Below are 56233 nucleotides of genomic sequence, written 5' to 3'. Positions count from 1 at the left end.
GGACGGCCAGGCAGCTGCCGTCGCCGGCGGCGGTCACGAAGAGGAAGGCGTCGTCGAGTTCGACGACGGTCTGGCGGACGTTGCCGGCTTCGAAGTGACGGCCCACGCCCTTGGCGAGGCTGTGGAACCCGGAGGCGACGGCCGCCAGGTGCTCGCTGTCCTCCCGGGTCAGGTCCTTGGAGACCCCGGTCGGCAGTCCGTCGCCGGAGAGGACGAGTGCCTTGCGGATGCTCGCGACACGGTCCACCAGGTCGTCGAGGAGCCAGTTCAGCTCGCCCTTGTCGGTCGCGGTGTGGCCGGTCGGCTTCGGTGCGGTCATCGACCGTCCCCCTCTGTCGTTCCTTGTGGTGCTGTGCCGCCGTCGGCGGCGTCGCCCGCGGCGTTCTCCTGACGGCCGCGCTGCCAGCCGCGCTGGAGCGAGGCCATACGGCTGCGTACTTCTTCGGCGTCCCGCTCGGCGGGCCCGGCTCCGTCCTCCGCGCGGGGCTCGGCGCTCCGCTTGAGCTGCGGGGCGAGGCTGGCCTGCCGGACCCGGCGGGGCAGCGGCGTGGCGCCCGGGACGTCACCGGTGCCGTGCACGCCGCTCGTGCCGTGGGTGTCACCGGCGCCGTCGGCGGCGGGGCCGGTGGGCCCGGCGGTGTTCGGACGGCGGGTGCGGCGGGGCGGGGCGGACGGATCGGGGCGGTCGCCGGGGGGCGGGGCCGGTGCCGCGGCGGGTTCCTCGCCCCGGGCCGCCGCGCCGATGCCCCGGCGTGCGGAGTCCGCGCCCCGGCGGCGGGCCGGCAGGGGCGGCGGTGTGTCGGGCTGCGCCTCGCCGCGCGGGGCGTCGGTGCGGCGCCGCGCGGGCAGGGCCGTCGCGGGTTCGGGACGGCCGGTGGCGCGGGTGCCGCCGGCCGGCTCGTCGCCGCGGCGCCGGCCCGGGAGCGTGGAGGCGGACCCGGTGTCGGGCCGGGCCGCCGCGGTGTCGTTCCGGCTCGCACCGGGGTCGTCGTCGGTCCGGGGGCGCCGGGAGCGCTGGTCGGTGACCGGACGACCGTGGGAGCTGACCAGCTTGGGGGTGTGCCGGCGGGCCAGCGGGACGGGGGCGGTCAGTTCGCCGTCGGTGCGCTCCCGCGCCGCCCGGGTGTCGGCGCCCTGCTGGTGCAGGTCGGCAGCCCCGTCGGCGAGGTCGTCCTCGGCCCGGACGAGGGAATGGCGGCGGGGCCGGAACAGGCCCCCCTGTTCGCCGTCCTCGTCGTCCAGGGCGCCGGGGAAGCCGTCGAGGCCGACGGGCGCCTCCAGCTCGATCGGCCCGTCCAGCAGGGAGGCGGGCAGACCCGGCCGTTGCACGGACGCCGGGGAGAGTGCCCCGCGCCGCGACTCCTGCGGCTCGCTCTCCGGGGCGATCCGGGGGCGGTCGAGCCGGAACCCGAGGCCGTTGGTGTCGGGCACGTCGTCCGTCAGCAGCGCGTCGGGGATGAACACGACGGCGGTCGTACCGCCGTACGGCGAGGGCTGCAGCGAGACGCGGACGTTCTGCCGCTGGGCGAGGCGGCTGACCACGAACAGGCCGAGCCGGTCGGTGTCGGACAGTTCGAACTCGGGTGTCTCGGCGAGCCGGAGGTTGGCGTCCAGGAGCGCCTCGGCGGCCATGCCGAGGCCGCGGTCGTGGATCTCCAGGGTGAAACCGTTGGCGACGCGCTCACCGACCACCTGCACGGCGGTGTGCGGCGGGGAGAACACCGTGGCGTTCTCCAGGAGTTCCGCCACCAGGTGCGTCAGGTCGGCGACGGCCGGGCCGGTGACGGCGATCCGGGGCAGTCGGCGCACCTCGATGCGCTCGTAGTCCTCGACCTCGGCGACGGCGGCCCGCACGACGTCCATGAGCTGGACGGGTTTGCGCCACTGGCGGGAGGGCGCGGCGCCGGAGAGGATCACCAGGCCCTCGGCGTGCCGCCGCATGCGGGTCGTCAGGTGGTCCAGGCGGAACAGGTCGGCGAGTTCCTCGGTGTCCTCGGTGCGGCGCTCCATCGCGTCGAGCAGGGTGAGCTGCTTGTGCAGCAGGACCTGGCTGCGGCGGGCGAGGTTGACGAACACCTCGGAGACTCCGGCGCGCAGTTCGGCCTGCTTGACGGCGGCCTCGACGGCGGCGCGCTGCAGGGTGTTGAGGGCCTGGCCGACCTCGCCCATCTCGTTCTTGTCGTACTCCAGGCGCGGCACTTCGGTCTCGACGTCGACCTGTTCACCCGCCGAGAGGCGGCGCATCACGCTGGGCAGGCGCACCCCGGACGCCTCGTGCGCCTCCAGCCGGAGCTGGCGCAGATCGCGGATGAGGGAGCGGCCGACGCGGACCGACAGGAACAGGGAGACCAGCAGGGCGATCAGGCCGAGGGCGCCCGCGATGACGGCCTTGGCGATGACGCCCACGGCCACGGGGTGCACGCGGTCCTGGTAGCGGTCGTTGGCCTGGTCGTTGAGGGTGGCGAGCTCGTCCAGCACGTTGCCGGCCGCGCTGTCCCAGCTCTTGGCGGTGACACCGCGGGGCGTTCCGGCACCCGGTTCGAGAGCGGCTTCCTCCGCGACGCGCAGCGGGGCGGAGGAAGCGTTTTTCCAGAAGCGGTCGTAGCGGTCGCGTTCGGCGACGGGCAGCAGCTGGAGGTTGACGTCGTACATCAGGGCGCGCTGGGCGACGAGGTCGGAGACGTCGCGGCTTTCCGCGCGGGAGATCCGGCCGACGACGAGGGCGGAGCCGAGCAGGGCGTCCTCGCGGGAGAGCAGTTCGCGGGCGCGGGCGAGGTTGACCAGGGCGCGGTACTGCTTGTCGAGTTCGATGTTGTCGACGACGTGCAGGTTGGTCAGCAGGATGTAGCAGGGGTCGACCAGCCGGTTGTAGAGGTCGAGGGCGTGCGAGCGGTCGACCGTGCCGTCCTCGACGCTGCGGCGCAGCGAATCGATGCCCTCGAAGGCGTCCAGCACCGCGGTCAGCCGCTCGCGGGTGTCCGCGCCCATCGCGTCGCGCACGTCCGGGTCGCGGGCGTTGTCGCGGATGCCGGCGACGGCCTCGTCGGTGGCCGTGCGGCTGCGCCGCAGTGCGGCGAGCCCGTCGGAGGCGCGGGGGTCGGCGAGGTGGACCAGGGTCTGGCGGCGTTCTTCCTGCAGGACGCGGACGGTGTCCTCGATCGGGTACCCGATCTCCTCCACCACGGTCGACACCTGGAACAGGTCGCTCGCCTCACGCCCCGTGAGGATCGTGGCGAAGGCCCAGATCGCGGTCAGGGACACCAGCGGCACGAGAAGCAGCGCCACGATCTTCCGGCGGATGGACTTCCCGCGAAAGCGCATGGCCTCCCCCAGCTCGGCCCCCGGGGCTACCGGGGGTACACGTGTGCGTCAACAAACGGCGCGAGCCTACTACCGCTGCGGGGGGAACTCGAAGACCCGCCCGGAGGCCGGAGTTCCCCACCGCGTGCGCAGCATGGGGAGTTGTCCGGCCATTGCGGGAGTTGTCTCCCCGGAACCGGCGGCGACGGTCCTGGCCATCCACCCACTCGGCCAAGGTGGTTGGCCGGATTTTTTCGGTTCCGGGAATCTTCGTGACGGGTCGTTCGTCCTTCTCTACGTGAATTGGGGGCGGAATCGGCCACTGGAGCCGCATCCCGCACCCGGGCGGCGTAATACAGCGCAAGCCGGGCAGCCACTGGGGAGTACGTGTCTTCGGATGCGGGTGAGAGGTCTGCCGGCGGTGGGGAGTGACACGGTGATGGGCACGGCGGAACGGCGCGGGGCGCCCGAGGTCGCAGGGGCGCAGGTGACGGGGCATCCGGCCCCCGGGCTGATCGATCGCGACGATCCGGTCACGGCTGCCAGGACGACGGCGCCCGGCACCGGCGCCCGTGCCGGGGAACGGGCCGCGGACGTACGCGGGCAGTCCTCCTACCGGCCGCTGTGGGTCGAGGAGCCGGCGCGGCGGCGCAGGTTGCCGGATCCGGTCCGCACGGCGGCCGTCCGGGCGGTGCTGCTCATAGCCGTGACGCTGCTTCAGGCCATGGTGGCGTTCCTGTGCACGATGGCCGGCTCCTGGCTTGCGTTCCCCATGGTGATCAGCAGCGTGGTCAGCACGATCGTGACCACGTGGGGAGCGCTCGACGTGTGGGTGACGCGTCAGGTCTGGAACCAGCGCCACGGCGTGATCTCCGTACCGAGCAGCACGGCACGGGCGCTGCGGCGGGAGCGGCGCCGGGCCCGGCGCCAGGCGCGCGTCGCCGAGCGGGCCCAGGGGCGGATACGCCGACGCGGTGCGGCGGCCGGTCAGTTGTCGCATTCGTGAACTGACGGGCCGTCCACGGCCGGCTGCCGCCGGTGTCCCACGCCGGGGGCCGTGCTTCGACCGCGCGACCGGCGGGGCCGGTCGCGCGGGTCCGGCCCGGCTAGGACGACGTGGGCGCCGGCCGCTTGTACATCCGGGTCGCGGTGATCTCGCTGCGGACCGCCTCACCCGCCTGGGGCTGCTGCGGCAGGCCCGGACGGAGGTGCTCCTCGACGCTGATGTACTTCAGGCCCGCCCTCAGGTCGGCGTCGTTACGCATCCGGATGACCAGCGGGAACTCGGCCAGCGCGGTCGTGTCGAACAGACCCGTGGTGTACAGCAGCTGCACGCCCAGGGCGTCCGACACCGCCCGCTGGAGCTCCAGCAGGTAGGTGGCGTTGGCGCGGCCGATGGGGTTGTCGAGGAACAGCGTGCCCGCGTGCCGGTGCTTGTCGCGGCCGCGGTCGTTCGAACGCAGCGCGGCCATCGTGCAGTACAGGGCGATGGCGGCGGTCAGCAGCTGGCCGCCGGAGAAGACGTCGCCCATCTGCCCGACGGGGACGCGCTCGGCGCGCAGCACCGCGTCGGGCTTGAGGATCTCGACGGCGACGCCCTTGGGCTGCAGGGCCGCGGCGACACCGCGCAGCAGCAGCGACATGCCGTCGCGCCGCAGATCGGAGTTCTTCCTGACGGCGGCACGAGTGGCCTCGTCGATGACCTCGCCGAGCCGTTCGGTGAGCGTGGCCTGGTCGGGCTCCTCGAAACGGATGCGGAGGAACTCCTGGCCCGACCACTCCCCGAGCCCTTCCGGCAGCCGGGAGAGCCGCTGGGCCGAGCGCAGGGTGGCCAGCGCCGACTCGACCAGTCCGCGCAACCGGTCCACGATCGACTCGCGGTTGCGCTCCAGCTGCTCCAGCTCGTCGGTGAGGACCCGCAGCCGGGGTGCGAAGGCGTCCGCCCACTTCTGGGCGTGCTCGGGCAGCGCGGAGGCGGGCAGTTCGCGGATCTGCTGGCGGGCCGGGGTGCGGACCTGCTCGTAGCGCGTGGAGTTGGCGTGCCGGACCAGGACGTCACTGGCCTCGCGGACCGCGGTCTCGGCGGCCGACAGGTCGGCGGCGCAACCGCGCAGCGAGCGGCGGGCCTCGGCGGCGGAATGCCGGGCCTCGTCGAGGCTGCCCGGGTACGGCTCCGTCTCCTCCTGCTCCTCCTCGGTGCCGTGCTCGCGCAGCAGGTCGCGGAGCATGGCGGCGATCTCGTCGAAGCCGCTCGCCGCGTCCTCGGCGGCGCGGTGGGCTCCGAGGAGCTCGGCGTGGGCGTCGCGGGCCTGGTCCAGCGCCTCGTTCCGGGTGGCGAGTTCGGCCGTCGCCGTGCGCAGCAGGGTCTGCGCGTGCTCGGCGTCGCGCGGCTGGAGTTCCTCCGGCAGGTCGGTGTGGGTGTCGCCGTCCTGCGGGGCGAGGCGTTCGGCCTCTCCGCGCAGCCGGCCGAGCTGCTCGCTCGCGGTGGACATCCGGGTCTCCAGGAGCTGCACCAGCTCCTCGGCACGGGCGGCGGCGGCCTGGCGGCTGGGGCCGTCGGAGCCGTCGGGTGATTCGAGGAGCTGCTCCGCGCGGGTGCGGACCTTGTTGCTGAGCCGGTCGAGCTCGGCGCGGGCGGCACTCTCGTCGCTCTCGGCGCGGGCCTGCTCGGCCCGCAGGTCGGCCCCGACACCGACCTTCTCGTACACCTGGGAGGCGGCCCGGTAGGCCTCGCGCAGCGCGGGCAGGGACGCCTTCGGGGCGTGCGTGCCGTCCTCGGGCACGTCGTCCGGAGCGCCGGCGATCTCGGCGCGCTCGGCGCGCAGGGCGCGTGCGGTGCGGCGGGCGTCGTCGGCGGCGCGCTGGGCGCCGCGCCGGTCCTCGTCGGCGGCCCTCGCCCGGTCCAGGCAGGTCTGTGCGCCGGCCTCCGACTCGGCGGCCTCATCGGCCAGTTCCCGCAGTTTCACCTGCCAGCCGGCGCGCTCGCGGAGCCGGAAGGCGAGACCGGCCAGGGCGTCGGCGGAGCGGCGGGCCTTCTGGGCGGCCTCCTGGCGTTCGTCGCGGACCCGCGCGGCCTCCGCGGCGGCCTCGTCGGCCTCGGCCCGCACCGTGCGCGCCTCGGCCAGCTCGGCCTCCGACTCCTCGGCGAACGCGCGGGCGTCATGTGCCGCGCGGGCCAGTTCGGCGAGGCGGCCGGCCGGGCAGCCGGTGCGCCAGGAGGCGAGCCGGGCGGCGAGCTCGCGGTCCTTGCCGAGCCGGGCGGCGAGCGTGCGGATCTCCTCGTCGCGCTCGGCCGCGCGGGCGCGCAGCGTCTGCCGTTCCTCGTCGGCGGCGTGCTCGTCGTGCATGGCGGGGTTCGGCGGGACGAGGAACACGCCGCCGTCGTCGGTGTCCGCGGCGGGCGTCGGGGCGAGCAGGGCGGCGGCCGTGCCGACCGCCACGGCGGACCTCGGCAGGAGCGCCGCGTCGCCCAGGGCCTCCCGGGCGCGGGCGTGGGAGCCGGGGTCGGTGATGATCACGCCGTCGACGAGTTCGGGGCGGGCGGCCAGGACGCGGGCGTGGTCCGCCGGGTCGACGGCCTGGGCGAGGTAGCGCCAGCCCGGCAGCGCGGGGATGCCGTGTTCGCCGAGGAACTCGACGGTGGCGAGCACGTCGGGGCCGGGCGGCAGCAGCCCGCCGTCACCGAGGGCGCCGAGGATGCGGGCGTCGTCGGCGGCGGCCGTCCGCAGGTCGAACAGCTGCCGCTCGGCGGAGGAGACGGCGTCGTCGAGCAGCTCGCGCAGGTCCTCGGCCGAGCGGTCGAGTTCCTCGGCGGTGAGGCCCTGCTCGCCCTGCGGGGTGGCGGGGGCGGGCTCGTGGCCGGCGCCGTGGCGGGGCTGCGGGATGCCCGGGCGGGCCTCGGGGGTCAGGCCGAGCAGTGCGGCGAGCCGCTGCTCCCCGGCCAGCGCCTCGGCGGTGCGGCGCTCGGCGTCGTAGGAGCGCTCCGCCGCGGTGGCCGCGTCGGCCGCGCGGGCCGCGGTCAGTTCCGCGCGGGACTCGGTGGCGGCGGCCTCGCGGGCGTGTTCGGCGGCGCGGCGGGCGGCCTCGCGGGCGGAGTCCCAGGCGGCGACGGTGGTCTTCTCCGCGTCGCTGGCGGCGAGGGCCGCCCGGGCCGGGTCGGCGTCGGGCGCGCTGTCGTCGAGCCAGCCGGCCCGGACCGCTTCCGCGGTCTCCTGCTCGACCTCGGCGAGGCGCTGCTTGAGGTGCCCGATCTCGCTGCGGGCCCGCTGGGCCTGGGTGGCGGCGGCGGTGGAGTCGCGGTAGGCCGCGTCGCTGACCTCCTGGAGGGCCGCGGAGCGTTCCTCCTCCTCGTTGGCGAGGCTCTCGGCGCTCTCCGCGGCGGCGTGCAGGGCCCGTACGAGGTCGACGGCCGCCTTGGCGCGGGCGGCCAGCGCGGGGGCGGCGTCCCGCTCGGCCTCCTGGATCGCGGCGGACACGCGGGCGACGCGGTCGGAGGCCGCGCGGTGGCGCAGGACGGCTTCGGCGGCCTGCCACGCCGCGTACAGGGTGCGGGCGTCGGCGAGCTCGCGTTTCTGCGCGGCGGCGGACTTCTCAGCGGCGGCGAGCGCCAGGGAGGCGTGCCGGTAGGCCAGTTCGGCGGAGATCAGGGCGCTGCGTTCGCGGGCGGACTCGACGTGCGTGACGGCGTACGCGGCGGCCGTGACGCGCTGGGCCAGGTCGGCGGCCCGGGCCCGTTCCCGTACGCCCCGGGCGGACAGGCGGCGGGCCAGGGTGCGCGTGCGGCGTTCGGCCCCGGCGTGGACGTCACGGGCGCGGGCGCGGGCGTCGGCGGCCTCGACGATCCGCCCGAGCAGGTCGACCGACCCGGCGGTGAAGTCCCGTTCGGCCATCAGCTCGGAGCGCCGGCCCAGCTTGTTGCCGAAGCCGCTGACCAGGTCGGCGAGGCCGTCGGTGTCGCGGGTGTCGGTGACGGCGCGCAGCAGCAGGTCGGTGAAGTCGGCGTCCTTCTTCACCGCGAAGAGGCCGGCGGCCTCGCCCTCATCGGCGTTCATCTCCCGCTGGTAGCGGAACAGTTCGGGGTCGAGGCCGAGGTCTCCCAGGTGCTCGATCCAGCGGTCGTGGATCTCCTCCCAGTGCACCTCCAGGTGCGGGTAGGTCTTGCCGGCCTCGGTGAGGGCGTCGCGGAACCCCTTCATCGTGCGGCGCCGTCCGCGGGCGCCCGACTGGCCCTCGGCGGGGGCCCGTACGGCGGTGGACTCGGCGACGGGCAGGTTGTCCAGGCTCAGACCCGGCCCGGGCCGGAAGGAGTACCAGGCCTCGGCGAACTTGCGCGGGTCGTTCGAGACCTGGCGTCCGCGCCACTCGCTGACCTTGCCGACGACGACGCACTCGCCGGTCAGCACGTGCTGCCACTCCAGCGCGACGTGACCGCAGTCGTCGGCGAGGAGGAACTTGCGCAGCACGCCGGAGCTGGCGCCGCCCAGGGTGTTGCGGTGGCCCGGCAGCATCACGGAGAAGATCAGCTTGAGCAGCACCGACTTGCCGCCGCCGTTCTCCAGGAACAGCACGCCCGCGGGGGCGGGGCGGCGGGGCGGTCCGACGGGCTCCTCCTCGAAGAACTCCGCCTGCGTGGGCGCGGGGTCGGGCACGATGTCGCCCACGCCCCGCAGGTCGAGCACGGTGTCGGCGTACCGTGCGCCGGCGGGCCCGATGGAGTAGAGGCGGACCCGGGACAGCTCGTACATGGCGGACTCTCGTAAGTCTTCGTGAGTGGGGGGGTGGGGGTCGGTCAGGAGGAGTGGAAGGGCAGTCCGGCGTCGGCGACCAGCTCCAGGTCGTCGCCCTCCTCGGGGGGCAGCAGCGTCGGGGTGCCGTCGGTGACGGGGACGATGCCCAGCTCCAGCAGTTCGGCGAGGGCTGCGCTGCCGGCCAGGTCGCGGACCTGGAGCTGGTAGCGGGCGGTGGTGCGGTAGGTGCCGCCGTTGTCGTCGCCGGTGCGCTGGAGGAAGCCCGAGTCGGTGAGGAACGCGACGGCCTTGGCGACGATGCCGGTGGTGGATCCGGCGAGCCGGCGGGCGTCCTTGGTGGCGCCGGTGGCGCTGCGCCGCACCCAGATCCGCCAGGCGGCCTCCAGGCCGGGCGCGTCGGTGACCGGGTCGGTGTTCTCGCCCTGCTCGGCGGCGCGTTCCTCCAGCCGGTGGCAGGCCTGGCGGACGAAGGCGTCGACGCCGTTGACGGTGACGCGGCCGATGTAGCCGTCGTCGGCGAGGTCCTCGGGGCGCGGGAACGCCATGGCGGCGACGGCGAGATGGGCCAGTCCGTGCAGGAACCGGTCGCCGCCGTCGGCGGAGGTGCGACGCGCGTAGTCGCCCATACGGACGGCGAACACCGAGTCCTCGGCGGCGGTCACGGCCATGCCGGCGCGCGGGGAGACCTCCAGGACGATCAGGCCGAGCCCGGTCGCCACGGCGTCGGCGAGCCGCGCGAACGGCGGGTCCTCGCGGTAACGCCGCAGCAGGTCCGCGTACTCCTGGTCGCGGGCGGGCTGGAGCTTGGGCTGCAGTCCGAAGGACACGAGCCGCGCCGCGTCGGCGGCGTCGGCGGGGGTGACGGCGGCGGTGGCCGCGAGGGCCGGGCCGTCCGGCGCACTCCACTCGACGTGCTCGCTCACGGCGTGAACTCCTTGACCTTGTAGACGGGAGGGCGGGCCGCGCTCTCAGGGGCGCGGGGAATCGCGTGACCGGCCACGACGGCGCCGCGGCCGGTCACCGGGGGAGGCATCACGCGGCCTCCGTCCGGTCCGCCGCCATCCCCGCCGCGTCAAGCAGGGCGGTGCCGACGATCAGGTCCGCGCCGCCGAACTCCTCGTCCTGCAGCTCGGTGCCGTCGTCCACGGCGAACAGCAGCTTCTGCTCGCCCTGGCGGTAGGCGGTGCCGACCGGCGGGCTGGCCGCGTGCACGGCCAGCAGCGCGACCAGATAGGGCAGGTCGGGGTCCTGGCGGCGGGCCTCGGACAGCAGGCCCGAGAGCCGGCGCGGCGCGTCGGCCGGCAGGTCGAGCAGCTCCTGCGCCGCCGCCATCTGCTCCTCGCTGAACCGGCTGTCGTCCGGGGTGGCGATGAGGTCCGGCTCCGGCATCTCGGCACCGAGGTGCTCCCGCTCGACGGGCGGCGTGAGCAGTATGTCGACCAGGTCGGTGACCCGGACGGACACGGGCGTGCGCAGCCCGGTGCCCCGGCCGAAGAAGGCGTCCGTGACCCGCACGGCTTGCTCCACCGGCAGCGGCAGGACGGGCACGACGAGGTGCCCGTAGAGGTCCGTGCCGGAGGCGGCCGTGGGCGTGGCGAAGGCCTGCCGGTCCTGCTCGGCACGGAACAGGGGCCCGGCCTCCAGCAGCCGGGACTGCAGCTGGGTGTGGCGCCGGATGCAGTCCTTGACGATGTCGACGAGCTCGGCGGCGCGGCGCTTGTTCTCCGGGTCCTCGGACTCGTCCCGCGCCTTGCGGATGTTGGTGAGGATCGCGTTCTCGTGCCGGTAGCGGTCGGCGACGTGCTCCAGGGCCTCGGCGATCATGTCGGGCACGGCGGTGAGCCAGTCGACCGCGCGGACGTTGCGCCGGGTGGCCTCCAGGGCGCGGCGCAGGGTCTCGGAGTACTGCACGGTGCGGTAGCGGGCCTGTTCTGCGGCGAGCTGGGCGTCGGCGAGCCGGCCGCGGCTGATCAGCACCTCCAGCTTGACCTCGGCGGCGATCTGCGCGCTGGTGACGTCCGTGTCGAGGGCGCCGACGAGGACGTTGACCGCCTCGTCCGTCGTCCGGAGGTAGACCGTGCCGCCCGGGCCGGGGACCTCCTCGATGAGCTTGAAGTCGTAGTCGCGCCGCACGTATGTGCCGTCCGCGCCGAACGTGCCGTACACGGCGCGGAATCCGCGGTCGACGCTGCCGACGTTGATCAGGTTCTCCAGGACCCAGCGGGCCACCCGCTCGTGCTCGGCGGCGGGGCGCCGCGGGGCCTGTGCGGCGATGCGCGGGACGAGACGGGCGACGATCTGGTCGTGGTCGGCGCCCGTGTCGAAGTCCATGTTCAGGGTGACGAGGTCGATGGCCGCGAGGGCCACTTCCGCCATGCCGTACACCGAGTACTCGCCCGCGAGGTTGGCCTTGCGCGCGTCCAGGTCGTGCAGGGGCGCGGTGCAGGCGAGCGCGCGCAGGCGCCGCGCCAGGCCCTCGTCGGCGGCCGGCCCCGGAGCGGGACGCGGCCCCGCGCTGAGCTGGGGCGGAACGCTGTCCGTCGATGCAGGCGAAGTCACGGTGCACAGACTAGGTCCTGTGTCTGACATCGGCCCAAACGACGCGGACGCCTCCCCGGCGGCCCGGCCGGCCGGGGCTCAGCCGTCGTTGCCGACGCGTCGCCGGTACACCTCGACCACCCGCCGGAGCGAGTCGTCGAGGTAGCCGGCGAGGAGACTCTCGGCCTTGCCGCGGTCGCCCTCCTGAAGGGCCTGCAGGATAGCGACATTTCGGGCGATGTACGGTTCGTGCAGGCGCTGCGGCTCGTCCACCACGTGGAAGGCCAGGCGCAGTTCGGCGAAGACGCTGCGCATCAGTTCGGCCGTGCGCTCGCTGCCCGAGAGGGCGACCAGTTCCCGGTGGAAGTGGATGTTCGCCGTGCCCACCCCTTTCCAGTCGCCCTCCCGAGCGGCGGCCTGCCCCTCCTCGACCGCGCCCGCGAGGCCGTCGAGAGGGTGGGGCGGGTCGCCGAGACCGCGCACGACCGCGCATTCGACGAGCCGGCGGGTGCGGTAGATGTCCTCGACGTCCTCCACGGTCAGAACCCGGACGAAGACCCCCCGGTTCAACTCGTGGACGAGCAGGCGCTCGTGCGTGAGCAGCCGGAACGCCTCGCGCAGCGTGTTGCGCGAGACACCGAGCGCGCCGCCGATGCTGTCCTCCGACAGCCGGGTGCCGGGCGGGAAGTACCCCTCGGCGATGCGGCTCCTGAGGATGTCCGAGACCCGCTCCGCAGTGCTGGTGCGCCCCAGGAGGGCCCGGTCGTCGGCGAGGTCCTTCAACTGCTCTGCCATGCCGGAATTCAATCGCACATCCCAGGAACAACCAACATGGGTATTGAGGGATCGTTGAACAATCCTCTACGGTGCTGGACAAGGCGCCGCGGCCCCACCCCCGGCGCCGACCGCTTCGTACGGCACGGCTCACTCTCGAAGCACCCTCCGTCCTCACTCTGCGAGGTGCCCATGAGCACGACCCCTCCACCGCAGGCACTGACCGACGACCCACCCGGCAAGGCCGCCGGACCCGGCCCGGACACCGGGGCGCTGGGCTGGCTGCGCGCCCTGGGCCCGCGGGGCCGCCGCGCCTTCGCCGGTGCCTTCGGCGGCTACGCCCTCGACTCGTACGACTACTTCACGCTGCCGCTGAGCATGGTCGCGCTGTCCGCGTACTTCGGCCTGGACAGCGGCCAGACGGGCCTGTTCACGACGGTCACCCTGGTCGTCTCGGCGATCGGCGGCGCCCTGGCGGGAGTTCTCGCCGACCGCGTCGGCCGGGTCAAGGCGCTGATGATCACCGTGATCACCTACGCGGTGTTCACGGTCGCCTGCGGTTTCGCGCCCAACTACGAGACGCTGCTGGTCTTCCGCGCCCTGCAGGGCCTCGGCTTCGGCGGTGAGTGGGCGGTCGGCGCGATCCTGGTCGCCGAGTACGCGAGCGCCAAGCACCGGGGACGCACGCTGGGGGCGATCCAGAGTTCCTGGGCGGTCGGCTGGGGCCTCGCCGTGATCGTCTACACCACCGTGTTCTCCCTGGCCGACGACGACCTGGCCTGGCGGATCATGTTCTGGACCGGGGCACTGCCGGCGCTGCTCGTGATCTGGCTGCGGCGCAGTGTCCACGACGCGCCCGAAGCGGCCGCCGCCCGTGAACAGAGCGCGGAGAAGGGGTCGTTCACGGCCATCTTCAAGCCGGGCCTGCTGCGCGTGACGCTGTTCGCCGGGCTGCTGTCGACCGGTGTGCAGGGCGGCTACTACACGCTGGCGACCTGGGTGCCGACGTACCTGAAGTCCGAGCGCGACCTGTCGGTCGTCGGTACCGGCGGTTACCTGACGTTCCTCATCTCCGGCGCCTTCATCGGCTACCTGACCGGCGGTTACCTCACCGACAAGCTGGGCCGGCGGCGCAACATCTGGCTCTTCGCGCTGCTGTCGGCGCTCTGCATCCTGGCGTACGCGAACATTCCCGGCGGCGCCAACACCCTGCTCCTGGTGCTGGGTTTCCCGCTCGGGTTCTGCATGTCGGCGATCTTCAGCGGTTTCGGCTCCTACCTGAGCGAGCTGTACCCGACGGCGGTGCGCGGTACCGGGCAGGGCTTCACGTACAACACCGGGCGCGCGGTGGGTGCCGTGTTCCCGACGACGGTGGGCTTCCTGGCCGACAGCTGGGGCGTGGGCGGCGCGCTGGTCTTCGGCGCGATCGGCTACGGCATCGCGGCACTGGCCCTGCTGGGCCTGCCCGAGACGCGCGGGACGGAGCTGGCATGAACCGTACGAGCACCGAGGACCGTCCCCTGCTCCTGGTCGACGAGCACGCGCGCGCGTGGAGCCCCGCAGCGGCCCGGGCCCGCTTCCGGGACGGCCTGACCGGGCCCACGGCCGGGGTCGCGGCGGGCCACACCCAGGTCAACCTGATCTCCGTGCCCGCCGACTGGGCCTACGACATGCTGCTGTTCTGCCAGCGCAACCCCAAGCCCTGCCCCGTCCTCGACGTCACCGACGCCGGCTCCTGGACGACCGTGCTGGCCGAGGGCGCCGATCTGCGCACGGACCTGCCGCGCTACCGGGTGTGGCGGGACGGCGAGCTGGTCGACGAGCCGACCGACGTGCGCGCCCACTGGCGGGACGACCTGGTGTCGTTCCTCATCGGGTGCAGCTTCACCTTCGAGTCGGCGCTGGGCGAGGCCGGTGTGCCGATCCGCCACGTCGAGCAGGGGCGCAACGTCCCGATGTACGTGACGAGCCGGCAGTGCCGGCCTGCGGGGCGGCTGCACGGCCCTCTGGTCGTGTCGATGCGGCCGGTGCCGCCGCGGCACCTGGCGGCGGCGATCCGGGAGACCAGCCTGCTGCCGGCGGTGCACGGCGCTCCCGTGCACTGCGGGGACCCCTCGGGGCTCGGCATCCGCGACGTGGGCCGTCCCGACTTCGGCGACCCGGTGGACGCGGAGCCGGACGACATCCCGGTGTTCTGGGCCTGCGGGGTGACCCCGCAGGCGGCCGTCATGGCCTCGCGCCCGCCGTTCGCCCTCACCCACGCCCCGGGGCAGATGTTCCTCACCGACGCCCGTGACGAGCAGTACCGCGTGCTCTGACAGGAGACACTGGAACCATGGCCTGCATCGATCTGAACGCCGACCTCGGCGAGGGCTTCGGCCGCTGGCGGCTCACCGACGACGAAGGGTTGCTGTCGGTCGTCACCAGCGCCAACGTGGCGTGCGGCTTCCACGCCGGGGACCCGGTCACGATGCGCCGGGTGTGCGAGCTGGCGGCCGCGCGCGGGGTCCGGATCGGCGCGCAGGTCTCCTACCGGGACCTGGCCGGGTTCGGGCGGCGCGCGATGGACGTGCCGCCCGCCGAACTGGCCGCCGAGGTCGCCTACCAGATCGGCGCCCTGGAGGTGTTCGCCCGTGCGGCGGGCGCCCGCGTCGCCTACGTCAAACCGCACGGCGCGCTCTACAACAGGGTCGTGCGCGACGAGGAGCAGGCCGCCGCCGTCGTCGACGGCGTGCTCCTGGCGGACGCCACCCTGCCCGTCCTGGGCCTGCCCGGCTCGCGCCTGCTGGAACTGGCCGCGAAGGCGGGACTGCCGGCCGTCACCGAGGCGTTCGCCGACCGCGCCTACACCGACGCCGGCACCCTGGTGCCGCGCACCGAGGAGGGTGCCGTGGTCAGCGACCCCGAGGAGGTCGTCGGGCGGTCGGTGGACCTGGCCCGGGCCGGGAGCGTCGTCGCCCGCTCGGGCACGCGCATCGAGGTACGCGCGCGTTCCCTCTGCCTGCACGGCGACACGCCCGGCGCGGTGGACCTGGCCCGCCGGGTGCGCCGGCGGCTGGAGGCGTCGGGGGTCGACGTGGAGGCCTTCGCATGAACGTGCTGCCCGCCGGCGAGGACGCCCTGCTCGTCGAGGTCTCCTCGGTCGACGAGGCCCAGGCCCTGCACGCCGAGCTGCTGCGCCGCCGCGCCGAGGGCTCGCTGTCCGCCCGCGAGATCGTGCCTGCGGCCCGTACGGTCCTGCTGGACGGCCTCGACTCCCCGGCCCGGCTGGCCGCCGAACTGACCGCCGCCGAGCTGCCGCCCGCTCCCCCGCCCGCGCGCGAGGTCGTCCGGATCCCGGTGCGCTACGACGGCCCGGACCTGGCCGACGTCGCGGCCCACTGGGGCGTGCCCGAGGCGGAGGTCGCCCGGATCCACGCCGGAACGGAGTTCCTGGTCGCCTTCTGCGGCTTCGCGCCCGGCTTCGGCTACCTCACGGGGCTGCCGTCCCGCTACCACGTCCCGCGCCGCTCCACCCCGCGCACGGCCGTCCCGGCCGGGTCGGTGGCGCTGGCGGGGCCGTACACGGGCGTGTACCCGCGTTCCTCGCCGGGTGGCTGGCAGCTGATCGGCACCACCGACGCCGTGCTGTTCGACCACGCGCGCGTGCCGGCCGCGCTGCTGGCGCCGGGCACCCGCGTGCGGTTCGTCCCCGAGGCGGGATCATGACCGACCGGGCGCTCGCCGTCGTACGGGCCGGGGCCCTCACGACCGTGCAGGACCTCGGCCGGCCCGGCCACGCCCACCTGGGTGTCCCGCGCTCGGGCGCCCTGGACCGTCCCGCGGCGGACCTCGTCAACCGGCTGACCGGGAATGCGCCCGGGGCGGCCGTGCTGGAGACGACCCTCGACGGCTGCGCGCTGCGGCCCCGCTCGGACGTCACCGTGGCCGTGGCCGGTGCGCCCTGCCGCGTCACGGTGGGCGGCCGGCCCGCGGCCTGGGGCGCGCCGCTGCGCGTCCCCGCCGGCGCGCTGCTGGAGATCGGCCGGGCCTTGACCGGCGTACGGACCTATGTCGGTGTCTGCGGGGGCGTCGCGGTCGAGCGCGTGCTCGGCAGCCGCTCGACCGACCTGCTGTCGGGGCTCGGTCCGCCGCCGCTCACGGACGGGGCGGTCCTCCCCCTGGGGCCGCCCACGGGCGTGCACGCACGCGTGGACGTCGCCCCGCAGCCGGCGCCGCCGGCCGAGTTGGTCCTCAGGGTGACCCTGGGGCCGCGCGACGACTGGTTCACGCCGCACGCCGTCCGCACCTTCGTCTCCCGCCCCTACCGGGTCTCCTCCGCGAGCAACCGCATCGGGCTGCGCACGGAGGGGCCCGCCCTGGAGCGGGCCCGGGCCGGGGAGCTGCCCAGCGAGGGGATGGTGCTGGGTGCCGTCCAGGTCCCGCCGGACGGCAGGCCGGTGGTGTTCCTGGCCGACCATCCGACCACGGGCGGCTACCCGGTGATCGCCGTGGTCCGCCCGGCCGACCTCCCGGCCGCCGCCCAGGCGTCCCCCGGCACACCGGTCCGCTTCGTGGCGGTACGCCGCCGCTGAGCCGCCGGGTGCGGGGCCCCGGGGCCCGTCGGCGAGGTCGTCTGTTCCGTTACGCGGGCCTGGGCCTTTCAGCGCCGACGCCGTCAACCGGGGCAAGAGGTCGTCCCCGGTGCGGCGGGGCCGCGCGAGGACCGCGCGGGCAGCGCCTCCTGCGGACCGGGCGGCCGGGATCGTCGCCGACGGCCATGCCGTGCATGCGGTCCAGCCTGCAGGGGGAACGCCGAGGTCGAGGGGCCGGCCACGTGGACGAGGTCGCGGGTGTCGTCGCCGCGCCGCGCGACGGTCGGGCCCGGCCCGGGGCCTTCCGGCCCGGAGTCACCGGGCCGCGCAACGGTCGAGCCCGCTCCGGGGCCTTCCGGCCCGGGAGTCACCGGGCGTTCATCCGCGCGGCGAGCCGCGGCCCGTGTGTGGTGCGGCAGGGGCTACACGGTCGTGTCCCCGGGACCGATCCGGCTGCGTACGGCCGTCTGCACCTCGGCCTCCTCGGCCGGGTCGGCGGCGAGCCGGCGCAGTCGTTCCACGACGCGGGCGTCGCCGGTCTCGGCGTGCCGGGCGGCGAGTTCGCGGGTGGTCTCCTCGCAGTCCCACAGGCACTCGACGGCGAAGCCGGTGCCGAAGGCGGGATCGGTGGCGGCGAGGGCCCGGGCGGCCCGGCCGCGCAGGTGGGAGGAGGCGGTCTCGCGGTAGATGTGCCGCAGCACGGGGGCGGCGCAGGCGAGGCCGAGCCGTCCGGTCCCGTCGACGAGGGTCCACAGGGTGGGGGCGTCGGGGCCTTCGCCCCGCACGGCCTCCCGCAGTGCGGCGAGGACGAGGTCGCGGTCCCGGGCGCCGCCGCGGCAGGCGAGGACGCGCCCGGCGGCGGCGCCCAGCGCGTCGGGCCGCCGGGCCCAGCCGCGCGCCCGGTCGACGGCGGCCGGCGAGCGCATGCGCTCGAAGGCGTCGACGGCGGCGTCGACGACCAGCGGCGTCCCGGAGGACACGGCCTTCTCGATCAGGTCGAGGGCGTCGGGGTCGCCCATATCGGCGAGGTAGCGCAGGGCCGTGCAGCGGGCCCCGTCGCCGCCGGTCTCGGCCGCCAGGACGATCTCGGCGCGGTCCTCGGGACCCGCGACGGCGCTGAGACAGCGGGCGGCCGGCACATGGAGTGCGGCGCCCCGGTCGATGCCCTGCTGAGCCCACTCGAAGACGGCCTGCACGCTCCAGCCGGGGCGTGGCCCCGTCGGCCGCATCTGCCGCTGCCAGCGGTCGAAGCTGCCGGTCTCGTGGGCGGCACGCACGCGTGCGGAGACGGACTCGCGGGGATCCTCGGCCCACAGCCGCCAGGGGCGGGGCTCGAAGGCGTCCCGGACGGTGGCGGCCAGCTCGGCCTCGCCCTCCGGGTCGGTGGCGAAGCGCGCGAGGACGGGGGCGGCGAGGGCGCGCAGGCCCGCGTCGTCGTCCCTGAGGGCCAGCTCGTCGAGCGCCCAGGCCCAGTTGGAGCCGTGGGCGGCGTACCGGCGCAGCAGGTGGAGCGCGTCGCGCCGGCCGTAGGAGGCGAGGTGCCCGAGGACGGCGAGGGCGAGCCCGGTGCGGGACTCCTCGGTGTCCAGGACGTCCTCGGCACCGAAGAGGTGGGCCTCGATCTCGTCCAGTTCGCCGTGCAGGTCGAGGTAGAGCCGGGCGTAGTAGAGGGAGCGGTTCTCCACCTGCCAGTCGTGGCGGGGATCGCGCAGCACGCAGTGGTTCAGTGCCGCGAGCGCCTCGGGGCGCGGGGCGGTGAGCGCGTGCAGTGTGCCGTCGCCGCGGCCCCGCTGGAGCAGGCCGAGCAGCGTACCGCTGGGCGCTATGACCGGATCGAACATGGGAAACAGCCTCACATCAAGCGTCGACGCAACCGGGGACGTGTACTACCTGGCCGCGTGACAACACGTCGGAGTGCCCGCCGTTTCCTGCTTGCTGTAAGCCATCTTCCTCTGCCTCTCGTCGGTGGCCCCTGCGGGCCGCGTCACGGCCCGCGCGGTGCGGCAACTCCTGCCCAGCCATCACGTCCGTGAACCACGTCGTCATGATGACCCGGCGCTTCCGTCCACCGCGACCGAAATTTCGGCGGCCCCGTACCGCCTCCCCCGTTTTCTGTGTCGTTCCAGGTCAGACTGGTCGCGTCACAGCTCGCCGAACAGTTCGAGCAGTTCCGTCCGGCCGAACATGCGCGCGGTGTCGACGGCCGAGGGGGTGCCTGCGGACGGGTCGGCTCCGCCTTCGAGGAGGGCCTTGACGACGTCCGTCTCACCCTTGAAGGCCGCTCCGGCGAGCGGTGTCTGGCCCCGGTCGTTGATCCGGTCGGCGTCGGCGCCGCGGCCGAGCAGGGCACGCACGGCGTCGGAGTGGCCGTGGTAGGCGGCGAGCATCACGAGCGAGTCGCCGCGGTCGTTGGTGAGGTTGGCCGGGACGCCCGCGTCGACGTACGCCACGAGTTCCTCGGTCCGTCCCCGCCGGGCCAGATCGAAGATCTTGGTCGCCAGCTCCACGACCCCGGGGTCGGGGACTTCGGTCATCGGCCGGACCACCTCTCCACTACGCGTCACATCGGGTGCGTACGCCTGCGCGTGCGGCAGCCGTACGAGTGAATCGCCAGGGTACTGGCTCGTGCGGCACATGACCCGATGTGCCCGAGGTAAAGATCACCGCAGACGGCGGACGGCGCAACAGCCCGGCTCGCCCGCGCCCGAGGGCCGCTCCGCCGACCGGGGGAAATAGTCCAGTTTTCACCCAGTTGCACCTTTTATCGTATGGATACATGCTGTGAGCCTGGAAGTACTCATGGTGACTGTCCCCGCGAACCAGGAGAACTCACATGATCCTCTCGATCTCAGGCGTGGTCCTGCTCGGCATCGTCGTCTTCATCTTCTTCCGCAAGGACGGGCTGAAGGCATCACACGCCGTGGTGGCCATGCTCTTCGGCTTCTACCTCGCCAGCACGGCCATCGCGCCGAGCATCAAGGCGGGCGGCGAGAGCCTGGCGAGCCTCCTCGGCGGAATCAAGTTCTGACGACCCCGCTCCCCGTACGCATCCCGCCCGTACGCACCCACTGGAGGCAGTAGTGGCCCGGCGCCCCCTCCCCCGCATCCTGAGCAACGGCGGCGCGCAGCTCGCCCGGAGCCGGGAGCTGGCCCGGACGGCCGCCGACAGCGCCACGGACGTCCTCCATCCGCTGATCACGATCGCGCGCGGTCTGCGCCGGCTGGCCGGAGCCGGGCGGCGCAGGTGGACGCAGACACCCAAGGAGAGACGGGGAGCGCTGCTGTTCCTCGTCGCCTCGGTCGTCCTGGTCGTGGCACTGGTGCCGTACGGGCCGCTGCTGGCCGCCATCACCCTGATGGCGGCCGCGGCCTGGCAGGGACGGGACCGCTCCCCGGCGGCATCCGACGGGCCCGACGAGTCGCAGACCCAGCGTCTGAAGTCGCTGTACGAGGCGCTGGTGCCGTACTTCTCCACGGCCGAGGACCCCGAGCCGTTGTATGCGCACGGCGGGGCGTGGGACAAGGCCTTCCCCACCTACGCCTTCGACGGCGCGGGCCGTGTCTCCCAGCTGGTGGTGCGCTACCCGGCGTACTTCACCGACGGCGAGGCCGAGTCCCGTGCACGCATCGAGCACCTCCTCGCGGCCAAGTCCGGCCGGGGCCGCGAGTACCACTTCACGTGGGACGAGGAGGGCAACCAGCTGACGCTCGGGGTGCTGACGCCGCTCCCGGTCGACATCACCGCCCAGCGCTTCGTCACCGCGCCCGGCGAGACCGTCCTCGGTTTCACCGACTCCGCGCAGGTGCGGCGCACCCTCCCCGTCGGTTCCGGCGAGCGGCAGCGCGACGTCCCCCCGGTGGTCTGGCGCACCGGCCTGCGCTCCACCGAGCCGCACCTGCTCGTCCTCGGCCAGCCCGGCAGCGGCACCTCCACGCTGCTGCGGTCCATCGCCCTGCAGGCCCTCCAGCACGGTGACGTGGTGATCGTGGACGGCGGCGGCACCGGCGAGTACGCCTGCCTGACCGGCCGGGACGGTGTCCTGGCCGTCGAGTGCGGACTGGCCGGCGCCACGGCGAGCCTGGAGTGGGCCGCGACCGAGACGGAGCGCCGTCTCATCGCGGCCAACCGGGCCCACCAGGCGGGGCACCCGCCGCCGGAGGACACCAGGCGACCGCTGTGGGTCCTGGTCGACCGCCCCACCGCCTTCACCCACCTGGCGGCGGCCGACGACCGCAAGGATCCGCAGACCCTGCTCCAGGTCCCCCTGCGCCACGGCCGTCCGGCGAACGTGACGGTGGTCGTCGCCGACCAGCTCGACGCGCTGGACGCCCTGGCCGAACCGGTCCGCCAGCACACCCGTGCCCGGATGGTCCTCGGCCCGGCGACGGCCGACCAGCTGCAGACGGCCCTCGGCGCCCCGCCGCAGTCCACCCCCGTCGACCAGGCCCCGCCCGGCCGCGGTTACGCCCGGCTCGGCACCGGCCCGGTCCACCGCCTCCAGGTCCCCGCCACCCCGAACCCATTCGACGACGCGGCTCCCGAGGCGCACCGCGAGGCGGTCCGCGCCCTCCTGCCGCCCCGGACGACACCGGCGGACGGGGAGACGGTCCCCGAGCCGGACGGGGCGGACGGCACACCGGAGCCGCTGCCCGCGGACCTGGACGAGAAGCCGGTGGCCGCGGCGGCCGAGCCCGCACAGCGGACGGGCGAACCCGTGGCCGTGCTGTCGAAGGAGCCCGCGCCGGCTCCGGTCCGGCTGATGACCAAGGGCCCCGCACCGACTCCCGTGCAGGTGATGGCGAAGGGCCCCTTGCCGACGGCCGTCCAGGTGGCGACGAAGGGGGCCGTGCCGGCAGCGCTCCCCGTACGGACGGGCACCGCCACCCCGGACGCCGCCCCGGCGGAGGCCACCCCCGCCTCCCCGGACCCCGCTCCCACGGCGGGACGCCCCGCTCCCGCTCCTGCTCCTGCTCCCGCCCAGGCCGGTACCTCCGCGCCGGTCCCGGCCCACGCCCCCTCCGGTGAGGAGCCCGGGCCCGCTCCCGCGCCGGTCGCGGCCCGGGAGCCGCTGACGAACCCGGTCCCCGCGCTGGCGAAGCCGGAGCAGCCGGAACACCCGTAGCCGCCCGCCCGCAGGCCGAGAGCGGTTCCTCCCTCAGGGAGGAACCGCTCTCCTCGTCGTCACGCCACGAACGTGCGCGGCGGCTCCGCGCCGCCGACCCCGCCCGACTCCACCAGCGCGGCCGCCGCGGCGAGTCGTACCGCCGCCTCCTCGGCCACCGCGCCGCCGACGGTGAACGGCAGCCGCACATATCCCTCGAACGCGCCGTCGACCCCGAACCGCGGCCCGGACGGCACCCGTACGCCGACCCGCTCCCCCGCCTCGGCGAGCCTCGATCCCGAGAGCCCGCCGGTCCGCACCCACAGCGTCAGCCCGCCCTGCGGGACGTCGAACTCCCACCCGGGCAACTCATGCCGCACGGCGGCCACCAGCTCGTCCCGGTTCGACCGGGCCTGCTCGCGCCGCACCTGGACCGCCTGCTCCCAGCCTCCCGTGCCGAAGAGCCAGTTGACGGCGAGCTGCTCCAGCACCGGGGTGCCCAGGTCGGCGTAGGCCCGCGCCGCCACGAGGCTGCGGATGACGTCCGGCGCGGCGCGCACCCAGCCGATCCGCATGCCCGCCCAGAACGCCTTGCTGGCCGAGCCGACCGTGATCACCGTGGACCCGGCCGGATCGAACGCGCAGACCGGGCGCGGCATCTCCACGTCGGGGTCGAGCCACAGCTCGCTCATCGTCTCGTCGGCGATCAGCACGGTCCCCGCTGACCGGGCCGAGTCGACGAGCCGCCGCCGCTGGTCCTCGCCGGCCAGCGCCCCGGTGGGGTTGTGGAAGTCGGCCACGACGTAGGCGATGCGCGGTGCCGCGTCCCGCAGCACCTGCCGCCAGCGGTCCATGTCCCAGCCGGACAGCCCCTCGGCCATCGCCACCGGCACCAGCCTGGCGCCCGCCTCGCGCATCAGCTGCAGGATGTTGGCGTAGGACGGCGACTCGACCGCGATGCGCTCGCCGCGGCCGCCGAACAGGTGGCAGATCGCGTCGATCGCGCCCATGGCGCCGGTCGTCACCATGATCTGCTCGGGCATGGTGGGAATGCCGCGCGCGGTGTAGCGCTCGGCGATCATGGACCGGAGGGCCGGGAGCCCGGCGGGGTAGTCGCCGTGCGTGTGCGCGTAGGGCGGCAGTTCCTCCAGGGCGCCCTGCACGGCCCGGGTGAGCCACGGCTCCGGGGCGGGCAGCGCGGCGCAGCCGAGGTCGATCACCGAGCCGAGCGCCTCCGGCGGCAGCGGCTCCAGCCCCCGGGCGGGCAGCGGGTTCCCGGCCGGAACCGCGGTCCAGCTGCCCGCGCCGCGCCGGGACTCGAGAAACCCTTCGCTGCGCAACGCCTCATAGGCCGCGGCCACCGTCGTACGGCTGACGGACAGGGCCAGGGCGAGTTCCCGCTCGGCGGGCAGCCGGGCGGCGACCGGGACGCGGCCCTCCAGCACCAGCAGGCGGATGCCGTCGGCGAGGGCACGGTAGGCCGGGGGGCGGCGGGTGCCGGGCCCCGCGGGGCGGTCCTGCTGGGAGTTGAGCAGACGGGCGAGCTGCGCCGCCCCCACGGCCGAGGTCCACTGTGCCATCGGAATCAGTCCACCTTCCCCGGATTGGCCCTGGATGGCCGCTCCATCCACGCCACAGGGTGTCATGTGTCAGTCCATTACCACCACCAGGGGGGCACATCATGGCCACGCGGGGGCATCTCACCCGGCGGCTCGTCCAGCTCTACGCCGGGCTCGCGCTGTACGGCGTAAGTTCGGCGCTGCTCGTCCGCTCCGGGCTGGGCCTGGAACCGTGGAACGTGCTGCACCAGGGCCTCGCGGAGCTCACCGGGCTGTCGATCGGCGTCGTCCTGACGATCGTGGGCGCCGCGGTGCTGCTCGCGTGGATCCCGCTGCGCCAGCGTCCGGGCCTGGGCACGGTCTCGAACGTCCTCGTGATCGGCATGGCCATGGACGCGACCCTGGCCCTGGTGCCCGACGCGCACGGCTGGGCGCTGCGGGTGGGCCTGATGGTGGGGGGCATCTTCCTGAACGGCGCGGCGACCGGCCTCTATATCGCGGCCCGGTTCGGTCCGGGCCCGCGCGACGGCCTGATGACCGGGCTGCACCAGCGCACGGGTGTCTCGATCCGCCTGGTGCGCACCGGCATCGAGCTCACCGTCGTCGCGACCGGCTTCGCCCTGGGTGGCACGGTCGGGATCGGGACGCTGCTGTACGCCGTGGCGATCGGTCCGCTGGCCCAGGTGTTCCTGCGTTTGTTCGCCGTCCCCGCGCCACCCGTCGGCAGCCCGGTCGTTGCCACCGGTCGACCCCGACGGGCGATACTGCGTCCGTGACCCCGCGGATACGCCACCCCTACCTCGACCATCCCGGCCCGATCGCCTTCGCCCACCGCGGCGGGGCGGCGGACGGCCTGGAGAACACCGTGCGCCAGTTCCGGTGCGCCGTCGAGGCGGGCTACCGGTACATCGAGACCGACGTCCACACCACCCGGGACGGCAAGCTCGTCGCCTTCCACGACGCGACACTGGACCGGATGACGGACGGCGCGGGCCGGATCGCCGACCTGCCCTGGCAGGAGGTACGGCAGGCCCGGGTGGCGGGCGCGGAACCCCTCCCCCTCTTCGAGGAACTGCTGCAGACCTTCCCCGACGTGCGCTGGAACGTGGACGTCAAGTCGGAGGCCGCCCTGCTGCCCTTCCTCGACCTGGTCGGCCGCACGGGCTCCTGGGACCGGATCTGCCTCGGCTCGTTCTCCGAGGCGCGCGTGGTGCGCGCCCAGCGGCTGGCCGGCCCGCGCCTGGCCACCTCGTACGGCACCCGGGGGGTGCTCGGTCTGCGGCTGCGTTCCTGGGGACTGCCCGCGTCGGTGCGCCGGTCGGCGGTCGCCGCGCAGGTGCCGGAGGTGCAGTCCGGCATCCAGGTCGTGGACGGCCGCTTCGTCCGCGCGGCCCACGCGCGCGGGCTCCAGGTGCACGTGTGGACCGTGAACGAACCGGAGAGCATGCACCGGCTCCTGGACCTCGGTGTGGATGGCATCATGACCGATCACATCGACACACTGCGCAAGGTCATGGAGGACCGCGGCGTCTGGGTCTGAGACCCCGGGCTCGGCCGGCTGCGCGCGTCTCACGGGGAAGCGAGGGCACGGGTGGGTACGGACACCGTGCGGACACCGCCGGCCGACGGGGCGGGGCTCCGACGCGAGCAGCGCGGCTGGTACTTCTACGACTGGGCCTGCTCGGTCTACTCCACCAGCGTGCTCACCGTCTTCCTCGGCCCCTATCTCACATCGGTGGCCGAGTCGGCCGCCGACGCCGGCGGTTACGTCCACCCGCTCGGCATCCCGGTGCGCGCCGGGTCGTTCTTCGCCTATTCGGTGTCGTTGTCGGTGATCGTGGCGGTGCTGGTGATGCCGCTGGTGGGCGCCGCCGCCGACCGCACGGGCCGCAAGAAGCCCCTGCTCGCGGCCGCCGCATACACCGGCGCCGGTGCGACGACGGCCATGTTCCTCCTGGACGGCGACCGCTATCTGCTCGGCGGCGCGCTGCTGGTCGTGGCCAACGCGGCGCAGTCGGTGGCGATGATGCTGTACAACTCCTACCTGCCGCAGATCGCCCCGCCGGAGCAGCGGGACGCGGTGTCCTCCCGGGGCTGGGCCTTCGGTTACGCGGCCGGCTCGCTCGTCCTGATAGGCAACCTGGTCCTCTATACGGGGCACGAGCGCTTCGGCGTCTCCGAGAGCATGGCGGTGCGCATCTGCCTGGCCTCGGCGGGTCTGTGGTGGGGCGCCTTCGCCCTGATCCCGCTGACACGGCTGCGTGATCGCGCCACGGCCCGGCGCGAGGCAGCGCTGCCGGGCTTCCGGCAACTCGCGGCGACGATCCGGGACATGCGCCGCCACCCGCTGACCCTCGCCTTCCTGCTCGCCTACCTCGTCTACAACGACGGCGTCCAGACGGTGATCTCCCAGGCCTCGGTCTACGGCTCGAAGGAACTGGGCCTCGGGCAGTCCACCCTCATCGGCGCGGTCCTCCTGGTGCAGGTGCTCGCGGTGGCCGGGGCGCTGGCGATGGGCCGGCTGGCCCGCACCTACGGTGCCAAACGGACGATCCTCGGCTCGCTGATCGCCTGGACGCTCACCCTGGCGGCCGGATACTTCCTGCCCGCCGGGGCGCCCGTGTGGTTCTTCGTCCTGGCCGGCGGGATCGGACTGGTCCTCGGCGGCAGCCAGGCGCTGTCCCGCTCCCTGTTCTCCCACCTCGTCCCGCCCGGCAAGGAGGCCGAGTACTTCTCCGCCTACGAGGTGAGCGATCGCGGCATGAGCTGGCTGGGGCCGCTGCTGTTCGGGCTGACGTACCAGCTCACCGGCAGTTACCGGGACGCGATCATCTCCCTGGTGGCCTTCTTCGTGATCGGGTTCGTGCTGCTCGCGCGGGTCCCGGTGCGGCGTGCGATCGAGGAAGCGGGGAACCCGGTTCCGGACCGGATTTAGCACTGAACGCGAAAGGGCGGTAGTGTACGCGTTTGGCCTGCCAGGCGTACCGTTACTGCGCGTCAAAGATGTCGAAACGCTGGGTTACATCTGGCATCAGATGTGACAAACCGGGCGCTGGTGGGTACAACAAGGGCGGCTACGACGGCGACGCATGACCCGGAACGGGACTCGGAACGGGAATCTTTACCGCCGACCGGACGTTGACCGGATGACGACGACAGCGACACCTGTCCTGTGGGCGACAAGCCCGGGAGGCACGATTCATGAGTGAGCGAGCTCTTCGCGGCACGCGCCTCGTGGTGACCAGCTACGAGACGGACCGCGGCATCGACCTGGCCCCGCGCCAGGCCGTGGAGTACGCATGCGAGAAGGGGCACCGCTTCGAGATGCCCTTCTCGGTCGAGGCGGAGATCCCGCCGGAGTGGGAGTGCAAGGTCTGCGGGGCCCAGGCACTCCTGGTGGACGGCGACGGCCCGGAAGAGAAGAAGGCCAAGCCCGCGCGTACGCATTGGGACATGCTGATGGAGCGGCGCACCCGCGAGGAGCTCGAAGAGGTCCTCGAGGAGCGTCTGGCGGTACTGCGCTCCGGTGCGATGAACATCGCCGTTCATCCCCGGGACAGCCGCAAGTCGGCCTGACCCGACCCGGCCTGGTCGGATTGATCAGCGCACATCGGTAACCGAGGGCGCCGTACGAACTGTACGGCGCCCTCGGTTTTTGCGCGCCCTCGGTCCGCGCTCCCGCGCCCTCGATCCGTGCGCGGGTCCTGTGCGGTCAGTGCGTCAGCGGCGGACGCTGCTGCGGGGCGTCACCGCCCGGCTCGTCGCGGATGACCTCGCCCTGGACCACCTTGCCGTCGGGCTGATGGATGCGCGCCTGCCGGAAGACCCCGCCCAGGGAGCCCGGGTCGGCCTCGCGGAGTTTGCGCTCGAAGGTGCGCTCGGCGGAGCGGCTCACGGCCTTCTGCACCGGCGGCAGCAGCAGGAGCAGACCCACCGCGTCCGACAGCAGCCCGGGGATGATCAGCAGCAGGCCGCCCAGCATCATCAGGCCGTTGCCCTCACTGGCCGGCCGGGCCGCAGCGGGCGCCGTCCCGCTCTGCTGCTGTTGCAGCGTCTCGGAGAGGTTGCGGAACGCGCGCCGCCCGGCCCGCTTGATCACCACCGACCCGGCGACGAGCCCGGCGAGCAGGACGAGGAGCACCACCAGCGCGCTCGACGCCCCGGCGACCAGCGTGAGCAGCCAGATCTCCACCACGAGCCACACGGCGACGCCCAGCGGCAGGAACGTGCGCAGCCGGGAGCGCCGGGGCCGGGTGGGGTAGGGAGTCTGAGCGCCAGTCGTCATGCCTCCAGTGTGCCTGGCCCCGGCTCAGCACGGGATAAGCGCCCGATCAGGCGCTCGTGCGCGGGGCGGCCGCTCCACGACGCCACGACGTGCGGTGCGGGCGGTCCGGCGGCTCGCGCCCGATCGCTTGCCGCCGTCTCGGGAACGCCGGTCACGGCACCGTTGGTGCGGCGCTCCCGCGTCGCCGGTCGCCACGCTGCCGGAGCGGCGCGCCCCGGTCACCGGCCGCGGCACTGCCGGGCGGCACTCCCCGGCCGCCGGCCGCCGCACTGCCCGGGCGGCACTCCCGCGTCACCGGTCACCGCGCTGCCGGAGCGGCGCTCCCCGGCCGCTGGCCGCCGCACTGCCCGGGCGGCGCTCCCGCGTCACCGTTCGCCGCCCAACCGGGCGGCGCTCCCCGACCGCCGGCCGGGACGAGCGGTCCAGCTGCTGCCCGCGGCCACGGACCTGCCGGACGTTCCAGACGTTCCACCGGCAGCGGGCCGCCGAGCCGCCCGGGCGCCGCACCGGCCCCCGGCCGCGTCGCGGCCGCTGCGGCGGCTACGGCTTGGTGGGCTTGCCGCCGCGGCCCGTGACCTTGCCGACCCTCTCCCCCACGCCCCACGCCGTGACCCGCCACAGCGCCTCGACGAGGATGTCCCGGCTCATCTTGGAGTCACCGAGCTCGCGCTCGACGAAGGTGATCGGTACCTCGACGACGTGGTAGCCGGCCTTGACGGCGCGACGGGCCAGGTCGACCTGGAAGCAGTAGCCCTGGGACGCCACCTCGTCGAGGCCGAGGCCCTCCAGGGTCTCGCGGCGGAAGGCCCGGTAGCCGCCGGTGATGTCGCGCAGCGGCAGGTCGAGCGCCAGCCGGGAGTAGAGGCTGCCGCCCCGGGAGATGACCTCGCGGGAGCGGGGCCAGTTCACCACCCGGCCGCCGGGCACCCAGCGCGAGCCCAGCACCAGGTCGGCGCCCTTGAGGGCGGTGAGCAGCCGGGGCAGCTCCTCGGGCTGGTGGGAGCCGTCGGCGTCCATCTCGACCAGCACGCCGTAGCCGTGCTCCATACCCCAGCGGAAGCCCGCGAGGTAGGCGGCACCGAGGCCCTCCTTGCCCTTGCGGTGCAGCACGTGGACGTGGTCGTCCTCGACGGTCAGCTCGTCGGCCAGCTTGCCCGTGCCGTCCGGGCTGTTGTCGTCGGCCACGAGCACGTGCGCCTCGGGGACGGCCTTGCGCACCCGGCCGACGATGCTCTTGATGTTCTCCGCCTCGTTGTAGGTCGGGATGATCACCAAGGCCGTGCCGAGCGGGCCGAACTTCCTCCCCTGGGCTCCTGCCGCGAGGGTTCCGTCGCCGTCGTTCACTGATGCCCCTTCATGTCCATATGCAGGGGTCCACCATAGTGCGCCCGGCCTGCGATGACGTGACCGGACGTTCGAATCGTGGTGCCGGACCCGCGGGACAGGGGCGGGACGGCCCCCTCCGGAGGCGGTGTGCGGCGGATGGGGGCCCGGCGCCCTTCGGGCCGACCTGGGATCCGCCGGCTGCGGATCGACCGAAAGCCGTTGTCTACTGAGCGCCCGGGCCCCACCCGGGTCACACCTCCCCGACCCGCCGGAACGTTCCCTCGGCGCTGCTCCGGCCTGAGCCTGGCTCCCAGTGGCGGTGCCCCGGTGCGGCACACCGTCCCTGACCCGGCGGCGCCGCGGCGAGTGCTCGGACGTTCCCCGGTCGGGCGTCCGGTGGTGGACTCCGCAGAACCTACCGGCACGTTGCGGCTGCCTGTCAACAGTCGCCTGACCTGCCCTTTTCGTCTCGCGGCCCTGGTCAGGGCAGAGGACGCGCAGGTCGCGCGCCGGGGGCGTGGCGCACGGTTTCCCGCGCGCCACCCCCGTAGATCACTCGCCCGGCCGTACGAAGACCGTGCGTCCGCCGACGACGGTGCGCAGGCATACCGGCAGCTCACGGCCCGGGGTCAGGTCGGGCAGACCCGGGGTGCCGGAACGCGGGTCGGTGGACCAGCGGGCGACCCGGTCGTCCGGCGCCTGCACCACCAGCTCGCCGGTGCGCCACACGGCGTAGTCGGCGGGCGCGCCCGGGACCAGGACGCCGGCGTCGTCGCGGCCCACCGCCCGCCAGCCGCCGCGCGTGTGCGCCGTGAACGCGGCGCGCACGGAGACGCGGTGCTCCGGCGTGCGGTGGAAGGCGGCCGCGCGGACCGTGCCCCACGGGTCGAGCGGGGTGACCGGGCTGTCGGACCCGAAGGCGAGCGGGACTCCGGCGCGCAGCAGGGCCGCGAACGGGTTCAGGGTCCTGGCGCGCTCCACTCCGAGCCGCTGGGCGTACATGCCCTCGTCGCCGCCCCACAGGGCATCGAACGCGGGCTGGACGGAGGCGGTGAGACCGAGTTCGGCGAAGGCCGCGACGGCCTCCGGGGTGAGCATCTCGGCGTGTTCGACGCGGTGCCGGGCGGCGCGGACGCGCGCCAGGCCCAGCTTGTCCGCGGCGGCGCGCACGCCCTCGACCACGGCGTCCACGGCCGCGTCGCCGATGGCGTGGAAGCCGGCCTGCAGCCCGGCCTCGGTGCACGCCGTGACGTGCGCGGCGACCGCGGCGGCGTCGAGGTACGCCCGGCCGGTGTGCGCGGCGTCGGCGTACAGCTGGTGCAGGCAGGCGGTGTGCGAGCCGAGGGCGCCGTCGACGAACAGGTCACCCGCGGCGCCCACCGCCCCCAGTTCCCGCGCCTTCACGACGTCCTGCTCGGCCCAGTAGCCCACGACACGCGGGCCGCTCTCCCGGGCGGCGAGGCCCAGCAGGCCGGTGAAGTCGTCCTCCGAGGAGATCTCCGGTCCGGCGCACTCGTGGACGGTGCCGATGCCGAGGGAGACGGCGTGCGCCAGCGCGGCCCGCTGCGCCTCGGTGCGCTGCCCTTCGGTGACGGCGCCGAACGCGGCGGCCCGTACGGCGTGGTGGGCGTCGGCCGTGAGCGGTCCGTCCTGGTGCCCGTCCTGGTGTCCGGCCGACGGGACGAGGTCGAGCAGGGCCGTGGTGACGACCGCCGAGTGCACGTCGATCCGGCTGAGGTAGAGGGGGCGGTGCCCGGTGGCCTCGTCGAGTTCGGCGCGCGTCGGGGGCCGGCCGCCGGGCCAGCGGGCGGCGTCCCAGCCGTGCCCGAGCAGCACCCGGTCGTCCGGCCGGGCGGCGGCGAACTCGCGCACCCGGGTGAGGGCAGCTTCGAGGGAGGGGGCGTCCGACAGGTCGAGCCCGGTCAGGGCGAGGCCGGTGGCGGTGGTGTGCACGTGTGCGTCGGTGAAGGCGGGGGTGACCAACGCGCCGTCGAGGTCGATCACTTCGTCGACCCCGTCGGCGAAGGCGTCGGCGGCGCCCTCCGAACCCACCCAGGCGACCTGCCCGCGCTCCACCACCATGGCGGTGGCGAAGGGATCGGCGGGGCTGTGGACCTCTCCGCGGCGGAGCAGGACGGTCTTCGGCGGCACGGGGGACTCACTCATGGACAACAGTGTCACAGGGGCGCGGTCCGCCGAGTCGATCAGGGGCGCGCGGGCAGGGGCGCGCGGGAGACGCCCCGCCCTCTCCCCCGCGGCCGGGGGGCGCGGAACAGGCGGTCAGATCCTGGGCGGACGCGCCTCGTACGGCGTCGACAGGACCACCGTCGTACGGGTGGACACTCCGGCCAGGGACCGCAGCCGGGCGAGCAGTTCCTCCAGCTCGTGCGGTGTGGCGACCCGGACCTTGAGGATGTAGTTCTCGTCGCCGGCGACGCTGTGGCACGCCTCGATCTCCGGCACTCCGGCCAGCCGGTCCGCGATGTCGTCCGGCGCGCTGGGGTCGAACGGCTTCACCGAGATGAACGCCGTCATCGGCAGCCCCACCGCTTCGGGGTCGACGACGGCCGCGTAGCCCCGGATGACACCCCGCTGCTCCAGCCGCCGCACCCGCTGGTGCACGGCCGAGGTGGACAGGCCGGTGGCCTTGCCCAGGTCGGTGTAGCTCATCCGCCCGTCCTTGACGAGCAGCTGCACGATCTGTCGGTCCAGCTCCTCCATGGCGCTAGAACCTACAGGGCGGTTGATCTCCTCGGATACCCGAGCAGTCCAGGTCATGGCCGGTTCGTGCCGCGTGGGAAGGGAGGGGTCCCCCTTCCGGGGGACAAATGCGCCGCAGCGGACACCCCGACCATGGGTGTGACGAACGCCACATCACTCGAACAGTCTCCGTGATGTTCCCGTGATTACCGGGCGGGGGCGACGGGAAGTGCTTGCTGTGGTCGAGGCCGCAGTGCCTGATACGGCCCAGCCCGAGGGGGAGTACCCAATGCAGAGTCTTAAGCGCCCTGGTCGCACCGCACCCAAGCGGCAGCAGCCCGTCGTCGAGCCCGAGCCGGAGGGCGTCGAACCCGACGCGTTCGACGACGAACTCGACGCCTACGACACGTTCGAGATGTTCCGGGTCGTCTGCCCGGACTGCGCGCAGCCCATCGCCCTGCTGGCGGACGAAGAGGTGCTGCCGGAGCACGCGCTGTGCGCCTCGCCGTGGAACCCGTTCGGGCTCACGGTCTGCGCCGGGACCGGCCGCCGGGCCTCCGACGCCCGCCCCGCCGACGAGTCGGTGGAGCCCCAGGAGCAGGACACGGCCCTGCTGCTGACGCTCCCTCAGGGACTGGACTGGCGGATGCAGCCGTTCTCGCACGTCGGCGGCCCGGGCTCGCGCCCGATCAGGGTCCCGGTCATGCGCCGCGCGGCCTGAGCACGGGCCTTCCCGCCCGCTCCTCCCGCTGAGTGACCGTCCCGCACCACGGCACCGGTACGCCGCCGTGGTGCGGGACGAGTGCGTCTCGCGGACGCGGCTGAACGCACGCCCGAATCCATGCCCCGGTGACCTGTCCGGCCTCCGCCGCGTTGCCCTGGTATGACCCCCATCTCCTCAGCGACCGGGCGTCAGCGCCTCCTGTACGTGCCGCCGCCCGCGGAATCGCTTCGGCCCGTCGCGCCGCGCTACCAGGACCCGCCGATCTTCCGCGAGCTGATGCGGACCTGGGCCGAGGGCGGTCGCACCCTCCCGGGCCGGCACGACCCGGAGTGGATGCGGCTCGCGGCCCCCTGGCGGGGACTCGACCAGTTCAGCGTTCCTCTGGACCCACGAGATGGCGGGCGATGACCATCCGCTGGATCTGGTTGGTGCCCTCGACGATCTGCAGCACCTTGGCCTCGCGCATGTAGCGCTCGGCCGGGAAGTCGGCGGTGTAGCCGTAGCCGCCGAGGATCTGCACGGCGTCGGTGGTGACCCGCATCGCCGTGTCGGTGCAGAACAGCTTGGCCATGGCCGCCTGCCGGGCGAACGGCCGGCCCGCGTCCTTGAGCCGTGCCGCCGCGAGGTAGAGCGCGCGGCCCGCCTCGATCTGCGTCGCCATGTCGGCGAGCAGGAAGCGCAGCCCCTGGAAGTCGGCGATCGGCTTGCCGAACTGGCGCCGCTCGGCCGCGTAGGCCGCCGCCTCGTCCAGCGCGGCCTGGGCGACGCCGATCGCGCACGCGGAGATCCCGAGCCGCCCGGAGTCCAGGGACGACAGCGCGATGGCGAAGCCCTGCCCCTCGTCGCCGATGCGCCGGTCGTCGGAGACCCGGACCCCGTCGAAGTGCACCTGGGCGGTGGGCGAGCCCTTCATGCCCATCTTCTTCTCGGGCGCCGCCGCGCTCACGCCCTCGGCGTCGCCCGGCACCAGGAAGGCCGTGATCCCGCGCGGGCCCTCCTCGCCGGTGCGGGCCATGACCGTGTAGAAGTCCGCGACACCACCGTGGGTGATCCAGGCCTTCGTGCCGGTGATCACCCAGTCGTCGCCGTCGCGCACGGCCTTGGTGCGCAGGGCCGCCGCGTCCGACCCGGACTGCGGCTCGGACAGGCAGTAGGCGCCCAGCAGGCCGCCGCCGAGCATCGCCGGCAGATGCTCGACCTGCTGCTCCTTGGTGCCGTAGGCGGCGAGGGCGTAGGAGGCCAGGGAATGCACGCTGACTCCCAGGCCGACGGTGAGGCGGGCCGCGGCCAGCTCCTCCAGGACCTGGAGGTACACCTCGTAGGGCTGGTCTCCGCCGCCGTACTCCGAGTCGTACGGCAGGCCGAGCAGGCCGGAGCGGGAGAGCAGGGTGAACAGCTCGCGCGGGAAGCGGCCGGCGTCCTCCTCCTCGGCCGCCTTGGGGACGATCTCCTGCGCCGCGATGTCGCGGACGAGTGAGATGAGGTCCCGGGCCTCCTCCGTGGGCAGTGGCCGGTCCACCGGCTGCGGGGCGCGGTCGGGCATGGCGACGCTCTCCTCCCTGTCGGGCACTGGCGGACGGGCCCAAGGGTGGGGGCGACGCCGCCGGGTCGATCTGGTGCCTGGCCGATGCTTGCAGTCCCGGGTCGCGGACGCTGCTGACCAGCGGCTGTGCGCTGTGAGTATGCCCGATCGGAGGCATGCCGTCACCAGTTAACGACCGCTTACTTCAAGAAAGGGCCGGACGTCGGCCGCACGGCGAAATTGGTCCGCACCATTGACCCAACTGGTCTAGTCCTCCTACTGTTTCGCTCCACCGACTCACCGCGTTCATGCCAATGGACGCGGTTTCCTCTCCCCCACGAGGAGACACGGATGCACACCCCCCACCCCTCCCGCTTCCGGGCGATCGTGTCCGCGGCCTGTTGCGCCGTCCTGGGCGCCGGTCTGCTGGCCGGCGCGGGCACCTCCGCCACCGCGGCGACCTCGGCTCAGGAGGCCGCCGCCGGCTCGAAGGCCACTCCCCGGGCCGAGGCCGCCGGTTCCAAGGTCCTCGGGTACTTCACGGAATGGGGCACCTACGACCGCAAGTACTACGTCAAGAACATCGAGACGTCCGGCTCGGGCGCCAAGCTCACCCACATCAACTACGCGTTCGGCAACGTCACCGGCGGCAAGTGCGCCATGGGCGACGCCTACGCCGCCACCGACCGGGCCTACACCGCCGCCGAGTCCGTCGACGGCAAGGCGGACACCTGGGACCAGCCGCTGCGCGGCAACTTCAACCAGCTGCGCAAGCTGAAGCAGAAGCACCCGGACCTCAAGGTGCTGTGGTCCTTCGGCGGCTGGACGTGGTCGGCCGGGTTCGGCGAGGCCGCGAAGAACCCGGCCGCCTTCGCCCAGTCCTGCTACGACCTGGTCGAGAACTCCAAGTGGGCCGACGTCTTCGACGGCATCGACATCGACTGGGAGTACCCCAACGCCTGCGGCGCCACCTGCGACACCAGCGGCAAGGCGGCCTTCAGGAACGTGATGCAGGCGCTGCGCGCCAAGTTCGGCTCCAGGAACCTGGTCACCGCGGCGATCACAGCCGACGCCACCCCGGGCGGCAAGATCGACGCCGCCGACTACGCGGGCGCCGCCCAGTACGTCGACTGGTACAACCCGATGACCTACGACTTCTTCGGCGCCTGGGACGCCACCGGACCGACGGCGCCGCACTCCCCGCTGACCTCGTACCCCGGCATCCCCAAGGCGGACAACCACAGTTCGGCGACCATCGCCAAGCTCAAGGGCCTCGGCGTCCCCGCCTCCAAGCTGCTGCTCGGCATCGGCTTCTACGGCCGCGGCTGGACCGGCGTCACCCAGGCGGCTCCCGGCGGCACGGCCACGGGCCCGGCGGCGGGCACGTACGAGCCGGGCATCGAGGACTACAAGGTGCTGAAGACCAAGTGCCCGGCGACGGGGACCGTGGCCGGCACGGCGTACGCCAAGTGCGGCAGCAACTGGTGGAGTTACGACACCCCGGCGACCATCGCGACCAAGATGAACTACAAGAACCAGCAGGGACTCGGCGGCACGTTCTTCTGGGAGCTGAGCGGCGACACCGCGAACGGTGAGCTGATCAAGGCCATCAAGTAGGACCGGAGCGAGGGGCGGAGGGGTCGTGGCGGACCCTCCGCCCCTCACTCATGCCCTGCGGCGGGCCGGCTGCGGGGCAGGGTGCGCGGAGTCCAGTTCCTCGATCGCGCGCAGGGCACCGCCCAGGGTCTTCACGAGCAGCTCGCACATGGTCGCGCGGGCCAGTCCGGGCCGGTCGATCCACTCCAGGGTGGCGCCCTCGACGCTGCACACCCAGGCCAGCAGCGCCATGCGGGCCAGCGGACTGATGTCGGCGCGGCCGTAGGCGCCCTCGGCGATCGTCGTCACGACGGACTCGCGCACCCCGTCGCGCAGCGCGTGCACCTCGGTGTCGAAGCCGACGCCGCCGCTGACGATCGTGCGGTACGCGGCCTGGTTGTGCTCGGCGTAGCGCAGGTAGCTGTCGATGGTGCGCTGGACCCGGTCCACCGGGGGGAGTTCGAGACCGCCGGCCGCCAGCCTGAGCAACTCGGTGACGGAGTCCTGGATGATGGCCAGGTAGTAGCCGCGCTTGGACTGGAAGTAGTAGTAGATCAGCCCCTTGGCGACGTGCGCCTGGCGGGCGATGTCGTCCATCGACAGGGCGTCGTAGGAGGTGTCGGCGAACAACCTCCGCCCGATGGCGATGAGTTCGGCACGACGTGCCGTCGAGCGCTCGGTCCCGCGGGCTCTGGGGCGCGCGGCGGGCTGGGGGCTGAGGTTCACGGTCGACCCTGGTCTCACGGGCGGGGGCGGGACCTCCGCAGTATGGCAGGCCCCACACCCCGTCCGTGGGTCAGGTCACAGCAGCCCGAGCTGGGTCACGAGCATCGCGACGACCACGACCAGGGCCCAGCCCATGACATGCTCGACGATCTTCGGTCCGTCCTCCCGCGGGCCGCCGGTGCGGGCGCGCGGGGCGGAGGTGGAGGCGGTGGCGGAGTGCGCGGTCATGGTGTCTCGCTGGTTCGGTGGTGCGGTCGGACATCCCCCCGAGCTGCGTCCACCTTGCCACTTTGGGTGGCTTTTGCGGCCGAGACCTTGGTCACACGCGCACGCCCACGGCGTTCAGCGCCCTGCGCTGGGCGGTGGTCGGACGCGCCGGGAAGTACAGGTAGCAGACGCCGCCGGTGCCGGAGGCGACCTTGCCGGAGGCGTTGTACCGCTTGGTCCGCAGCCAGATGTTCTCGAACTCGCGTCGCCGGTAGACGCGCCGCACGGCCTCGTTGCTCTCCGACGCGGGGTCGTTGGCGATCACGTCGCCGTCCGCGGTGAAGCCGATGACCGTCATCAGGTGCCCGGCGGTGCCGTACCCGGCGCCGGTCAGCTCCTCCTTCAGGAAGGACTGTGACGTGATGGCCGGGACCCCGGCCGCGATCAGGGTCTCCAGGTCGGTCAGTGAGGCGAGCCGGGTGACGACGCCCCGGAGGTCCTTGAACGTCGCGGCGTAGGCGGCGTTGAAGGGCCAGTTGCCGCAGCCCGCGTACTGGTGGTCGTAGGTGTATCTGGCCGCGTGGCAGACCTGCGGGTCGGCGAAGGACGGGTCCACCCAGGCCAGTTGGGCCGGGGTGAGCCGGCCGCCCCAGTACTCGACGATCATCTGCGAGGACGTGGGGCTGCACCAGGCCTCGCCGCCGTTGTCGTACTCGGGGTACTGGCCCTTGTGGATCTCCTGCGAGTACCGCGGGACGGTCAGTTCCCTGGCGAGGCCGGGCGTGGAGGCCGGGACGGTGAACCGGTCGGGCACGTCGGAGCCCATGGCACCGAGCCGCCACACGGTGGGCGTGGCCGTGCCGCCCGGCTTGCGGTACAGGGTCAGGCGGAGCCGGTAGGCGGCCAGGCGCAGGCCCGTGGACGGGTCGTCGACGGCCAGGGTGTCGGTCCAGACGGTGCTGCGGCCGTCGCTCTGGTCGTCGACCGAGGTGCGCCGGATGTCCCGGTCGCCGGCGGCCCAGCGGCCCATCACGTACCAGGGGGTGCTGGTGCCGTCGGAGTAGGTGCCCTTGAGCTCGGCCTGGATCCAGGTGCCGGCCGGGGTGCGGGCGTTCCAGGAGACGATCGCCTCGGTCGCGGGGACGGTGAGCCGGTGGGTGGGCGAGGTCCAGGTGCCGTACTCCCAGCGGGCGGTGACACCCGTGTGCGGATCGGTGTAGGAGGTGGCCCCCGCCGGCTTCGCGATCTCCACGCCGGGGTGGGTGCCCGCGACGGCCCGCGTGCCCTTGGCCGTGCCGCTGCTCCAGTCCCGGTGGGAGAACCAGGCCCGGTTGTCGACGGTGCCCGGGAGCGCCCGGGTGGGATCCGCTGTGTCGGTGGTCATGCCGTTCTCGGGGTCGGCGGCCGCCGGGCCCGTGCTCGCCGCGACGGCGGCGGCGACCGCGGCGGCCAGGACGGTCCTGCGGGACGGATGTTCGGCTCTGCTCATGGCGGGGACCCCCGGATGTCGGAGTCGGGCAGGAGAGGGCAGGTCCGTGGCACGGTCGGTGAACACACGTGTGTGGGCCACATATGAGCACAGCACGCCGGACACTGCCAGCACTTCGACGCGCGCCGCGCCCACCAATATTGGCGTCGACCAGTGGCACCCGCCCCGGGCCGCGTCGCTAGAGTGCTGCGCGAGATGAACGCCTCCTTCCGCCCCGCGCCCGGACCCGAGGTCCGGCACCTGGCCGCCCGGATCGTCCGCCTGTCCCCCTCCTGCGGCCCGGTCCGGCTGGTCGGCGTCGACGGGCACGCCGGCTCCGGGAAGACCACGTTCGCCGGGCACTTGGCGGCGGCCCTCGGCGGGGCCCCGGTCCTGCGCCTGGACGACATCGCCAGCCACGAGGAGCTGTTCGCCTGGACGGAGCGCCTGCACCGGCAGGTGATCGAACCGCTCGCACAGGGCCGGACCGCCCACTACGCCCCCTATGACTGGCGGGCCCGCCGCTTCGGTCCGGTGCGCCCACTGCCCCCGGCACCGGTGGTACTGCTGGAGGGCGTCGGCGCGGGACGCCGGGCCGTACGGCCGCATCTGGCGCTGCTGCTGTGGATGGACGTGCCGCGCGAGGAGGCCTGGGCGCGGGGGCGCTCGCGGGACGGGGAGGAGCAGCGCGCGTTCTGGGACGGGTGGGTCCCGGCGGAGCGGGAGCATCTCGCACAGGATCCCTCGCGGCCCTTCGCCGACCTCCTGGTGCGCGGGCGGGAGACGGGATACGAGGTGCTGGAGGGGCCTGCGGCAAGACCTGGACCGGACCAGTTTTTCACAGAGGGTGACGGACCACCCGCTGTGTGCTGAACTTGTGAAGAGCCGTGCGATTCAACTTTCCGGAGTGCCTCAACTCGGCTTGACCGGGGGGCCGTACAGGTCTTACGTTTCCCATGTGCGGCCCAGCGGGCCGCCCGCAGACGCGAAGCCCCCGGTTGTTCCCCCGTGATCGGGGGCTTCGTTCTGCCCTCTCCCGGTTTCCCGGCCCTCCCTGACGCGTTCGATGCTCACCCTCGGTCACCGTCCGCCCGGCCGGCGCAGCGGCTCCCACCTCGCCGGAAGGGCCTTCGAGGCCCTCTACGGAGGCGCGTCCCCCGACGGTACGATGCCCTCGTCGCGACCTGCGGACGGTCGCTTCGCACGGCGCAACTCCGGTCCGTGGCACAGCGGTTCGAGTGGGCAGTCGGCCGGGGGACGGCTCGTTGGCATACCGACGGGGGCACGGTTCGTGGGGGACGGGATGGACTTCGGCACGCGGGGCCCTCAGGCCCCGGCCGACCTCGCCTGGCTGCGAGGCGTCGACGCCTGCACGATGGGTGCCTATCCGCAGGCGGAGGAGGAGTTCCGCGCCGCCGTGCGCATGGACCCGGGGATGGCCGACGGCTGGCTCGGGCTGCACGCGCTGCGCGTCGACACCTCGACCGCCCTGCTGCGGATGTTCCGCCATCGCGAGCGCTTCGGGGAGCAACGCGCACGCTACCGGCGCGCCCTCAACTCCTGGTACTGGCTCGGCTGGTGGGTGCAGCCGGTGCTGGAGAGCCCGCGCGACCTGCTGCTCGCGCACGCCTCCCACTGGCTGGACGGCCGGCACGTCCCCGAACTGGACCGGGCGCTGGCGGGACTGCCGCCCGTGGACACCGACCACCAGGTCCGCTTCCTGCACGCCTGCCGTGCCTACCTGGTCAAGGACTGGGAGCAGCTGGTCCGTCACACCGACCCGCTCCTGGACGATCCCCTGCTCGGCATCGAGGCCGGCCTGTTCGGCGGTATGGCGCGGGTCCGGCTGGAGATGTACGGCCAGGCCGAACCGCTGCTGTCCGCCGCGCTGATGCGCTGCCGCAGCGAGCAGCCACAGCGCAAGGAACTGCGCTACTGGCTGGCCCGGGCGCACGAGGGCACCGGCCGCAGCGCCGCCGCACTCCCCCTGTACCGGGCCGTGCACCGCGTGGACCCGGCGTTCATGGACACCTCGGCCCGGCTCGCCGCGATCGCCGAGGGCGACGGCTTCGACGAGTCGGCCGACCTCGCGGCGATCGCCCTCGCCGGCACGGGACAGGACAGCGTGGACGGGCCGGACGGGTTCGACGCGTTCTTCGGCACGGAGGGGCGCGACCTGCGGCTGCCCGACCCCGAGCCGCCCCTGTCCGTCCCCCTGCCGCCGGTGACCGGGCCGTCGGTCCGTGAGCGGACCGGGCCGGCTCCGTCCCTGCCCACCGGTCCCACCGATCCCGCCCTGCTGGAGGAGGCCCTGGCGCAGCTCGAGCGCATGGTGGGTCTGGAGCCGGTCAAACGCCAGGTCAAGGCGTTGTCCGCGCAGCTCAACATGGCCCGGCTGCGGGCCGGGCAGGGCCTTCCGGTGCAGCCGCCGAAACGCCACTTCGTCTTCTCCGGCCCCTCCGGTACCGGCAAGACCACCGTCGCCCGCATCCTGGGCCGGGTCTTCTACGCCCTCGGACTGCTCGGCGGGGACCACCTGGTGGAGGCGCAGCGCGCGGATCTGGTCGGCGAGTACCTCGGGCAGACGGCCGTGAAGGCCAACGAGCTGATCGACTCCGCGCTCGGCGGCGTGCTCTTCGTAGACGAGGCCTACGCGCTGTCCAACTCGGGCTACGGCAAGGGCGACGCCTACGGCGACGAGGCGCTGCAGGTGCTGCTGAAGCGGGCGGAGGACAACCGGGACCACCTGGTGGTGATCCTGGCCGGCTACCCGGAGGGCATGGACCGCCTGCTCGCCGCGAACCCCGGATTGTCGTCCCGGTTCACCACCCGTGTCGACTTCCCGTCCTACCGGCCTCTCGAACTCACCGAGATCGGCAAGGTGCTCGCGGCGGAGAACGGGGACGTGTGGGACGAGGAGGCCCTCGACGAGCTGCGGTCCATCGCCGGGCACGTGGTGGACCAGGGCTGGATCGACGAGCTGGGTAACGGGCGGTTCCTGCGGACGCTCTACGAGAAGAGCTGCGCTTACCGCGACCTGCGGCTGTCGGTGTATCCCGGTGTCCTGGGCCGTGAGGACCTGGCCACCTTGAGGCTGCCGGACCTGATGCAGGCGTACGGGGAGGTGCTGTCCGGGCGGGGGCCGCAGGATGCGCCCGGACTGTGACGGTCCCCGTGCGGCGTCGAGGCCGGGCTTCGACGCCGCACGGGCCGGGCTCTAGGTGGCCAGTACCTCCTCGCCCGACCTGGGTTCGGTCAGCCGCACCTCGTGGACCTGGCGGTGTGCGGGGTCGCGCACCTCCCCGACGAGCAGTTCCAGCACGTCCTCCAGGGCGACCAGGCCCAGGACCCTGCCGGACTTGTCGACGACCTGCGCCAGGTGGGTCGCCGCCCGGCGCATCACCGTCAGGGCGTCGTCCAGCGGCAGTTCCGGCCGCAGGGTCGTCATGGGCCGCCACAGCTGCTGCGGCACGGCCCGGTCGGAGTCCTCCAGGTCGAGGACGTCCTTGACGTGCAGGTAGCCCATGAAGGCGCCGGTGTCCGCGGCGACCGGGAACCGCGAGTAGCCCGTCCGGGCCGTCAGCTCGACGATACGGCCGGGCGTGACCGACGGGCTGACCGTCACCAGGGACTCGCGCCCCAGCAGGACGTCCGTCACCGGGCGGGAGCCCAGCTCCAGGGCGTCCTCCAGGCGCTCGGCCTCCTCCGGGTCCAGCAGGCCGGCCTGGCCGGCGTCCTCCACCAGCCGGTTGAGCTGCTCGCTGGTGAAGACGGCCTCGACCTCGTCCTTGGGCTCGACGCGGAAGAGTCGCAGGATCCCTTGGGAGACGGCGCCGAGGGCGAAGGTGATGGGCTTGCAGAAGCGGGCGAACCACACCAGACCGGGGCTGAGCCACAGCGCGGCCTTCTCGGGGGCCGCCATGGCCAGGTTCTTCGGCACCATCTCGCCGATGACGAGGTGGAAGAAGACCACCGTCGCGAGGGCGATGACGTACCCGAGCGGGTGGATCATCGCGTGCGGCAGGTGGATCCAGGCGAAGACGGGCTCCAGCAGGTGCGCCACCGTCGGCTCGGCGACCGCGCCCAGGGTCAGGGAGCAGATCGTGATGCCGAACTGCGCCGCGGCCATCATCTGCGGCAACCGCTCCAGGCCGTGCAGGACCTGCCGGGAGCGGGCGGTGCCGAGCGGTTCGATCTGGCTTCGCCGCACGGAGACGAGTGCGAACTCGGCGCCGACGAAGAAGCCGTTGGCGAGCACGAGGAGGCCCGCGAAGGCCAGTTGCAGCACGCTCATCGGACGACCTCCGCCACGGCGACGGGAGCGGTTCGCACCAGCCGCACCCGCTCGGCGCGGTAGTGGCCGACCTGGCGCACGGACAGCCGCCAGCCCGGCAGCTCGGCCTTGTCGCCGACGGCCGGGATCCGGCCCAGCAGGTCGGCGACCAGGCCCGCGACCGTCTCGTACGGGCCCTCGGGCACGTCGAGGCCGATGCGCTGCAGGACGTCGACCCGGCAGCTGCCGTCGACGTCCCAGGCGGGCCTGCCGTCCTCGGGCGGCGCGGAGGCCAGTTCGGGCAGGTCGTGCCCGTCGTGCTCGTCGCGGACCTCGCCGACGATCTCCTCGACGATGTCCTCCAGCGTGACGACGCCGGCGGTGCCGCCGTACTCGTCGACGACGACCGCGATGGGCTGCTCGCTGCGCAGCCGCGTCAGCAGCGGCCGGACCGGCAGCGTCTCGGGGACGAGCAGCGCCGGGCGGGCGATGCGCCCGACGGGGGTGCGCAGGCGGTCCTGGACGCCGACGGCCAGGGCGTCCTTGAGGTGGACCATGCCGACGACCTCGTCGATCCGTTCCCGGTAGACGGGGAAGCGGGACAGGCCGGTGGCGCGGGTCAGGTTGACCACGTCCTCGGCGGTGGCCGAGGACTGCAGGGCGCTCACCTTCACGCGCGGGGTCATCACATGCTGCGCGGTCAGCTCGCCCAGGGAGAGGGTGCGCACGAACAGGTCGGCGGTGTCCTGCTCCAGGGCGCCGGCCCGGGCCGAGTGGCGGGCCAGGGAGACGAGCTCCCCGGGGGTGCGGGCGGAGGCCAGCTCCTCGGTGGGTTCGATGCCCAGGGCGCGCACGAGCCGGTTGGCGACGGCGTTGAGGCCGGCGATGACCGGGCGGAACAGCCGGGCGAAGACATGCTGCGGGCCCGCGACGAACCGCGCGACCTGCAGCGGCCGGGACACCGCCCAGTTCTTGGGCAGCAGTTCGCCGATCACCATCTGCACGGCGGAGGCCAGCAGCATGCCGACGACGACCGTGACCCCGGAGACGGCCCCCTCGGGGATGCCGATCGAGGTGAACGGTCCGTGCAGCAGCTCGGCCAGCGCCGGTTCGGCGAGCATGCCGACGACGAGCGAGGTGATGGTGATGCCGAGCTGGGTGCCGGAGAGCTGGAAGGACAGTTCCTTGAGCGATTCGACGACGCGGTGGGCGCGCCGGTCGCCCTCGGCGGCGGCCTTCTCGGCCTCGGGCCGTTCGACCGTGACGAGTCCGAACTCGGCCGCCACGAAGAATCCGTTGGCGAGAATCAGCAGGAACGCGGCTGCGAGGAGCAGCAGGGGGGTGGTCATGATGCCGCCGCCCGGGCACGGACGCGGACACGGTCCGCGCTATGTCGGCAGGGGGCGGCGCAGGTACTGCAGGACGATCCGTCCATCGCCGGAGGGAGTCACTCCTCGGTTAGCAGGAGCCCTCTGCGCACCGGTCGGGGCAGCAGGGGCGGAGGCGCGTCCGTCGCGCCTCCGCCACCAGATTAATCAAGACACGGGCCGGTGCGGCAGTGGCGGCCGGCGTGACAATCATCCGGTTCTGCTCCGGTTCAGCCCCGGTGGGGCTCGCCGTCCGCGGTGGAACGGGCCTCGACCAGGGCCCGCAGGGCCCGGGCGTCGGCGATGGCGCGCTGCCGGGCCAGGCCCGGCTGGATGCCGAGGGCGGGCAGGCTGGTGCCGTCGCTGAGGTTGAGGAACACCCACGCGTCGCCGGGCCGGAGGGTCACCTGAAGGATCTCGGCCCACTCCAGCCGGCGCTTGTTCGTGAGGTTCACCACGGTGACGCCGTCCTCGTCGGCGACGACCTTGGGCCGCGCCAGCAGCAGCAGGACGGCGTCCAGCAGCAGGGCCGTGACGACGAAGCTGAGCCGCTCGGCGGGGCTGAGCTGCTTCAGCAGCATCGCGACGGCCGTGATCACCACGAAGATCGCCACGGCGGCGGTGAGCAGCACTGCACGGGTGCTGCCCGGCCGGAAGGTGACCGGGAGGGCGGGAAGCTCGGACATGGACGTACGCCCCTCAGAGACGGCAGGCGTGGATGGCCGTGGTCAGGATGGCCCGGGCGCCGATGTCGTACAGGTCGTCCATGATCCGCTGGGCGTCCTTGGCGGGGACCATGGCCCGGACGGCGACCCAGCCCTCGTTGTGCAGCGGGGAGACGGTCGGCGACTCCAGGCCCGGGGTGAGGGCGACGGCCTTCTCCAGCTGCTCGACGCGGCAGTCGTAGTCCATCATCACGTAGGTCCGGGCGACCAGGACGCCCTGGAGGCGGCGCAGGAACTGCTGGACCTTGGGGTCGTCGGCGTCGGCGCCGGTGCGGCGGATCACCACGGCCTCGGACTGCATGATCGGCTCGCCGGCGATCTCCAGGCCCGCGTTGCGCAGCGAGGTGCCGGTCTCGACGACGTCGGCGATGACCTGGGCGACGCCGAGCTGGATGGCGGTCTCGACGGCGCCGTCGAGGTGGACGACGGAGGCGTCGATGCCGTGCTCGGCGAGGTGGCCGGCGACGATCCCCTCGTAGGAGGTGGCGACGGTCTTGCCGGCCAGGTCGGCCAGGCCGCTCATGGTGCCGGGCTTGGCGGCGTAGTGGAACGTGGAGCGGGCGAAGCCGAGAGGGAGGATCTCCTCGGCCTCGGCGCCGGAGTCGATCAGCAGGTCCCGGCCGGTGAGGCCGATGTCCAGCTGGCCGGAGGCGACGTAGATCGCGATGTCGCGGGGGCGGAGGTAGAAGAACTCGACGTCGTTGGCCGGGTCGACGATCCGCAGTTCCTTGGACTCGCGGCGCTGCCGGTAGCCGGCCTCATGCAGCATCTCCGCCGCAGGTCCTGAGAGGGAACCCTTGTTGGGGACGGCGATGCGCAGCATGAGGTCGGCTTCCTTTGCGTGGGGTCGGGCGGGAACGGGTGCGGCTTACAGGTGGGCGTAGACGTCGTCGAGGCTGATGCCGCGGGCGACCATCATCACCTGGACGTGGTACAGCAGCTGCGAGATCTCCTCGGCGGCCGCCTCCTTGCCCTCGTACTCGGCGGCCATCCACACCTCGGCGGCCTCCTCGACGACCTTCTTGCCGATGGCGTGGACGCCCTTCCCGACGAGCTCGGCGGTGCGGGAGGAGGCGGGGTCGCCGTGGGCGGCCTTGTGCTGGAGCTCGGTGAACAGCTCCTCGAACGTCTTCTTGGACATGGTGACGCTCAGCCTATGCCACACGTGCCCTTCGTCAGCGCCAGGGTTCGGATACTGAACGCAGGGTGGCCGCGGTGGCCACCGCGGCCGTGACCGCCTCGTGCCCCTTGTCCTCGCTGGAGCCCTCGATCCCGGCGCGGTCCAGGGCCTGCTGCTCGGTGTCGCAGGTGAGCACACCGAAGCCGACGGGGACGCCGGTGTCGACGGACACCTGGGTGAGGCCCTGCGTCACGCCCTGGCACACAAAGTCGAAGTGGGGCGTCCCGCCGCGGATGACGACGCCGAGGGCGACGATCGCGTCGTAGCCGCGGCCCGCGAGGACCTTGGCGACGACCGGGAGCTCCCAGCTGCCGGGGACCCTGAGCAGGGTCGGTTCGTCGATGCCCAGGTCGTGCAGGGCGCGCAGAGCGCCGTCGACCAGACCGTCCATCACCTTCTCGTGCCACTGCGCCGCGATGACGGCGACCCGCAGGTCCCCCACATTGCGTACGGACAGTTCCGGTGCACCCTTGCCGCTCACGTCTCTCCCTGTGTGCTCTGTTACTGGTTGCCGCAGGCCGGCACGGTGGTCGTGTCGAGCCAGGGCAGGTCGTGGCCCATCCGGTCCCGCTTGGTGCGCAGGTAGCGGAGGTTGTGCTCACCGGCGCTGACCGGCATCGGAACGCGCGCCTTGACGACGATGCCGTGCCGGGTGAGCGCGTCGGTCTTGTCGGGGTTGTTGGTCAGCAGCCGGACGCTGCGCACGCCGAGGTCGGCGAGGATCTGCGCGCCCGCGCCGTAGTCCCGGGCGTCGGCGGGCAGGCCGAGTTCGAGGTTGGCGTCGAGGGTGTCGCGGCCGCGCTCCTGCAGTTCGTAGGCGCGCAGCTTGGACATCAGGCCGATGCCGCGGCCCTCGTGTCCGCGCAGGTAGACCACCACGCCGCGGCCCTCGTCCTGGATGCGGGCCAGGGAGGCGTCGAGCTGGGGGCCGCAGTCGCAGCGGGCCGAGCCGAAGACGTCCCCGGTGAGGCACTCGGAGTGGACGCGGACGAGGACGTCCTGGCCGTCGCCGATCTCGCCGTGCACCAGGGCGACGTGCTCGACGCCGTCCGCCGTGGAGCGGTAGCCGTGCGCCGTGAAGGTGCCGTGGGCGGTGGGCAGCCGGGTGGTGGCCTCGCGGCGGACGGTGGGCTCGCTGCCCCGGCGGTAGGCGATCAGGTCCTCGATGGAGATGATCGTCAGGCCGTGCTTGCGGGCGAAGGGGACCAGCTCGGGCAGGCGCAGCATGCGCCCGTCCTCGCCGGCGATCTCGACGATGGCGCCGGCCGGGCGCAGGCCCGCGAGGCGGGCGAGGTCGACGGCGGCCTCGGTGTGGCCGTTGCGGGTGAGGACGCCGCCGGGCCGGGCGCGCAGCGGGAAGATGTGGCCGGGGCGGACGAAGTCGCCGGGCCCGGACACCCCGTCGGCGAGCAGCCGGAGGGTGGTGGCGCGGTCGGCGGCGGAGATGCCGGTGCTCACGCCGTGTGCGGCGGAGGCGTCGACGGAGACCGTGAACGCGGTCTTCATCGACTCGGTGTTGTCCTCGACCATCTGCGGGAGTTCGAGCCGGTCCAGCTCGTCGCCCTCCATGGGGGCGCAGATCAGGCCGCGGCACTCGCTCATCATGAAGGCGACGATCTCGGGGGTCGCCTTCTCGGCCGCGATGACGAGGTCGCCCTCGTTCTCCCGGTCCTCGTCGTCGACGACCACGACGGGGCGGCCCGCGGCGATGTCGGCCACGGCCTGCTCGACGGGGTCGAGCGCGAGGTCCTCGAACTCGCCGTCGGCGCTGTACAGGATCGGTGCCGTGCTCATGCCGGCGCTCCTTCCAGGGTGGGCCGCGCGGCCTGACGCGAGCGCAGCCACCAGTCGCGCATGCCCCACAGGACGAGCGCGCCGTAGATGACGTAGACGAAGCCGGAGAAGGCGTAGCCGTTGGCGAAGTTGAGGGGGACGCCGACGAGGTCGACGAGCAGCCAGGCGAACCAGAACTCGACCATGCCGCGCGCCTGGGCGTACATGGCGACGACGGTGCCGACGAAGATGTAGGCGTCCGGCCAGGGGTCCCACGAGAGGGTCGGGTACGCGGTGAACAGCAGCGCCACCGCGACGGTGCCGGCGGCGGCCGCCGCGGCCATCGTGCCCCGCTCGCGCCAGGTGGCGAACCGTACGGCGATGTGGCCGTCCCCGCCCTGTCCCCTGCCGCGCTGCCACTGCCACCAGCCGTACAGGGCGACGATCATGACGACCGCCTGCTTGCCCGCGCTTCCGGTGAGGTGGCCGAAGAACGCGCCGAAGAGGATGAGGCCGGCCAGGAACTGCACGGGCCAGGTCCAGATGGAGCGCCGCCAGCCGAGGGCGAGGGCCGCGAGGCCGAAGAGGTTGCCGATCATGTCGGACCAGAGGATGTGCTGGCCGAAGAGGACGAACGCCTCGGTGTTCAGGGTGTTCACGCGGCTGCCCCCCGGGCGCGGTCGCCGAGCATCCGCTCGACGTACTTGGCGATGACGTCGACCTCGAGGTTGACCGGGTCGCCGGGCTGCTTGTGGCCGAGCGTGGTCAGGTCGAGGGTGGTCGGGATGAGGCTGACCGTGAAGTGGTCGGGGGCGGCGTCGACGACGGTGAGGCTGATGCCGTCGACGGTGATGGAGCCCTTCTCGACGACGTACCGGGTGAGGTCGGCGGGCAGGGAGATCTTCACGATCTCCCAGTTCTCCGAGGGCGTGCGCTCCAGGATCTCGCCGGTGCCGTCGACGTGGCCCTGCACGATGTGGCCCCCGAGGCGGTCGCCGACGGCCATGGGGCGTTCGAGGTTGACGCGGGAGCCGGCTCGCAGGGCCCCGAGACTGGAGCGGTTCAGGGTCTCGGCCATGACGTCGGCCGTGAACTCGTCGCCCTCGTGGTCGACGACCGTGAGGCAGACGCCGTTGACGGCGATGGAGTCCCCGTGCTTGGCGCCTTGGGTGACGAGGGGGCCGCGCAGGCGGAAGCGACAGGCGTCGTCGAGGGTCTCGACGGCGGTGACCTCGCCCAGCTCTTCGACGATTCCGGTGAACACTTCCCGGGTCCTCCTGCCTCTTCGGGCACGGACTCCGGGGCTGTCGATGACGACAGATGACACGAACGGGAACACCGGGGACGACGCCGGACGGAGTCCGTCCTCAGGACGGACCGCTCGGGCGGCGCGCACGGATGCCCGCTCGCCGCGCACTGCCTCCCATCCGGACTTTAACCGTCGGTCCAGGAATTTCACCTGGTCAACCGGTCGCTGGAGGCGACCGGGTCGCGGACTGTAACCGCCGGTTCGGACTTTCACCGACCCCGGAGTGCGCTGCTGTTGATACAGGGACCAGTGTGCCACGCCCGATCGGCGTACAGGGAGGTGGGGGGTGTGGGTTGCCTCACAGAACGTGCCGCCCCGCTTCCCCGGCGCGGCGGGCGCCGTAACTCCCGCACCCGCCGGGACTCTTGACGGGCCCCGCCGTCCCGCACCTATTGACGCAATGGTCTAGTCCTTTCTAGGGTCGTCGCAGGGTCGGCAGTCGGTCGGCACTCCCCACGAACCGGCCCGGCGGCGGTGACGACGGCCCTTGCCCGCCGTCGGGCCTTCCCACGTCCCCTTCGCGGACGCGCATGTCACATCCGGGGGGTGCTGTCCTGTCCCGCGTGCCCCTGGCCCCTCTGGCCCGCACCTACCTCGAGGCGGATGACCGCTCCCCGGGGGTGAACAGCTCCTCCTGAGCGCGGTCGCGAGCCGTCAGGAGGGCGCCGCGAAGGACCGCGGCGCCGCCCAGCGTGGTCGGCCGGACCTCCGTCCGCAGCGGTGTCATCCGGGCGAGCCGGTCCTGCACACGGGCCGCGAGCGCCTCGCCGCCGGCCTGGCCGATCTCACCGCCCAGCACCACGCAGCCGGGGTCCAGGACCGCCACGACCGAGGCGGCTCCGACGGCGATCCGGTCGGCCAGGGCCTCGAGGAACCGGGCGGAGGCGGCCGGAGCGGACTGCGCCGCGGTGACCGCGCCCCCGGCCTCGGACCCCTCGTGCCGTACGTCCTCGACCGCCGCCCGCACCAGGCCCGCCGCCGTCCGTGCCACCTCCGCGGGCGGCTCCTCCTGCCCCGGCTCCGACGGCACCCCGTACTCCGCCGCGAGTCGCACCACCGCCGCCGAGGAGGCCAGGGAGTGGAAGCCCCCCTCGCAGTCGGTCGACGACGGCAGCGCGCCGGTACCCGGCACCGGGAGGAAGCCGATCTCCCCGGTGCCGCCGGAGGCACCGCGGCGCAGGGCGCCGTCGAGGACGACGGCCGCGCCCGTCCCGTGGCCCAGCCAGAGCAGCACGAAGGTGTCCCGGTCCCGGGCGGCGCCGTCGCGCTGCTCGGCCAGGGCCGCGAGGTTGGTCTCGTTCTCCACGCTGACGCGGGTCTCGGGCAGTCGCTCCTGGAGGGCGGTGGCCAGGCGGCGGTGCCACGCCGGCAGCCCGGTGGAGTCGCGCAGTTCGCCACTGGCCGGGTCGATCAGACCGGGCGCGCCGATCCCGACGGTGTGCAGACGTTCCGCCCCGGCCTCCTTCACCACGCGCTCCACGAGCGAGACGGCCTGCTCCACGGCCGGCCCCGTCCCCGTGTCGCCCCCGATGGGCACCGCGGCCTCGGCCAGGACCCGCCCGAGCAGGTCCGCGACCGTCACGGCGACGCCCTCGGTGCGGACGTCGAGCGCGGCCAGGTGGGCCCGGTCGGCGACGATGCCGTACACCCTGGCGTTGGGTCCGCGGCGCTGCTCCCCCGCCTCGCCCACGACCGAGATCAGCCCGGCGGCGGTGAGGCGTTCGACGAGGTCGGCGACGGTCGGCCGGGACAGGCCGGTCAGCTGCTTCAACTGCCCTGCCGTCAACGGGCCTTCCTGCTGCAGCAGGCGCAGCGCGAGCCGGTCGTTGATGGCCCGGGCGGTGCTCGGGGATGCGGGCATGCCGGGGATCCTCCCAGATCGGCGGCGACCGTCGGCCGGGGTGCGCCGGAAACCCTCTTATTATCAGGCAGGGTTCCTGATAGTTTACGCCTCCACGACATGAGCGCGGCAGCGAACCGGAGGGGGACCGCAGAATGGGCAACGTGGTCGACGAACTGCGCGAGGTGAAGCGGTCCCGGTACGCCGTGGCCGCGGTCTTCGCGGTGCACGGCGCCGTCACCGGTTCGTTCGCCACCCGCGTGCCGTGGATCCAGGACCACGCCGGTGTGAGCGCCGGGCAGTTGGGCATCGCGCTCGCCTTCCCCGCGCTGGGCGCCTCGGTCGCGATGCCGCTGGCCGGCAGCATCAGTCACCGCTTCGGTGCCCGCAACGCGCTGCGCGGCCTGATCGCCCTGTGGACGCTGGCGCTGGTCCTGCCGTCCCTCGCCCCGAACCTGCTGACGCTGTGTCTGGCCCTGTTCGTGTACGGCGCCACGGCGGGCATGGCCGACGTGGCGATGAACGCGCTGGGCGTCGAGGTCGAGAACCGTCTCGGCCGGTCCATCATGTCCGGCCTGCACGGCATGTGGAGCGCGGGTGCCCTGGTGGGGTCGGCGGCCGGCACGCTGGCCGCGCACCTCGGTGCGGACGCCCGGGTGCACCACGTCCTGGCCGCCGCGGTCCTCACCGCCGCCGGTGTGCTGTCCTGCCAGTGGGTGCTCGACCTGCAGCCCGCCGAGGACGAGGAGCCGCCGCCGCGTTTCGCCCTGCCGCCCCGTTCCGCGCTGCTCATCGGCGCGATCGGCTTCTGCGCGGTGTTCGCCGAGGGCGCGAGCCTGGACTGGTCGGCGGTGTACCTCCGGGAGCAGCTGGAGACCTCGGCCGGCCTCGCCGCCGCGTGCACCACGGGCTTCACCCTCACCATGGCGGTGGCCCGCATCGCCGGCGACAGGGTCGTGGACCGCTTCGGGGCCGTGCGGACGGTGCGGGCGAGCGGTGTGTTCGCCGTGCTGGGCGGGCTGCTGATCGTGGTCGCCGACCACCCGGCGGTGGCGATGGGCGGGTTCGCGCTGATGGGACTGGGCATCGCCGTCGTCGTGCCGCTGTGCTTCGCGGCCGCGGGCCGCAGCGGCTCCAACCCGAGCCTGGCCATCGCCGGCGTCGCGACCATCACGTACACCTCGGGGCTCATCGCGCCGAGCGCGATCGGCATGCTGGCCCAGGCGACCAGCCTGATGGTGTCGTTCTGCCTGGTGACGGCGCTGTCGTGCGGTCTGGTGGCGTTCGCGGGGGTGCTGCGCCCCGGTGAGCGGACCAAGGTCGGACGGCGGGAGGCGGCCGTTCCGGACCCGCGCCCCTAGGTCGTGTCCGCAAAGTCCCGTCGTTCGCCCGGAGGGCGGGCCCCGCGGCGTCTGGTGCGTGCTCTCGGCGTGCCGGGCGGAGTCCCTCGTACTGGATCGTACTTGGGGCTTCGTCCGGTGCGGCGAGAGTGCGTGCCAGGCGTCGCGGGGCAGGCGGGACTTTGCGGACACGACCTAGGCCGGCCGGCCCGCGCGGTACGGCCCCGCCGGGTCACGCCGGCCGCAGGCGCCCACCGGCCCGTGCCGACACGGACCGTCCAGGTCAGCCCCGGTCACGGCCGCTCCCGGCGCACCCCGACAATGGTCCGGACACTCGCACGCACGACGAAAGCGAAACCGCACCATGGATCTCGGCGTCCGCTGGAAAGTACACGGCGACGGCAAGGTACCGGCGCCCGGCGCCGTGGTCCGCCCCGACGAGCGGCTCTCCTGGCCCCGCACGGCCGGGCTGGGCGCCCAGCACGTGGTGGCCATGTTCGGGGCGTCGTTCGTGGCCCCGGTGCTGATGGGTCTGGACCCCAACCTCGCGATCATGATGTCGGGCGTCGCGACCGTGGTGTTCCTGCTGGCCACCCGCGGCCGCGTGCCCAGCTACCTCGGGTGCTCGCTGTCCTTCGTCGGCGTGGCGGCCGTGATCCGCGCGCAGGGCGGCAGCAGCGCGACCGTCACCGGCGCGGTCTTCGTCGTGGGCGGCGCGCTGTTCCTGGTGGGGCTCGCCGTGCGGCGGTTCGGTGCGCGCATCATCCACGTGGCGATGCCGCCGATCGTCACGGGCGCGGTGGTGATGCTGATCGGCTTCAACCTGGCCCCGGTGACGGCGTCGACGTACTGGCCGCAGGACCAGTGGACGGCGCTGCTGGTCATGCTGTTCACCGGCCTCGCGGTCGTCTGCCTGCGCGGATTCTGGTCGCGCATCGCGATCTTCCTCGGGCTGGTCTTCGGGTACGGCATCTCCTGGGTCTTCGACCTCGTCTTCGGGAAGATCCACTCGGCGGACGGCAGCGGCAAGGTCACCGACCACTGGCGGCTGGACCTGTCCGGCGTGGGCCAGGCCGACTGGATCGGGCTGCCGACGCTGCACGGCCCGTCCTTCGAGTGGTCGGCGATCCTGGTCGCGCTGCCGGTCGTCATCGCCCTGGTCGCCGAGAACGCCGGGCACGTGAAGGCGGTCGGCGAGATGACCGGGGACTCGCTGGACGACAAGCTGGGCACGGCGATCGCGGCCGACGGCGTCGGCTCGATGCTGTCGACCGCGGTCGGCGGCCCGCCCACCACCACGTACTCCGAGAACATCGGCGTGATGGCCGCGACCCGCGTCTACTCGACGGCCGCGTACTGGGCCGCCGCCGGCTTCGCCCTGCTGTTCGGCCTCTGCCCCAAGTTCGGCGCGGTCGTGGCGGCGATCCCGGGCGGGGTGCTGGGGGGCATCACCGTCATCCTGTACGGCATGATCGGCCTGCTCGGCGCACAGATCTGGATCAACGCCGGGGTGGATCTGCGCAATCCGCTGAACCTCGTCCCCGCGGCGGCGGGCATCATCATCGGCGTCGGCAACGTGTCGCTGGAGTTCACGGACACGTTCTCGCTGAGCGGCATCGCGCTCGGCACGCTCGTGGTGATCACCGGCTACCACGCCCTGCGTGCCTTCGCCCCGGCCCACCTCAAGACGCAGCAGCCCCTGCTCGACGAGGGCACGTCCTCCTACGGCGACGCCAAGTCGTAGACCGCCGGGTCGTGCGGCGCCCAGCCGCGTTCCCCCGTTTCGGGGAAGCGCCGGGCCCGCCGGTACTGCCGCCGACCCGGAGCTGGGACTCTGCCCGCATGCCGCGATGCGAACCACTCCCCCCAGCTGTGGACACCCCGGTCGACGCAGTCATCCACCGGATGCGCGCGCTCGACACGGCCCTGCACCCGCGCGACGGCGTGGCGGTCTTCAACCGCGTCTACCTCGCCGTGACACAGGAGGTCGACCGCCACGTCGACACCGGGCGGTTCACCGACCGGCACGCGGCCATCACGCTGGACGTGCGGTTCGCGCGGCGGTATCTCGACGCCGTAGAGGCGGCCTTGGACGAGCGGCGCCCACCGGCCTGCTGGCGGCCGCTGTTCCAGTTCCGCCGCCACCCCGGGGTGCGGCCGCTGCAGTTCGCGCTGGCGGGCATCAACGCGCACATCGGGCACGATCTCGCGCTGGCCGTCGTGGACACCTGCCGTGCGCTCGGCTGCGCCCCGGCCGAGCTGGAGGACGAGTTCGAGGCGGTGGGCGATCTCCTCGTCTCGCTGGAGGAGCGCATCCGCGAGGACCTGATGCCGGGCCCCGACCTCCTCCAGATCGCCGACCCGCTGACGCACCTGCTCGGCTCCTGGAGCCTGGACCGCGCGCGGGACGCCACCTGGACGGCGGCCCGCGCACTGTGGGCGCTGCGGGAACTCCCCGACGTGGCCGGGGAGTTCAGCGACCGTCTGGACACGGCGGTGGGCTTCGCGGGACGCATGCTGCTCACGCCCCTCGACCTGCCCGCGCGGTGGTGCTAGTCCTCCGGCAGTTCCACCGGCGCGATCTCGTCGTAGAGGTCGCCGGGGCCCGGGTTGGTCGGGTCGGTCTCGCCGCCGAAGTGGTGCATGACGCCCCAGACCGCGTTGAGGGCGGTCTGGATCGCGCCCTCGGCCCAGCCGGCCGTCCAGGAGATGTCGTCGCCGGCGAGGAAGATGCCGCGCTTGTCCTCGGGCAGCCGGTCCTGCATGAAGTGCGTGAACAGGCGCCGCTGATAGCGATAGTGGCCGGGGAGGTTGGCCTTGAACGCGCCCATGAAGTAGGGCTCGTTCTCCCAGGAGACCGTCACCGGGTTGCCGATGATGTGCTTGCGGATGTCGACCTTGGGATAGATCTCGCCGAGGGACTTCAGCATGACCTCCATCCGCTCGTTCGCGGACAGCGGCAGCCACTTCAGGCTGTCGTCGCACCAGGTGTACGACAGGCAGATGACGGCGGGCTTGTCGGGGCCGTCGTCGAGCAGGTACGTACCGCGCGTCATGCGGTCGGTGAGCGTCATCGACATGACGTCCCGCCCGGTCTCCTCGTCCTTGTCCAGCCAGAACGGCCGGTCGACGGGCACGAACAGCTTCGAGGACTCCATGTAGTGGGTGCGCTCGATCGCGGTCCAGTGGTCGATCGGGAAGAGCGAGTCGTCGCAGGCGATCTTCGACAGCAGCATCCAGGACTGGGCGGTGAAGATCGCCGCCTGATAGGTGCGGATGTCGCCGCGTGCGTCCGTCACCGTGATCCGGTTTCCGGCCGTGCGGTGCAGCCGGGTGACGGCCGGGCGGGGCTCGCCGCCCTCGTGCAGGGTCGCCAGCGAGGTGCCGAGCGGCCAGTGGACGATCTTCTGCGGCTCACGCTCCCACAGGCGCAGCGGCAGCTGCTGGGAGCCGCCCACGATGCCGCGGTGGTGGTCGTCGGCCTCGGTGTAGACGACGCGGAGGATCTCCAGGATGGAGTTGGGGAAGTCGGTGTCCCAGCCGCCCGTGCCGAAGCCGACCTGGCCGAAGATCTCCCGGTGCCGGAAGGACTTGAACGCCTCGGAGTCGCACAGGAAGCCGTAGAAGGTCTGGTTGTCGAGCTTCTCGACGAGCTGGGACCAGATCTCGCGGATGCGCGGCACGTCCCGCTCGCGCAGGGCGCGGTTCATGTCGGAGAAGTCGGCGCCCTCCTCCAGGCACCGGCCCCAGGCCTCGGCGACGTCCCGGTAGACCTGCGGCAGGTCGTCGATGGTCTGGGCGTAGTGCGACTCGCCCTTGAGGTCGACGACGGTCGAGGGGGTCGTCTCGGCCAGCGGGTTGGGGAACGGACGCGTCTGAAGGCCCACGAGGTCGATGTAGTGCTGCAGGGCCGTCGAGGACGGCGGGAAGCGCATGGCGCCCATCTCGGCGGTGAGCGACTCGTCGCACCCCTCGAAACCGACGGTGCGCAGCCGCCCGCCGATCTGGTCGGCCTCGTACACGACCGGCTTGAGGCCCATCTTCATCAGCTCGTACGCGGCGACGATGCCGGACAGCCCGCCGCCGATGACCGCGACCTCGGTGCCGTGCTCGGTCGCGGGGATCTGCCCGAGACCGGCCGGGTGGGCGAGGTAGTCGTCGTACGCGTACGGGAAGTCCGGGCCGAACATGGTGATCGGCGGCTGCTGCGCGTCTGCGTGCTCGACGGCGTTGGGCACGGTGGACGTCATGGGGTACGGACTCCTTGCACGGGGACGA

At 73.3% G+C, this 56233-nt stretch carries 46 protein-coding genes, 1 pseudogene and 1 riboswitch (1 of these 48 cut by a window edge); of the genes and pseudogenes, 19 read left to right on the top strand and 28 right to left on the bottom strand.

Features of this window, described 5'->3' with window-relative positions:
- Both ACZ4M5_RS20480 and ACZ4M5_RS20475 read right to left on the bottom strand, forming a co-directional pair.
- Nucleotides 1–319 carry the 5' portion of a roadblock/LC7 domain-containing protein gene (locus ACZ4M5_RS20480; protein WP_369198626.1) on the bottom strand. 116 nt of this gene lie to the left of the window's left edge, so 319 of the gene's 435 nt are visible here — the first part of the coding sequence; the start codon lies at nt 317–319; its stop codon lies beyond the left edge, outside the window.
- Nucleotides 316–3321 (bottom strand): nitrate- and nitrite sensing domain-containing protein, encoded by a 3006-nt coding sequence (locus tag ACZ4M5_RS20475; RefSeq protein WP_467738711.1) that lies wholly within the window; start codon nt 3319–3321, stop codon nt 316–318. The genes ACZ4M5_RS20480 and ACZ4M5_RS20475 overlap by 4 nt, the downstream gene beginning before the upstream one ends.
- A 400-nt stretch (nt 3322–3721) precedes the next feature.
- On the opposite strand from ACZ4M5_RS20475, the gene ACZ4M5_RS20470 reads away from it, so the two are divergent.
- Nucleotides 3722–4306, top strand: a complete 585-nt coding sequence (locus ACZ4M5_RS20470; RefSeq protein ID WP_467738709.1) for a hypothetical protein — start codon at nt 3722–3724, stop codon at nt 4304–4306.
- Between the two features lie 100 nt (nt 4307–4406).
- Here the strand turns inward: ACZ4M5_RS20470 and ACZ4M5_RS20465 are convergent, their stop codons facing one another.
- From ACZ4M5_RS20465 to ACZ4M5_RS20450, 4 genes are all read right to left on the bottom strand, one after another.
- The gene (locus ACZ4M5_RS20465; protein ID WP_467738707.1) at nt 4407–9044 is read right to left on the bottom strand and encodes a hypothetical protein; all 4638 of its coding nucleotides are present in this window, start codon (nt 9042–9044) and stop codon (nt 4407–4409) included.
- A gap of 44 nt (nt 9045–9088) precedes the next feature.
- Nucleotides 9089–9970 carry a hypothetical protein gene (locus ACZ4M5_RS20460; RefSeq protein ID WP_467738705.1) on the bottom strand — a complete coding sequence of 294 codons (882 nt, stop codon included), beginning with the start codon at nt 9968–9970 and terminating at the stop codon, nt 9089–9091.
- 109 nt (nt 9971–10079) lie between these two features.
- A complete protein-coding gene (locus tag ACZ4M5_RS20455) occupies nt 10080–11606 on the bottom strand; it encodes a hypothetical protein (RefSeq protein ID WP_467738703.1) in 1527 nt (508 codons plus the stop codon).
- Between the two features lie 78 nt (nt 11607–11684).
- Nucleotides 11685–12380 carry a GntR family transcriptional regulator gene (locus tag ACZ4M5_RS20450; RefSeq protein WP_467738701.1) on the bottom strand — a complete coding sequence of 232 codons (696 nt, stop codon included), beginning with the start codon at nt 12378–12380 and terminating at the stop codon, nt 11685–11687.
- 171 nt (nt 12381–12551) lie between these two features.
- Here ACZ4M5_RS20450 and ACZ4M5_RS20445 point away from each other — a divergent pair, with 171 nt between their 5' ends.
- The 5 genes from ACZ4M5_RS20445 to ACZ4M5_RS20425 are packed head-to-tail and all read left to right on the top strand — an operon-like array spanning nt 12552 to nt 16933.
- On the top strand, nt 12552–13853 hold the full coding sequence (locus tag ACZ4M5_RS20445) for an MFS transporter (RefSeq protein WP_467738699.1): 1302 nt from the start codon (nt 12552–12554) through the stop codon (nt 13851–13853).
- Nucleotides 13850–14677: a putative hydro-lyase gene (locus ACZ4M5_RS20440; RefSeq protein ID WP_467738697.1), complete on the top strand. Its 828-nt coding sequence runs from the start codon at nt 13850–13852 to the stop codon at nt 14675–14677. The genes ACZ4M5_RS20445 and ACZ4M5_RS20440 overlap by 4 nt, the downstream gene beginning before the upstream one ends.
- A 17-nt stretch (nt 14678–14694) precedes the next feature.
- Complete coding sequence (locus ACZ4M5_RS20435) at nt 14695–15453, top strand: LamB/YcsF family protein (RefSeq protein WP_467738695.1); 759 nt, start codon at nt 14695–14697, stop codon at nt 15451–15453.
- Nucleotides 15450–16067: a 5-oxoprolinase subunit PxpB gene (gene pxpB, locus ACZ4M5_RS20430; RefSeq protein ID WP_467738693.1), complete on the top strand. Its 618-nt coding sequence runs from the start codon at nt 15450–15452 to the stop codon at nt 16065–16067. Before ACZ4M5_RS20435 ends, pxpB begins: the two co-directional genes overlap by 4 nt.
- Entirely contained in the window at nt 16064–16933 is an 870-nt protein-coding gene (locus ACZ4M5_RS20425) for a 5-oxoprolinase subunit C family protein (RefSeq protein ID WP_467738691.1), read from the top strand. The genes pxpB and ACZ4M5_RS20425 overlap by 4 nt, the downstream gene beginning before the upstream one ends.
- A gap of 422 nt (nt 16934–17355) precedes the next feature.
- Here ACZ4M5_RS20425 and ACZ4M5_RS20420 read toward each other — a convergent pair whose 3' ends face one another.
- Complete coding sequence (locus ACZ4M5_RS20420) at nt 17356–18774, bottom strand: HEAT repeat domain-containing protein (protein WP_467738689.1); 1419 nt, start codon at nt 18772–18774, stop codon at nt 17356–17358.
- Between the two features lie 300 nt (nt 18775–19074).
- Nucleotides 19075–19467, bottom strand: coding sequence for an ankyrin repeat domain-containing protein (locus tag ACZ4M5_RS20415; protein WP_467738687.1), 393 nt, complete (start codon nt 19465–19467; stop codon nt 19075–19077).
- 299 nt (nt 19468–19766) lie between these two features.
- Here ACZ4M5_RS20415 and ACZ4M5_RS20410 point away from each other — a divergent pair, with 299 nt between their 5' ends.
- Together ACZ4M5_RS20410 and ACZ4M5_RS20405 are read left to right on the top strand one after the other, a co-directional pair.
- Nucleotides 19767–19961, top strand: a complete 195-nt coding sequence (locus ACZ4M5_RS20410; RefSeq protein ID WP_030843336.1) for a hypothetical protein — start codon at nt 19767–19769, stop codon at nt 19959–19961.
- A gap of 52 nt (nt 19962–20013) precedes the next feature.
- Nucleotides 20014–21627: pseudogene (locus ACZ4M5_RS20405) on the top strand (hypothetical protein); the annotation flags it as partial.
- A gap of 488 nt (nt 21628–22115) precedes the next feature.
- Here ACZ4M5_RS20405 and ACZ4M5_RS20400 read toward each other — a convergent pair.
- The gene (locus ACZ4M5_RS20400; protein ID WP_467738685.1) at nt 22116–23615 is read right to left on the bottom strand and encodes an SCO1417 family PLP biosynthesis transcription factor; all 1500 of its coding nucleotides are present in this window, start codon (nt 23613–23615) and stop codon (nt 22116–22118) included.
- 101 nt (nt 23616–23716) lie between these two features.
- Between ACZ4M5_RS20400 and yczE the strand changes: the two genes are divergently transcribed.
- The 4 genes from yczE to ACZ4M5_RS20380 all read left to right on the top strand — a co-directional run bounded on the left by yczE (nt 23717) and on the right by ACZ4M5_RS20380 (nt 27170).
- Nucleotides 23717–24370: a membrane protein YczE gene (gene yczE / locus ACZ4M5_RS20395; protein WP_467738683.1), complete on the top strand. Its 654-nt coding sequence runs from the start codon at nt 23717–23719 to the stop codon at nt 24368–24370.
- A complete protein-coding gene (locus tag ACZ4M5_RS20390; protein WP_467738681.1) occupies nt 24367–25134 on the top strand; it encodes a glycerophosphodiester phosphodiesterase in 768 nt (255 codons plus the stop codon). The genes yczE and ACZ4M5_RS20390 overlap by 4 nt, the downstream gene beginning before the upstream one ends.
- A gap of 51 nt (nt 25135–25185) precedes the next feature.
- Nucleotides 25186–26529, top strand: a complete 1344-nt coding sequence (locus ACZ4M5_RS20385) for an MFS transporter (protein WP_467738679.1) — start codon at nt 25186–25188, stop codon at nt 26527–26529.
- A 266-nt stretch (nt 26530–26795) separates the two neighbouring features.
- Complete coding sequence (locus ACZ4M5_RS20380) at nt 26796–27170, top strand: RNA polymerase-binding protein RbpA (RefSeq protein ID WP_003977404.1); 375 nt, start codon at nt 26796–26798, stop codon at nt 27168–27170.
- A 136-nt stretch (nt 27171–27306) separates the two neighbouring features.
- Here ACZ4M5_RS20380 and fxsA read toward each other — a convergent pair whose 3' ends face one another.
- The 4 genes from fxsA to ACZ4M5_RS20360 form a co-directional block, all read right to left on the bottom strand.
- Complete coding sequence (gene fxsA / locus ACZ4M5_RS20375; RefSeq protein WP_467738677.1) at nt 27307–27879, bottom strand: FxsA family membrane protein; 573 nt, start codon at nt 27877–27879, stop codon at nt 27307–27309.
- A 540-nt stretch (nt 27880–28419) separates the two neighbouring features.
- The gene (locus ACZ4M5_RS20370) at nt 28420–29223 is read right to left on the bottom strand and encodes a polyprenol monophosphomannose synthase (RefSeq protein ID WP_467738675.1); all 804 of its coding nucleotides are present in this window, start codon (nt 29221–29223) and stop codon (nt 28420–28422) included.
- Between the two features lie 534 nt (nt 29224–29757).
- Entirely contained in the window at nt 29758–31371 is a 1614-nt protein-coding gene (locus tag ACZ4M5_RS20365; RefSeq protein WP_467738673.1) for an amidohydrolase, read from the bottom strand.
- A gap of 114 nt (nt 31372–31485) precedes the next feature.
- Nucleotides 31486–31926 carry an Lrp/AsnC family transcriptional regulator gene (locus ACZ4M5_RS20360; protein WP_004002750.1) on the bottom strand — a complete coding sequence of 147 codons (441 nt, stop codon included), beginning with the start codon at nt 31924–31926 and terminating at the stop codon, nt 31486–31488.
- A 268-nt stretch (nt 31927–32194) separates the two neighbouring features.
- Between ACZ4M5_RS20360 and ACZ4M5_RS20355 the strand changes: the two genes are divergently transcribed.
- The gene (locus ACZ4M5_RS20355) at nt 32195–32626 is read left to right on the top strand and encodes a hypothetical protein (RefSeq protein ID WP_467738671.1); all 432 of its coding nucleotides are present in this window, start codon (nt 32195–32197) and stop codon (nt 32624–32626) included.
- A 373-nt stretch (nt 32627–32999) separates the two neighbouring features.
- Here ACZ4M5_RS20355 and ACZ4M5_RS20350 read toward each other — a convergent pair whose 3' ends face one another.
- Nucleotides 33000–34172, bottom strand: coding sequence for an acyl-CoA dehydrogenase family protein (locus ACZ4M5_RS20350; RefSeq protein ID WP_467738669.1), 1173 nt, complete (start codon nt 34170–34172; stop codon nt 33000–33002).
- A 330-nt stretch (nt 34173–34502) separates the two neighbouring features.
- Here ACZ4M5_RS20350 and ACZ4M5_RS20345 point away from each other — a divergent pair, with 330 nt between their 5' ends.
- On the top strand, nt 34503–35768 hold the full coding sequence (locus ACZ4M5_RS20345; RefSeq protein WP_467738667.1) for a glycoside hydrolase family 18 protein: 1266 nt from the start codon (nt 34503–34505) through the stop codon (nt 35766–35768).
- A 48-nt stretch (nt 35769–35816) separates the two neighbouring features.
- On the opposite strand, the gene ACZ4M5_RS20340 is transcribed toward ACZ4M5_RS20345, so the two are convergent.
- From ACZ4M5_RS20340 to ACZ4M5_RS20330, 3 genes are all read right to left on the bottom strand, one after another.
- Nucleotides 35817–36473 carry a TetR/AcrR family transcriptional regulator gene (locus ACZ4M5_RS20340; RefSeq protein WP_467738665.1) on the bottom strand — a complete coding sequence of 219 codons (657 nt, stop codon included), beginning with the start codon at nt 36471–36473 and terminating at the stop codon, nt 35817–35819.
- Between the two features lie 75 nt (nt 36474–36548).
- A complete protein-coding gene (locus ACZ4M5_RS20335; protein WP_398110748.1) occupies nt 36549–36701 on the bottom strand; it encodes an SCO1431 family membrane protein in 153 nt (50 codons plus the stop codon).
- Nucleotides 36702–36792: 91 nt separating this feature from the next.
- Entirely contained in the window at nt 36793–38169 is a 1377-nt protein-coding gene (locus tag ACZ4M5_RS20330; RefSeq protein WP_467738663.1) for a peptidase C39 family protein, read from the bottom strand.
- 195 nt (nt 38170–38364) lie between these two features.
- On the opposite strand from ACZ4M5_RS20330, the gene ACZ4M5_RS20325 reads away from it, so the two are divergent.
- Together ACZ4M5_RS20325 and ACZ4M5_RS20320 are read left to right on the top strand one after the other, a co-directional pair.
- The gene (locus tag ACZ4M5_RS20325; protein WP_467738661.1) at nt 38365–39021 is read left to right on the top strand and encodes a uridine kinase family protein; all 657 of its coding nucleotides are present in this window, start codon (nt 38365–38367) and stop codon (nt 39019–39021) included.
- Nucleotides 39022–39451: 430 nt separating this feature from the next.
- Complete coding sequence (locus ACZ4M5_RS20320; RefSeq protein WP_467738659.1) at nt 39452–41314, top strand: AAA family ATPase; 1863 nt, start codon at nt 39452–39454, stop codon at nt 41312–41314.
- A 51-nt stretch (nt 41315–41365) separates the two neighbouring features.
- Here ACZ4M5_RS20320 and ACZ4M5_RS20315 read toward each other — a convergent pair whose 3' ends face one another.
- From ACZ4M5_RS20315 to ACZ4M5_RS20270, 10 genes are all read right to left on the bottom strand, one after another.
- On the bottom strand, nt 41366–42442 hold the full coding sequence (locus ACZ4M5_RS20315) for a hemolysin family protein (RefSeq protein WP_467738657.1): 1077 nt from the start codon (nt 42440–42442) through the stop codon (nt 41366–41368).
- Nucleotides 42439–43770, bottom strand: coding sequence for a hemolysin family protein (locus tag ACZ4M5_RS20310; RefSeq protein ID WP_467738655.1), 1332 nt, complete (start codon nt 43768–43770; stop codon nt 42439–42441). The genes ACZ4M5_RS20315 and ACZ4M5_RS20310 overlap by 4 nt, the downstream gene beginning before the upstream one ends.
- 248 nt (nt 43771–44018) lie before the next feature.
- The gene (locus ACZ4M5_RS20305) at nt 44019–44474 is read right to left on the bottom strand and encodes a PH domain-containing protein (RefSeq protein ID WP_369197507.1); all 456 of its coding nucleotides are present in this window, start codon (nt 44472–44474) and stop codon (nt 44019–44021) included.
- A 13-nt stretch (nt 44475–44487) separates the two neighbouring features.
- Entirely contained in the window at nt 44488–45336 is an 849-nt protein-coding gene (gene hisG / locus ACZ4M5_RS20300; RefSeq protein WP_467738652.1) for an ATP phosphoribosyltransferase, read from the bottom strand.
- A 45-nt stretch (nt 45337–45381) separates the two neighbouring features.
- A complete protein-coding gene (locus tag ACZ4M5_RS20295) occupies nt 45382–45654 on the bottom strand; it encodes a phosphoribosyl-ATP diphosphatase (RefSeq protein ID WP_028423093.1) in 273 nt (90 codons plus the stop codon).
- Nucleotides 45655–45688: 34 nt separating this feature from the next.
- A complete protein-coding gene (ribH, locus tag ACZ4M5_RS20290) occupies nt 45689–46174 on the bottom strand; it encodes a 6,7-dimethyl-8-ribityllumazine synthase (protein WP_467738649.1) in 486 nt (161 codons plus the stop codon).
- A gap of 20 nt (nt 46175–46194) precedes the next feature.
- Nucleotides 46195–47487, bottom strand: coding sequence for a bifunctional 3,4-dihydroxy-2-butanone-4-phosphate synthase/GTP cyclohydrolase II (locus ACZ4M5_RS20285; RefSeq protein WP_467738647.1), 1293 nt, complete (start codon nt 47485–47487; stop codon nt 46195–46197).
- The gene (locus ACZ4M5_RS20280) at nt 47484–48125 is read right to left on the bottom strand and encodes a nicotinamide mononucleotide transporter family protein (RefSeq protein WP_467738645.1); all 642 of its coding nucleotides are present in this window, start codon (nt 48123–48125) and stop codon (nt 47484–47486) included. Before ACZ4M5_RS20280 ends, ACZ4M5_RS20285 begins: the two co-directional genes overlap by 4 nt.
- Entirely contained in the window at nt 48122–48730 is a 609-nt protein-coding gene (locus ACZ4M5_RS20275) for a riboflavin synthase (protein ID WP_467738643.1), read from the bottom strand. Before ACZ4M5_RS20275 ends, ACZ4M5_RS20280 begins: the two co-directional genes overlap by 4 nt.
- A 145-nt stretch (nt 48731–48875) precedes the next feature.
- A riboswitch (FMN riboswitch) is annotated at nt 48876–49006 on the bottom strand.
- 358 nt (nt 49007–49364) lie between these two features.
- The gene (locus ACZ4M5_RS20270; RefSeq protein WP_467738641.1) at nt 49365–50636 is read right to left on the bottom strand and encodes an ROK family transcriptional regulator; all 1272 of its coding nucleotides are present in this window, start codon (nt 50634–50636) and stop codon (nt 49365–49367) included.
- 134 nt (nt 50637–50770) lie between these two features.
- Between ACZ4M5_RS20270 and ACZ4M5_RS20265 the strand changes: the two genes are divergently transcribed.
- From ACZ4M5_RS20265 to ACZ4M5_RS20255, 3 genes are all read left to right on the top strand, one after another.
- Nucleotides 50771–51976: an MFS transporter gene (locus ACZ4M5_RS20265; protein ID WP_467738639.1), complete on the top strand. Its 1206-nt coding sequence runs from the start codon at nt 50771–50773 to the stop codon at nt 51974–51976.
- A 343-nt stretch (nt 51977–52319) separates the two neighbouring features.
- Nucleotides 52320–53699: a uracil-xanthine permease family protein gene (locus ACZ4M5_RS20260; protein WP_467738637.1), complete on the top strand. Its 1380-nt coding sequence runs from the start codon at nt 52320–52322 to the stop codon at nt 53697–53699.
- 98 nt (nt 53700–53797) lie between these two features.
- The gene (locus ACZ4M5_RS20255) at nt 53798–54511 is read left to right on the top strand and encodes a DUF5995 family protein (protein ID WP_467738635.1); all 714 of its coding nucleotides are present in this window, start codon (nt 53798–53800) and stop codon (nt 54509–54511) included.
- On the opposite strand, the gene ACZ4M5_RS20250 is transcribed toward ACZ4M5_RS20255, so the two are convergent.
- Nucleotides 54508–56205 (bottom strand): flavin monoamine oxidase family protein, encoded by a 1698-nt coding sequence (locus ACZ4M5_RS20250; RefSeq protein WP_467738633.1) that lies wholly within the window; start codon nt 56203–56205, stop codon nt 54508–54510. The two genes, ACZ4M5_RS20255 and ACZ4M5_RS20250, sit on opposite strands and share 4 nt — an antisense overlap.
- Nucleotides 56206–56233: the final 28 nt, after the last annotated feature.

The sequence above is a fragment of the Streptomyces sp. NPDC026246 genome (assembly GCF_055567995.1).
The sequence above is the reverse complement of the archived record's forward strand: the minus strand, read 5'-3'. Positions and strand labels throughout refer to the sequence as shown.

Bases quoted from the DNA above. Each gene is read 5' to 3' on its own strand.
- ACZ4M5_RS20410 (WP_030843336.1), top strand. From the start codon at position 19,767: ATGATCCTCTCGATCTCAGGCGTGGTCCTGCTCGGCATCGTCGTCTTC.
- ACZ4M5_RS20360 (WP_004002750.1), bottom strand. From the start codon at position 31,926: ATGGAGGAGCTGGACCGACAGATCGTGCAGCTGCTCGTCAAGGACGGG.
- ACZ4M5_RS20380 (WP_003977404.1), top strand. From the start codon at position 26,796: ATGAGTGAGCGAGCTCTTCGCGGCACGCGCCTCGTGGTGACCAGCTAC.
- ACZ4M5_RS20465 (WP_467738707.1), bottom strand. From the start codon at position 9,044: ATGTACGAGCTGTCCCGGGTCCGCCTCTACTCCATCGGGCCCGCCGGC.
- ACZ4M5_RS20355 (WP_467738671.1), top strand. From the start codon at position 32,195: ATGCAGAGTCTTAAGCGCCCTGGTCGCACCGCACCCAAGCGGCAGCAG.
- ACZ4M5_RS20320 (WP_467738659.1), top strand. From the start codon at position 39,452: ATGGACTTCGGCACGCGGGGCCCTCAGGCCCCGGCCGACCTCGCCTGG.
- ACZ4M5_RS20260 (WP_467738637.1), top strand. From the start codon at position 52,320: ATGGATCTCGGCGTCCGCTGGAAAGTACACGGCGACGGCAAGGTACCG.
- ACZ4M5_RS20445 (WP_467738699.1), top strand. From the start codon at position 12,552: ATGAGCACGACCCCTCCACCGCAGGCACTGACCGACGACCCACCCGGC.
- ACZ4M5_RS20315 (WP_467738657.1), bottom strand. From the start codon at position 42,442: ATGAGCGTGCTGCAACTGGCCTTCGCGGGCCTCCTCGTGCTCGCCAAC.
- ACZ4M5_RS20330 (WP_467738663.1), bottom strand. From the start codon at position 38,169: ATGAGCAGAGCCGAACATCCGTCCCGCAGGACCGTCCTGGCCGCCGCG.
- ACZ4M5_RS20270 (WP_467738641.1), bottom strand. From the start codon at position 50,636: ATGCCCGCATCCCCGAGCACCGCCCGGGCCATCAACGACCGGCTCGCG.
- ACZ4M5_RS20335 (WP_398110748.1), bottom strand. From the start codon at position 36,701: ATGACCGCGCACTCCGCCACCGCCTCCACCTCCGCCCCGCGCGCCCGC.
- ACZ4M5_RS20305 (WP_369197507.1), bottom strand. From the start codon at position 44,474: ATGTCCGAGCTTCCCGCCCTCCCGGTCACCTTCCGGCCGGGCAGCACC.
- hisG (WP_467738652.1), bottom strand. From the start codon at position 45,336: ATGCTGCGCATCGCCGTCCCCAACAAGGGTTCCCTCTCAGGACCTGCG.
- yczE (WP_467738683.1), top strand. From the start codon at position 23,717: ATGGCCACGCGGGGGCATCTCACCCGGCGGCTCGTCCAGCTCTACGCC.
- ACZ4M5_RS20250 (WP_467738633.1), bottom strand. From the start codon at position 56,205: ATGACGTCCACCGTGCCCAACGCCGTCGAGCACGCAGACGCGCAGCAG.
- ACZ4M5_RS20325 (WP_467738661.1), top strand. From the start codon at position 38,365: ATGAACGCCTCCTTCCGCCCCGCGCCCGGACCCGAGGTCCGGCACCTG.
- ACZ4M5_RS20425 (WP_467738691.1), top strand. From the start codon at position 16,064: ATGACCGACCGGGCGCTCGCCGTCGTACGGGCCGGGGCCCTCACGACC.
- ACZ4M5_RS20365 (WP_467738673.1), bottom strand. From the start codon at position 31,371: ATGAGTGAGTCCCCCGTGCCGCCGAAGACCGTCCTGCTCCGCCGCGGA.
- ACZ4M5_RS20440 (WP_467738697.1), top strand. From the start codon at position 13,850: ATGAACCGTACGAGCACCGAGGACCGTCCCCTGCTCCTGGTCGACGAG.
- ACZ4M5_RS20310 (WP_467738655.1), bottom strand. From the start codon at position 43,770: ATGACCACCCCCCTGCTGCTCCTCGCAGCCGCGTTCCTGCTGATTCTC.
- ACZ4M5_RS20295 (WP_028423093.1), bottom strand. From the start codon at position 45,654: ATGTCCAAGAAGACGTTCGAGGAGCTGTTCACCGAGCTCCAGCACAAG.
- ACZ4M5_RS20255 (WP_467738635.1), top strand. From the start codon at position 53,798: ATGCCGCGATGCGAACCACTCCCCCCAGCTGTGGACACCCCGGTCGAC.
- ACZ4M5_RS20265 (WP_467738639.1), top strand. From the start codon at position 50,771: ATGGGCAACGTGGTCGACGAACTGCGCGAGGTGAAGCGGTCCCGGTAC.
- ACZ4M5_RS20420 (WP_467738689.1), bottom strand. From the start codon at position 18,774: ATGTTCGATCCGGTCATAGCGCCCAGCGGTACGCTGCTCGGCCTGCTC.
- ACZ4M5_RS20350 (WP_467738669.1), bottom strand. From the start codon at position 34,172: ATGCCCGACCGCGCCCCGCAGCCGGTGGACCGGCCACTGCCCACGGAG.
- ACZ4M5_RS20450 (WP_467738701.1), bottom strand. From the start codon at position 12,380: ATGGCAGAGCAGTTGAAGGACCTCGCCGACGACCGGGCCCTCCTGGGG.
- ACZ4M5_RS20475 (WP_467738711.1), bottom strand. From the start codon at position 3,321: ATGCGCTTTCGCGGGAAGTCCATCCGCCGGAAGATCGTGGCGCTGCTT.
- fxsA (WP_467738677.1), bottom strand. From the start codon at position 27,879: ATGACGACTGGCGCTCAGACTCCCTACCCCACCCGGCCCCGGCGCTCC.
- ACZ4M5_RS20285 (WP_467738647.1), bottom strand. From the start codon at position 47,487: ATGAGCACGGCACCGATCCTGTACAGCGCCGACGGCGAGTTCGAGGAC.
- ACZ4M5_RS20435 (WP_467738695.1), top strand. From the start codon at position 14,695: ATGGCCTGCATCGATCTGAACGCCGACCTCGGCGAGGGCTTCGGCCGC.
- ACZ4M5_RS20415 (WP_467738687.1), bottom strand. From the start codon at position 19,467: ATGACCGAAGTCCCCGACCCCGGGGTCGTGGAGCTGGCGACCAAGATC.
- pxpB (WP_467738693.1), top strand. From the start codon at position 15,450: ATGAACGTGCTGCCCGCCGGCGAGGACGCCCTGCTCGTCGAGGTCTCC.
- ACZ4M5_RS20400 (WP_467738685.1), bottom strand. From the start codon at position 23,615: ATGGCACAGTGGACCTCGGCCGTGGGGGCGGCGCAGCTCGCCCGTCTG.
- ACZ4M5_RS20345 (WP_467738667.1), top strand. From the start codon at position 34,503: ATGCACACCCCCCACCCCTCCCGCTTCCGGGCGATCGTGTCCGCGGCC.